Annotated in this window: 51 protein-coding genes, 1 tRNA gene and 1 pseudogene; 26 read left to right on the plus strand and 27 right to left on the minus strand. The window is 64.0% G+C overall.

Going from position 1 to position 57,671, the window contains the following annotated elements:
* Positions 1–119: 119 nt before the first annotated feature.
* From BME24068_RS29805 to BME24068_RS29825, 5 genes are all read right to left on the minus strand, one after another.
* A complete protein-coding gene (locus BME24068_RS29805; protein ID WP_174928197.1) occupies positions 120–407 on the minus strand; it encodes a PAAR domain-containing protein in 288 nt (95 codons plus the stop codon).
* 15 nt (positions 408–422) lie between these two features.
* A complete protein-coding gene (locus tag BME24068_RS29810) occupies positions 423–1,487 on the minus strand; it encodes a T6SS immunity protein Tli4 family protein (RefSeq protein ID WP_244110712.1) in 1,065 nt (354 codons plus the stop codon).
* Positions 1,484–3,328 carry an esterase/lipase family protein gene (locus BME24068_RS29815; protein WP_239007885.1) on the minus strand — a complete coding sequence of 615 codons (1,845 nt, stop codon included), beginning with the start codon at positions 3,326–3,328 and terminating at the stop codon, positions 1,484–1,486. Before BME24068_RS29815 ends, BME24068_RS29810 begins: the two co-directional genes overlap by 4 nt.
* Positions 3,329–3,401: 73 nt before the next feature.
* Positions 3,402–6,182: a type VI secretion system Vgr family protein gene (locus BME24068_RS29820; RefSeq protein ID WP_174928198.1), complete on the minus strand. Its 2,781-nt coding sequence runs from the start codon at positions 6,180–6,182 to the stop codon at positions 3,402–3,404.
* 597 nt (positions 6,183–6,779) lie between these two features.
* Positions 6,780–7,079: a hypothetical protein gene (locus tag BME24068_RS29825; protein ID WP_239007886.1), complete on the minus strand. Its 300-nt coding sequence runs from the start codon at positions 7,077–7,079 to the stop codon at positions 6,780–6,782.
* A 604-nt stretch (positions 7,080–7,683) separates the two neighbouring features.
* On the opposite strand from BME24068_RS29825, the gene dcm reads away from it, so the two are divergent.
* The 3 genes from dcm (at position 7,684) to BME24068_RS29840 (ending at position 11,114) form a co-directional block, all read left to right on the plus strand.
* Complete coding sequence (gene dcm / locus BME24068_RS29830) at positions 7,684–8,970, plus strand: DNA (cytosine-5-)-methyltransferase (protein WP_174928199.1); 1,287 nt, start codon at positions 7,684–7,686, stop codon at positions 8,968–8,970.
* Between the two features lie 68 nt (positions 8,971–9,038).
* Positions 9,039–9,536, plus strand: coding sequence for a very short patch repair endonuclease (locus tag BME24068_RS29835; RefSeq protein ID WP_174928200.1), 498 nt, complete (start codon positions 9,039–9,041; stop codon positions 9,534–9,536).
* A gap of 255 nt (positions 9,537–9,791) precedes the next feature.
* A complete protein-coding gene (locus BME24068_RS29840; protein ID WP_174928201.1) occupies positions 9,792–11,114 on the plus strand; it encodes an MvaI/BcnI family restriction endonuclease in 1,323 nt (440 codons plus the stop codon).
* Positions 11,115–11,255: 141 nt separating this feature from the next.
* Here the strand turns inward: BME24068_RS29840 and gyrB are convergent, their stop codons facing one another.
* The 3 genes from gyrB to dnaA form a co-directional block, all read right to left on the minus strand.
* On the minus strand, positions 11,256–13,730 hold the full coding sequence (gene gyrB, locus BME24068_RS29845; protein WP_174928202.1) for a DNA topoisomerase (ATP-hydrolyzing) subunit B: 2,475 nt from the start codon (positions 13,728–13,730) through the stop codon (positions 11,256–11,258).
* A gap of 192 nt (positions 13,731–13,922) precedes the next feature.
* Entirely contained in the window at positions 13,923–15,029 is a 1,107-nt protein-coding gene (gene dnaN, locus BME24068_RS29850; RefSeq protein WP_006750113.1) for a DNA polymerase III subunit beta, read from the minus strand.
* A gap of 169 nt (positions 15,030–15,198) precedes the next feature.
* Complete coding sequence (gene dnaA, locus BME24068_RS29855) at positions 15,199–16,776, minus strand: chromosomal replication initiator protein DnaA (protein ID WP_115531410.1); 1,578 nt, start codon at positions 16,774–16,776, stop codon at positions 15,199–15,201.
* A 421-nt stretch (positions 16,777–17,197) separates the two neighbouring features.
* Here dnaA and rpmH point away from each other — a divergent pair, with 421 nt between their 5' ends.
* The 4 genes from rpmH to yidC all read left to right on the plus strand — a co-directional run bounded on the left by rpmH (position 17,198) and on the right by yidC (position 19,827).
* Positions 17,198–17,332 (plus strand): 50S ribosomal protein L34, encoded by a 135-nt coding sequence (gene rpmH / locus BME24068_RS29860; protein WP_004198824.1) that lies wholly within the window; start codon positions 17,198–17,200, stop codon positions 17,330–17,332.
* A 15-nt stretch (positions 17,333–17,347) separates the two neighbouring features.
* Entirely contained in the window at positions 17,348–17,809 is a 462-nt protein-coding gene (rnpA, locus tag BME24068_RS29865; protein ID WP_096508414.1) for a ribonuclease P protein component, read from the plus strand.
* A gap of 75 nt (positions 17,810–17,884) precedes the next feature.
* The gene (gene yidD / locus BME24068_RS29870) at positions 17,885–18,151 is read left to right on the plus strand and encodes a membrane protein insertion efficiency factor YidD (protein ID WP_006750110.1); all 267 of its coding nucleotides are present in this window, start codon (positions 17,885–17,887) and stop codon (positions 18,149–18,151) included.
* An 8-nt stretch (positions 18,152–18,159) separates the two neighbouring features.
* Complete coding sequence (yidC, locus tag BME24068_RS29875; protein ID WP_096508415.1) at positions 18,160–19,827, plus strand: membrane protein insertase YidC; 1,668 nt, start codon at positions 18,160–18,162, stop codon at positions 19,825–19,827.
* A gap of 115 nt (positions 19,828–19,942) precedes the next feature.
* Here yidC and BME24068_RS29880 read toward each other — a convergent pair whose 3' ends face one another.
* Entirely contained in the window at positions 19,943–20,380 is a 438-nt protein-coding gene (locus BME24068_RS29880) for a helix-turn-helix domain-containing protein (protein WP_096508416.1), read from the minus strand.
* 338 nt (positions 20,381–20,718) lie between these two features.
* Here BME24068_RS29880 and mnmE point away from each other — a divergent pair, with 338 nt between their 5' ends.
* Positions 20,719–22,113 (plus strand): tRNA uridine-5-carboxymethylaminomethyl(34) synthesis GTPase MnmE, encoded by a 1,395-nt coding sequence (gene mnmE / locus BME24068_RS29885; protein ID WP_174928204.1) that lies wholly within the window; start codon positions 20,719–20,721, stop codon positions 22,111–22,113.
* 135 nt (positions 22,114–22,248) lie between these two features.
* Here mnmE and BME24068_RS35330 read toward each other — a convergent pair whose 3' ends face one another.
* The 5 genes and pseudogenes from BME24068_RS35330 to BME24068_RS29900 all read right to left on the minus strand — a co-directional run bounded on the left by BME24068_RS35330 (position 22,249) and on the right by BME24068_RS29900 (position 23,477).
* A complete protein-coding gene (locus BME24068_RS35330; protein ID WP_269431974.1) occupies positions 22,249–22,371 on the minus strand; it encodes a hypothetical protein in 123 nt (40 codons plus the stop codon).
* Positions 22,372–22,520: 149 nt separating this feature from the next.
* Positions 22,521–22,712 (minus strand): diguanylate cyclase domain-containing protein, encoded by a 192-nt coding sequence (locus tag BME24068_RS35575; RefSeq protein WP_244110713.1) that lies wholly within the window; start codon positions 22,710–22,712, stop codon positions 22,521–22,523.
* Positions 22,658–22,894 (minus strand): annotated as a pseudogene (locus BME24068_RS35580) (hypothetical protein); the annotation flags it as partial. The pseudogene BME24068_RS35580 and the gene BME24068_RS35575, both read right to left, overlap by 55 nt.
* A 60-nt stretch (positions 22,895–22,954) precedes the next feature.
* Complete coding sequence (locus tag BME24068_RS29895; protein WP_174928205.1) at positions 22,955–23,203, minus strand: DUF2795 domain-containing protein; 249 nt, start codon at positions 23,201–23,203, stop codon at positions 22,955–22,957.
* A gap of 103 nt (positions 23,204–23,306) precedes the next feature.
* Complete coding sequence (locus tag BME24068_RS29900; RefSeq protein WP_162840546.1) at positions 23,307–23,477, minus strand: hypothetical protein; 171 nt, start codon at positions 23,475–23,477, stop codon at positions 23,307–23,309.
* A gap of 153 nt (positions 23,478–23,630) precedes the next feature.
* Between BME24068_RS29900 and speG the strand changes: the two genes are divergently transcribed.
* From speG to BME24068_RS29915, 3 genes are all read left to right on the plus strand, one after another.
* On the plus strand, positions 23,631–24,173 hold the full coding sequence (gene speG / locus BME24068_RS29905; RefSeq protein WP_174928206.1) for a spermidine N1-acetyltransferase: 543 nt from the start codon (positions 23,631–23,633) through the stop codon (positions 24,171–24,173).
* 500 nt (positions 24,174–24,673) lie between these two features.
* On the plus strand, positions 24,674–25,021 hold the full coding sequence (gene sap1 / locus BME24068_RS29910) for a surface attachment protein Sap1 (RefSeq protein ID WP_096508424.1): 348 nt from the start codon (positions 24,674–24,676) through the stop codon (positions 25,019–25,021).
* A gap of 176 nt (positions 25,022–25,197) precedes the next feature.
* Complete coding sequence (locus BME24068_RS29915; protein WP_096508425.1) at positions 25,198–25,752, plus strand: YaeQ family protein; 555 nt, start codon at positions 25,198–25,200, stop codon at positions 25,750–25,752.
* 10 nt (positions 25,753–25,762) lie between these two features.
* Here the strand turns inward: BME24068_RS29915 and BME24068_RS29920 are convergent, their stop codons facing one another.
* Positions 25,763–26,176 carry a VOC family protein gene (locus BME24068_RS29920; RefSeq protein WP_174928207.1) on the minus strand — a complete coding sequence of 138 codons (414 nt, stop codon included), beginning with the start codon at positions 26,174–26,176 and terminating at the stop codon, positions 25,763–25,765.
* 439 nt (positions 26,177–26,615) lie between these two features.
* Here BME24068_RS29920 and ada point away from each other — a divergent pair, with 439 nt between their 5' ends.
* From ada to gshA, 3 genes are all read left to right on the plus strand, one after another.
* Positions 26,616–27,707, plus strand: a complete 1,092-nt coding sequence (ada, locus tag BME24068_RS29925) for a bifunctional DNA-binding transcriptional regulator/O6-methylguanine-DNA methyltransferase Ada (protein ID WP_174928208.1) — start codon at positions 26,616–26,618, stop codon at positions 27,705–27,707.
* On the plus strand, positions 27,704–28,678 hold the full coding sequence (locus BME24068_RS29930) for a DNA-3-methyladenine glycosylase family protein (RefSeq protein WP_174928209.1): 975 nt from the start codon (positions 27,704–27,706) through the stop codon (positions 28,676–28,678). The genes ada and BME24068_RS29930 overlap by 4 nt, the downstream gene beginning before the upstream one ends.
* A gap of 474 nt (positions 28,679–29,152) precedes the next feature.
* Positions 29,153–30,766 carry a glutamate--cysteine ligase gene (gshA, locus tag BME24068_RS29935; protein WP_174928210.1) on the plus strand — a complete coding sequence of 538 codons (1,614 nt, stop codon included), beginning with the start codon at positions 29,153–29,155 and terminating at the stop codon, positions 30,764–30,766.
* A gap of 98 nt (positions 30,767–30,864) precedes the next feature.
* Here gshA and BME24068_RS29940 read toward each other — a convergent pair whose 3' ends face one another.
* Positions 30,865–31,176: a DUF4148 domain-containing protein gene (locus BME24068_RS29940; RefSeq protein ID WP_174928211.1), complete on the minus strand. Its 312-nt coding sequence runs from the start codon at positions 31,174–31,176 to the stop codon at positions 30,865–30,867.
* A gap of 708 nt (positions 31,177–31,884) precedes the next feature.
* On the opposite strand from BME24068_RS29940, the gene BME24068_RS29945 reads away from it, so the two are divergent.
* Positions 31,885–33,525, plus strand: coding sequence for an L-lactate permease (locus BME24068_RS29945; protein WP_174928212.1), 1,641 nt, complete (start codon positions 31,885–31,887; stop codon positions 33,523–33,525).
* Positions 33,526–33,634: 109 nt separating this feature from the next.
* Here the strand turns inward: BME24068_RS29945 and BME24068_RS29950 are convergent, their stop codons facing one another.
* Complete coding sequence (locus tag BME24068_RS29950; RefSeq protein WP_174928213.1) at positions 33,635–34,543, minus strand: LysR family transcriptional regulator; 909 nt, start codon at positions 34,541–34,543, stop codon at positions 33,635–33,637.
* A 231-nt stretch (positions 34,544–34,774) separates the two neighbouring features.
* Here BME24068_RS29950 and BME24068_RS29955 point away from each other — a divergent pair, with 231 nt between their 5' ends.
* Positions 34,775–36,946 (plus strand): phosphocholine-specific phospholipase C, encoded by a 2,172-nt coding sequence (locus BME24068_RS29955; protein WP_174928214.1) that lies wholly within the window; start codon positions 34,775–34,777, stop codon positions 36,944–36,946.
* Between the two features lie 207 nt (positions 36,947–37,153).
* Positions 37,154–37,879, plus strand: coding sequence for a phosphonate utilization associated transcriptional regulator (locus tag BME24068_RS29960; RefSeq protein WP_174928215.1), 726 nt, complete (start codon positions 37,154–37,156; stop codon positions 37,877–37,879).
* Between the two features lie 172 nt (positions 37,880–38,051).
* Here the strand turns inward: BME24068_RS29960 and BME24068_RS29965 are convergent, their stop codons facing one another.
* The 6 genes from BME24068_RS29965 to BME24068_RS29990 all read right to left on the minus strand — a co-directional run bounded on the left by BME24068_RS29965 (position 38,052) and on the right by BME24068_RS29990 (position 45,301).
* Positions 38,052–38,369: a hypothetical protein gene (locus BME24068_RS29965; protein ID WP_174928216.1), complete on the minus strand. Its 318-nt coding sequence runs from the start codon at positions 38,367–38,369 to the stop codon at positions 38,052–38,054.
* A gap of 251 nt (positions 38,370–38,620) precedes the next feature.
* Positions 38,621–40,009, minus strand: a complete 1,389-nt coding sequence (locus BME24068_RS29970; protein WP_174928217.1) for an FAD-dependent oxidoreductase — start codon at positions 40,007–40,009, stop codon at positions 38,621–38,623.
* A 130-nt stretch (positions 40,010–40,139) separates the two neighbouring features.
* Entirely contained in the window at positions 40,140–41,270 is a 1,131-nt protein-coding gene (locus BME24068_RS29975; protein WP_174928218.1) for a 2-aminoethylphosphonate--pyruvate transaminase, read from the minus strand.
* 48 nt (positions 41,271–41,318) lie between these two features.
* Positions 41,319–43,046, minus strand: coding sequence for a putative 2-aminoethylphosphonate ABC transporter permease subunit (locus tag BME24068_RS29980; protein ID WP_174928219.1), 1,728 nt, complete (start codon positions 43,044–43,046; stop codon positions 41,319–41,321).
* The gene (locus tag BME24068_RS29985; RefSeq protein ID WP_174928220.1) at positions 43,043–44,134 is read right to left on the minus strand and encodes a putative 2-aminoethylphosphonate ABC transporter ATP-binding protein; all 1,092 of its coding nucleotides are present in this window, start codon (positions 44,132–44,134) and stop codon (positions 43,043–43,045) included. Before BME24068_RS29985 ends, BME24068_RS29980 begins: the two co-directional genes overlap by 4 nt.
* A 111-nt stretch (positions 44,135–44,245) precedes the next feature.
* A complete protein-coding gene (locus tag BME24068_RS29990) occupies positions 44,246–45,301 on the minus strand; it encodes a putative 2-aminoethylphosphonate ABC transporter substrate-binding protein (RefSeq protein WP_174928221.1) in 1,056 nt (351 codons plus the stop codon).
* 218 nt (positions 45,302–45,519) lie between these two features.
* Here BME24068_RS29990 and phnA point away from each other — a divergent pair, with 218 nt between their 5' ends.
* The 5 genes from phnA to BME24068_RS30015 all read left to right on the plus strand — a co-directional run bounded on the left by phnA (position 45,520) and on the right by BME24068_RS30015 (position 50,666).
* On the plus strand, positions 45,520–46,758 hold the full coding sequence (gene phnA, locus BME24068_RS29995) for a phosphonoacetate hydrolase (RefSeq protein WP_096508442.1): 1,239 nt from the start codon (positions 45,520–45,522) through the stop codon (positions 46,756–46,758).
* A gap of 28 nt (positions 46,759–46,786) precedes the next feature.
* Positions 46,787–48,241, plus strand: coding sequence for a phosphonoacetaldehyde dehydrogenase (gene phnY, locus BME24068_RS30000; RefSeq protein ID WP_174928222.1), 1,455 nt, complete (start codon positions 46,787–46,789; stop codon positions 48,239–48,241).
* 192 nt (positions 48,242–48,433) lie between these two features.
* A complete protein-coding gene (locus BME24068_RS30005) occupies positions 48,434–49,216 on the plus strand; it encodes an amino acid ABC transporter substrate-binding protein (protein WP_096508444.1) in 783 nt (260 codons plus the stop codon).
* Positions 49,217–49,230: 14 nt separating this feature from the next.
* Positions 49,231–49,911 carry an amino acid ABC transporter permease gene (locus BME24068_RS30010; RefSeq protein WP_096508445.1) on the plus strand — a complete coding sequence of 227 codons (681 nt, stop codon included), beginning with the start codon at positions 49,231–49,233 and terminating at the stop codon, positions 49,909–49,911.
* Positions 49,908–50,666 carry an amino acid ABC transporter ATP-binding protein gene (locus BME24068_RS30015; RefSeq protein WP_174928223.1) on the plus strand — a complete coding sequence of 253 codons (759 nt, stop codon included), beginning with the start codon at positions 49,908–49,910 and terminating at the stop codon, positions 50,664–50,666. Before BME24068_RS30010 ends, BME24068_RS30015 begins: the two co-directional genes overlap by 4 nt.
* A gap of 28 nt (positions 50,667–50,694) precedes the next feature.
* Here the strand turns inward: BME24068_RS30015 and BME24068_RS30020 are convergent, their stop codons facing one another.
* On the minus strand, positions 50,695–51,510 hold the full coding sequence (locus BME24068_RS30020; protein ID WP_174928224.1) for an alpha/beta fold hydrolase: 816 nt from the start codon (positions 51,508–51,510) through the stop codon (positions 50,695–50,697).
* A gap of 81 nt (positions 51,511–51,591) precedes the next feature.
* Here BME24068_RS30020 and BME24068_RS30025 point away from each other — a divergent pair, with 81 nt between their 5' ends.
* Positions 51,592–52,206, plus strand: coding sequence for a CGNR zinc finger domain-containing protein (locus BME24068_RS30025; protein ID WP_174928225.1), 615 nt, complete (start codon positions 51,592–51,594; stop codon positions 52,204–52,206).
* Positions 52,207–52,247: 41 nt separating this feature from the next.
* On the opposite strand, the gene BME24068_RS30030 is transcribed toward BME24068_RS30025, so the two are convergent.
* On the minus strand, positions 52,248–53,138 hold the full coding sequence (locus tag BME24068_RS30030) for a DUF3592 domain-containing protein (protein ID WP_420887551.1): 891 nt from the start codon (positions 53,136–53,138) through the stop codon (positions 52,248–52,250).
* A 327-nt stretch (positions 53,139–53,465) separates the two neighbouring features.
* A tRNA-Lys gene (locus BME24068_RS30035) sits at positions 53,466–53,541 on the minus strand.
* A gap of 191 nt (positions 53,542–53,732) precedes the next feature.
* On the opposite strand from BME24068_RS30035, the gene BME24068_RS30040 reads away from it, so the two are divergent.
* Entirely contained in the window at positions 53,733–54,137 is a 405-nt protein-coding gene (locus BME24068_RS30040; RefSeq protein WP_096508449.1) for a PaaI family thioesterase, read from the plus strand.
* An 8-nt stretch (positions 54,138–54,145) separates the two neighbouring features.
* Complete coding sequence (locus BME24068_RS30045) at positions 54,146–55,012, plus strand: patatin-like phospholipase family protein (RefSeq protein ID WP_174928227.1); 867 nt, start codon at positions 54,146–54,148, stop codon at positions 55,010–55,012.
* Positions 55,013–55,066: 54 nt separating this feature from the next.
* On the opposite strand, the gene BME24068_RS30050 is transcribed toward BME24068_RS30045, so the two are convergent.
* Complete coding sequence (locus BME24068_RS30050) at positions 55,067–56,080, minus strand: D-2-hydroxyacid dehydrogenase family protein (protein WP_096508450.1); 1,014 nt, start codon at positions 56,078–56,080, stop codon at positions 55,067–55,069.
* A 426-nt stretch (positions 56,081–56,506) separates the two neighbouring features.
* Here BME24068_RS30050 and BME24068_RS30055 point away from each other — a divergent pair, with 426 nt between their 5' ends.
* Entirely contained in the window at positions 56,507–57,556 is a 1,050-nt protein-coding gene (locus BME24068_RS30055) for a LysR family transcriptional regulator (RefSeq protein WP_096508452.1), read from the plus strand.
* Positions 57,557–57,671 lie beyond the last annotated feature (115 nt).

Genomic DNA, 57,671 nt, shown 5'->3' on the forward strand with positions numbered 1-57,671 from the left:
ATACCCGTGTGAAAGTAGGTAATCGTCAGGCTCCCTAAGCCGAGAACCCCCGCCCGAAAGGCGGGGGTTTTTGCATTGGTGGCCCGGATTTTTCGCTGCAGGAAATCCGTCGGGCAGGCCTAGACTTCGATGAACGACGAGACCTGCGAAGCAATCAGACGCGGCGCCGGTGAACACTGGCAGACGCATAAGTCATCACTTAGTGCCGCCTGGCGTCCGTCCGGTCCGCTCGTGCGGATGCGTGGCCCATCACATGCGATCGTGCCGACTGTCTGGCATGCAGGACACGAGACCGGATCGCCCTCGTAAGCCTGTTCTCGGGCGCCGATCAGGTCGTTGGCATTGCCGCCCTCGATCAAGCCGCCCGCCGTCGTGGTGTCGCCTTTCAGGATGTCGTAGCGCTTCACTCGGAGGCCTCCGATTCACTTGGCCGCGGGGCCTCGATAGTGGAAGCTGCTTAGCACCGTGTCCCACGCTTGAATCGCTTCCGCTTCGTTGACGGGAGAGGTAGCCTCGGACGCCGATGTAATCGAATCGGGTGCTGCACCGAAAAGCAGCTGAATCGCCGTGTGAGGTTTCGAGAGGTCGCGTTCGACGCCAGGAGCGAGCAGATAGAAGTGATATTTCTGCACGCCGTCTTCGCTGATTGCCATCAGCAGTTCCTCTGCCTGCATACCGGCGAACTGGCGTTTGCCTTTTCGCAGGATCTTGTAGCGACCCGTCAGCGATTTCAGTTGGATCTCGAACGCAGGAAGCCCATCGAGCAGCGATGCTTGCTGATCGACATCGACCGACTCTCGCAATTTCACGATCAAATTGGACGGGCGACCGGGGACGAGTCCAACCGCCAACGTTGCATCGAATCCGGGCAGTGGCTTGCCCTTGATGACGCCACCGTTGAAGCAGAACGCACTGTCAGGAGGAATGTCCCAGTTTCCACGGGGATGTATGTTGCGAAGAATCAGCGAGGCATTCTGGATAGCCATCTGATCATATCCATCACCGAACGTATTCTTCAGAGTGAATAGCGTCTTGTCTGACACGGCGTACCCTTCGACATCGTAGACTTGCTGTTCCTGCGGCACGTCGTAGCGACCAAAAACGAAGAACCGAGAATTGTCGCTTGGTCGAATCACCTGATGTACCCACGGAATTTTTGTGGCCGCAAACGATCTGTGTGGGTCTAGCCTCATAGCTGTTTTAAGCTCACGTTCGCGTGCGTCGACCCGGTGTGCAAATTCTTGTGCGCTTATGTTCTGGGTACTCTCGATTGAATACCCCATGTAATTGAACTGTTCGTTGTATACCTCGGCGTCGTGAGGAAGGTCGAGGACGAAGCGTCCAATACACCACGGGCGAGCATCGTGCATAAGCGGTGCGGTCATAATGGGATCCAGTGATTTGCTGTTTCGGCACGCCGTTAGCACCCAAAGGAGGATGGCCAGAGCGATGAGAAACTGTTTGCCGAAGCGGTTCAATGTGGTCACGCCGATGCGTTAATTGCTTTTGCGATCTTGACCATGCTGTACAGCGTGGCCCAGCGGGCCCACGGATGGTTGAAGCATGCTTGATGGTCGAAGCCGTTTTGGTCGAATGCGATTTGCACACCTTCGGCCTTTCCTCCCCGGACGCCTTCTTTTAATCCGCGGGCGACAGCTTCACCGGACCACACTGGCACAGTCCCGTCGCCGAAAATCAAGCCTCTTTCAGCGGCAAAGTTGGGCGTCATCATTTCGGCTTCTATCGTATAAACCTGGTCTTTGACGCGAATGCGAACTTGTCCTTTCGCGTTATCGCTCATCAGTTGTGCACCTAGCAAGTCAGCTTCCGTGATGCCGGCGGGGAAATCTCCACGCCAGAAGATGCGGCCAAACGTGAGGAGTTTTTCACGGGAAGCAGACACCTCCCGATGTTTCGATTGCTGGGATGTACTGACACTCGTTGTCGCCGGATCAGCAGCCTGTCGTATCGGGCCATTTCCGTAAAAGGCGTAGGTCTTGGGGTGATACTTGTTGACCAAGGCAGTTTGTCGCTCAACCACCGCACGCATCATCATTTGAAATTGCTTTTGAACGGTCATGGCGGGACCGTTTACCACCAGGCGCTTCTTGACGATGCCAGCCGGATCGAGGACTGCATCAGTTTGGCGGGGCACCAACCCATACCATTGTTGCGACGTGTATAGCGAAAGCGTATCGCCTGGCTTAGGAAGCCGGAGAATTTCCTCGCGCCTCAAATTGCGGACAATCCACCATGGCTCATAGTCGTGGTAGTCGGGCATTGGTAGGAGCTCCAGAGGTCCGGGCGCGTTCGCCGTGATAGCGGTGAACTCTAGGCCGTTCCGGCCCACCAGCACCTGATTGATGATCGCGTTTTCTCCTTGCGCCCCTGCACGGAAGCGTCTTGCGGCGATCGGTGCGCCTGTCGCGGGTTGTGCGCCGTGGATTACTCCGTACATTAAATCCGCGTGTCCGGCGATTACCGAAGCCATTCGCATGACCAAGCCGCCCATCGAATGCGTAATGACGATCGCCTTCTTGACCTTGTTTTCCGCACAGATTTCCTTGATGCCCATGAGCCGTGACGTCTTGCGACGCTTGTTGTCGACGCACTCGATGCCCTCGATTACATCCCGAGCCGAATCGAGATTCGACTGAAGCCAGTTGTATCCAATTGCATAGACCGGATATCGAAACTCGCAGAATTTCTTGAATTCTTCAGATGCGGCATGGATCGCGTCGGCAGCTCGGCCGTGTGCGCCATATAGCCTTGGCGGGGTTCCGATGATCGGGGTGACCGTGAACGTTTCGCCCGTAGGGTCGCCCTCGGCCCATGCTCCAAAGGGTGTGCCTGATCTCGCCGGGTTATTCAGTTGGTGTTCGAGCCACGCCAAAGTCGCGTGGTAGCTGGCGCTGTGCACGGAGCCCCAACCCCTTCGCCGTGCCTCTTCTGCGGTGACGTCGCAGCCTTTCGTGCTGATGTTGCCGAAGGGCGAGACCACCGCGACGCGAGGATCGTAGCGTGCTTGGCGTTCCGCAGCGTTTGCGAAGTACCCGGACGATGCAAACGATACGGCGCCGCTGAGGCCATTCGGTGGATTCCACATCTCTTCCCCGGTATTTCGGTCAAGTAGCAACGACCCCATGACGCCAGGAATGAAGATCACCGGAATCGGCTGCCTTGGATCGCAGTTGATCTCCTTCGTACAGGTGTTCGAGTCGGGCGTCAGTGTCACTCTTGCGGATGACCCGCCTCCTCGCTCGTGCTGTGTCTGAATGGTGACGGTTTTCGCTTTCTTGTTGGTGCTGTTGCTTTCGGGATTGCTCATGCGAGTACCAGGAGTGAACTAAAGTCGATCGATGAAAGGCGCGTTCGCGTTCAAATCGGATGCCGATACGTCGCTATTCCGCCTCGTGGAGAGGGAGCGGCAACACCCGAACCAGTAGCGACTCGACGTCGACGTTCTTTTGTACGGTGGTTTGCCCGGATTCATCCGTCACGCCCTTGATGACCGTTCCGTCACCTCGCACGATTTCATAGGGATGGTTCTTCAGTACTTCCCCGGTGATCTTGTGACGCAGAACGTAGGGATCATTGAAAGCGGTCTGAGGTCGCGCGTTCATGTGCTCTGCAACCGAGCTCGGGCCGAGTCGAGCGAACGATATAGCTTTGCTCGTTCGCGTACCGCGCGTGCCGTCTTCGATTCCATCCGCCGTGATGCGCACGTATGACCCACCGCACTTGAGCATCAATTCCTGTTTGGCTTCGATGACGACGCGGCCGCGATTGCTTGTGATCGCGAGATCCTGGTCCGCGTATAGCCGCATCGCGTCGCTTTGCGCTTCGATCTCTACCTTTCCCTTCGCCGCGAATAGCTTCATGCCCGCCTTCTGAACGAACAGGCTGATTTTCTCGGCAGCGGCCACGATCAGCGACTTGCCGGTCGCGATGTGGGTATGTTCGCCACTGACCAAATTGATGAGCTTGTCGGCTGCGATCTGCGTCGATTGTTGCGTCGTCATCGCGATCCCGGCCGGACTGGCCATGACGATCAGCGGTGTCGCAAAGCCATTGGCTTCACCCGAGCCGCCGCCAACCGTGCGCTCGCCCGCGGCCTGGCCGGACTCCGAATGTTGAGTCGCCTGCACGGCAGCATCGACCGCATCCCGTCCGGCCTGTAGCGATTCGGCTTGCGCCGCCGAGCTCGCATGCGACAACGACTCCAGCTGCATGCCGGAGCGCGTGAGTTGATCCCGTGCCTCGGTAACGTCTAGCTGCTCGCTGTCGGCCCGCTTCGAATGCGTCGTGAGATAGAGGCCTCGATTCGCCCGCACCGCGCCGTAGTCGTCGGTGTGGAGGACAAATCCCATGCCCAGATAGCGCCCTCGCGTGTTGCCATCCTGCCGAATCAAGTAACCCTGGTGGAACAGGCTGTAGCGCTGGCCTGTGAAGGTGGTCACGCGTGTGCTGCCTTGATTCGTCGCGTCGTCATGAACCAGCGCGTTGTAGGCGTTCGTCTTGCCGAATCCCTTCGACTGAAAACCGGACAGTAGTGCATTCGTATGCCACGGCGGTGGAGTGGCACCGCCGTTGAGCCGACCCAGCACGAACGGTCGATCGCAGTCGCCACCCCAATGCCCGATTGCCACCCACTCGCCGGCGCGAGGCACATGCACCGCGCCGTACCCACTGCCGGTATCGGCCTGTAGTGCCAGCAGCATCGGCGACGTGTTGAAGGCCCCGGAAGGGCTTTGCCGGTCCCACGCATGGCGCACACGAATCCGGTTTAGCGGGTCGGTCCACGCCTCTTCGCCTTCCGGCGCAACCACTTGCGCATGCTCAATATGTATCGCGGGCTTTGCATGCTCGAATGGGCTGCGATACGCAACCTTTGTCGATTGCGCTTCTATCTCGACGACGAAGAACCCTGTTTCTCCATCGCCGGGATGGGGGCGCGATTCAAAGCGCGCGCCGTGCATGGCCTTCGCGTCGATGCCCATCTGCTGCAGACTGCGTGGAAATGGGCCGGCAAGTCGCCCGATCGGGATGTTGTTCTCGATGTACCAGTGCGCTTCGATCGCCACGAATTCGCGGTCATGCGGTGTTGGGGCAAGATGTCTCGGGTGACCGTTGAGGACGAAGCGCGCCCCGGCGTCGATCCAGCGCAAACCTCCCGTTCCGGCGTAGCGCTCGGCCAGCGAATCCCAGGCTTCCGTTCGAAGCCGGGCACGGTGGTACCCTGCGTTGGAACTGGCGTAGCCATATGGCGTCGACTCGAAAATCTCCATCGGCGCTGATGGAATGTGACGCAGCTCGCGGTGCCGCCGATGCTCTACCTCATACGTCGTCGATTTAAGTTCACTGCTCAATTCGAAGTCGTGATTCGGTCGCTTGTAATCGAACGAGCGCGACGTGTAACGAACGCTTTGCAGTGTCTGGTGGGACGACCACTGTGTCAGTCCGTCCGCTTCGTTGCCGGAGTCGTCTCGACAATACGACGCCGCCCGCGATTCGGGTAACGAGGACAGGCTGTCGACAACAACCAGCGTTGCTGTCGATCTCTCACCTCCCTGGGGTTTGGCATGCACCCAATAGCAGTACCAGCCCTCGTCCTCCAGCAGCCGGTGAACGAAGTTCAAGTCTGAATCGGCCTGTCGGCAATATGACCGTACGCGTGGTGATTCCATGATGTCCAGGCGGATGGCGCCGCGCAGCTGCGAATACCGGTGGAGCACGTCGATCAGGATTTCGCGTGCGTCCTTCTCCAGCCAGTAGTGATCGCGACGCGTGTGGCCGAGGAAGAAGAGCGCCGAGGCAAACTCGATCTGATACACGGTTAGATTGCCGTCGGTTCCCAATATTCCAGCGCGATGAACGAAGCCGTGGACCGGGCGATAGGTCGAGTCGGAAAACGGAGACGTTGTTTGCTGAATCCAGAGCGTGACCGGCTGATGCATCAGCGAGAGCAATGCAATATCGTCGCGAATCGATGCGACGTCGACGGTCCATTGATAGTCACGACCTATCTTTGCCCATCCCTTTGCGCGGAGCGGAACGAGTGTGTTCGCGCCGAGCGGGGTATCCAGTTTCAGCAGCCTTTCATGTTGCAGCAAGCCACGATGGAATGCGTCGAAAAGACTGCGGGATGTCAGCGTTCCGGACGACGGTGGTCTGGCCAACACGATTCTTCTCCCTTTCTCTCAGGTACTACGTACGGCAGCGAGGGCAACGGGGTTGTCTTCGCGTATTTTTCTTTTGGAATGTCCCAATTTGTGTAGGTGGTTGTGGACATGTACTAAGGAATGCAAAATTAAATATACACTCGAGTACGCTGGTCATAACTTGCGATGCTCGAAGCACATAATAGAAATCTGCATCAGTATGGAACGTGACGGCAAGGTATTCGAATCACCAGCCACAAGGGACTCGGTGTTTCGTTGTAGCGGATAGCTCGTCTGGGCGGGTGAGGGCGCGCCGTTTGTGCGTGGATGCGGTTGATGCATCGCGATTGGAGAAGTGTCTCCGATTGTCACGTTTTGCTGGTTGGGCGAGGTATCGGCGATACGAGCAGATATGTCATCGTGCTGTATGAGTAGAATCGCGGGACCGATGCGATGGCGGAGCGACGGCTACGATCGGTGATTGATGTTGTAACGGTTGTTGAAGTTGAGTGCTGAAAACTGCGCGGCTATTTGGGCTAGGGATGGGCACAGCAAGACTTTCCGAGCGTTGAGCCAGCCGCCGAGGCAACAAGGGCCGCATAAAGCGGCCCTGGCAATTTACAGCGCAAACGGGTTTCGGCCGCCCGGCTGATGGTACGGCTGTTCTCGGAACTCAAGGTCGCCATAGTGCGGCGTGATATGGATCTGGCGGGTCTTGTGGTTTATCTGGAGATAGACGCGGTCGCCCGGCTCGAATCCGAACAGCTTGAAGTGCGCGTCGATGACGGCCATCCAGGGCAGGTACGGCCAGCCCCGTTTGGGCTTGTCAGGCGTGCTGCGGAGGATCATCTGGAGCACGGTGTTCGGGTCTTGCTGCTTGCGTTTACGGAAGAGCGACTTAATATTGGCGACAGCCATTTCCGACTCCTTGGTTGAGTTGGTTGTGGTCAGCGGGTCGTATGGGTGGCAGCCCATGCGGCCCGCGCTTTTTTGCGGGACTGCCACTTGAGTCTACAGGATGCGGTATCTTGAATTGCTCAATTTGCGCAGATTAGCCGAAGGGCATAAGTCTCCAATTTCGGTGCCCATTGATAGCCGAGTGATGCGCTCCCACCTCGCATCTTGCGACCTGCACGTTCACGTAATCGATGATGTCCCCGTTCGGGAAGGACGGAGTTGCGTGGGAAGTCTAACCGGCCGATCCGAGCGCGCGCCGCACGACAAGAACAGTGAAGAGTCGTGCATCGTCCGAGATCACCCCTGCGAATCTGTCACCCCGAAGTCGGCCGCGAGGCTAGGTCTGCCGTCAGGCATATCGACGCGACCCATCGCGAATCGCCACGATGTACACGGTGGCGCCAAGAGGACTTCCCCTCTGCACAAAGGCGCCGCGACACGAGCGGCAAGTCCTTGATGTCGGTGTCACACAAGGTATTCCCAGGTTACCGAAGCGGTTAGTTGTTTCTTGCTTGACTCTGGGAATCACAGCCATCAATATGCAAAAAAATTTCCCAGCGAAGCAATGAAATCACCTGACAGCAATTTGGCACTTCAGTACCTGCACGAAGCAGCTCGCTACTTCTCCCGCACGGAGATTGCTCAGAGACTCGGTGTAGGACCTTCGACGGTCAGCCGTTGGCTCTCGGCAGAGACTGCGCCGAAACCCTATGTCGTTGACACCCTCAAGTCGATGCTGCAGCCGTTCGGAGCGTCTGCTGCGAAGGCAGATTTCACGTTCATTGACCTGTTTGCAGGCATAGGTGGAATCCGCAAGGCATTCGAACTCAACGGCGGGCAGTGTGTGTTCACCAGCGAATGGGATAGCTACGCGCAGAAGACCTATCACGTGAATTTCCCGGATGGCAGGCCAATTCATGGCGACATCACGGATGTCGATGAAACGAGCGTTCCCGCCCATGACGTGCTGCTCGCGGGCTTCCCGTGTCAGCCGTTCAGCATTGCCGGCGTGTCAAAGAAAAATGCACTTGGGCGAGCACATGGCTTCCAGGACGAGACGCAGGGCACGTTGTTCTTTGACGTGGCGCGAATCATCCAGGAAAAGCGCCCGAAGGTGTTTGTGCTGGAGAACGTCAAGAACCTGCAGTCCCATGACAAGGGACGTACTTTCGACGTGATTATCCGGACGCTTCGATACGAGCTTGGCTACCACGTTCACCATCGCATCATTGATGGTCAACACTGGACGCCACAACATCGCGAGCGCATCGTGATCGTGGGCTTTCGGGAGCCCACCCCGTTCAGCTGGGAATCACTTCAGTTGCCTGAGAAGGGCGAAGTGAAGATGAAAGACATTCTGCACAAGGTCGATGGCAGCGAGCCACGGCTCGAACATGACGGGGATCGGTACTTTGATCATGACGCGCGAAAGGTAAACGACAAGTACACACTGACGCCTAATCTCTGGAAGTACCTTCAGGACTATGCAGCGAAGCACAAGGCGAAGGGCAACGGCTTTGGCTACGGCCTCGTTGGACCGGACGACATTGCACGTACGCTATCTGCTCGGTACTACAAGGATGGATCAGAGATTCTCGTTGCACAGAAGGGCAAAAACCCAAGACGCCTGACACCGCGAGAATGCGCTAGGTTGATGGGATATCCCGACAGTTTTGAGATCCCGGTTTCAGATACGCGGGCCTACAAGCAATTTGGAAACTCTGTTGTTATGCCGGTGTTTAAGGAGGTCGCACGAATCGTCAAGCCCTGGATTGTCGAAGATGGATTTGTTCCGGTGATCGGGGATTTTTTTACTGATGAATCTGTTGATCGCCAAGTAGCAACAACTTGACGATGGATTGTCGAAAGCAGGCTGCCGGTCAGCCTGCCGACGGTAACTTTCGAGATGCGGAGAAGTGAGTGACGGATGTTGTCGATAAGGAGACCCGCAGCCGCATGATGTCGGGAATTCGTGGCAAGGACACCAAACCCGAGCTGATGATACGGCGCGCTCTGCATTCAAGGGGTTTCCGTTACCTTTTACATTCATCCAGTCTACCCGGAAAGCCGGACATGGTATTTCCGAAGTATCGTGCAGTTATATTCGTGCATGGTTGCTTCTGGCATGTTCATGGTTGCAAATACTTCAAACTTCCCGGGAGCCGGACGGAGTTCTGGCGGGAAAAACTTCTGAAAAACAGACGGAGAGACGAACTTGCCCTCGAAACCATACAGGCGCTCGGTTGGCGAGTGCTTGTTGTATGGGAATGTGCGACACGGGAGTTCAGGGCGGTCGACGCTGGCAACGCACTCGCTGAAACGGTCTCGCGATGGATCACTGGCGAGGCACCGAGTGCGGAAATTGGAATGGATGGCCAGCTTCGCATGTTGGCTCCGCGGGCACACGCGCCCATGTGATGCTATTTGTTGCATATCCACTGAAAGTTCGACAGACAAACACGGTCGACGAACACGAACAGGCTTCCACAAGGCAAAGAAACTGAGAGGTCTCTGGGATATAATTGCGCAATAGCCGATGCGCTCTAAACGGTGCAGCGTACTAGCTGAGGGGCATGCGTTGAAGGGGCACTTATCTGCCGCAAGGCGTAAATGTTGACGGGCTGACGTTCTGGCCGGCTGTTCCCGAAGCTCAATCAATAGAGAAAAAGGGGCATGGGGTTGCGAGAGTTTGAGACACTGGATGGATTGCTTGACTGTTTTGCTGAGCACGGAGCCCGGCACATCTATTATAAGTTCCTTGCCGAGAACGACAATAGCAAGCAGCAAATCTATCTCGGGAAAAGTTTCGAAGTCCTACAGCTGCTTGTTTTTGGAAAAATTCGCCCCGAAGCAAGCGTCAAGGTTCCCAATTTTAAAGCTGATATACCACTATTCTGGATCGACGGTGATGGAAGGAAAGCCATTGCTCCAGGGGCGCAGCTGATTCTGTATCCAAAGTATCCGGAGGTTCGTCTCTCCGGGTTTCTTAGGGGATGCCCGCTTGCTCCTGCAGCGATACTTCGCCCTATTCCAAAAGACGAGCGGCGATTTAATAATGAGCCTGACGGTAGAGTGCTCTTCTTTGGCGTCTCGGATAGTTCGGTGTTCGCGTATCTGGCCACGGCCGTTTCACCTGTTGCGGTGACTATGCGCGAGCGTATGGAGAGAGCTGGCCAACGTGATTCCGGGACGCTGCATGAGATCGTTCAGCAAGAAGTTCCAGACGCACGCAGTCTGTTGCTTGAGCGATTACGCGAAATTCACAGGCTAAATCCACACCCTTCCACGAAACTCGATCGTTTCGGAAATCGAACCGTTTATTCAGCACGAAACGGCGGTGGATATACACTTGAAGCGTTATTTGGCATCGTGCCCAACGGCCGTTCTGCTCCGGATTTTATGGGGTGGGAGTTGAAGGCATATAGTGGGTCAAGAATTACCTTGATGACGCCAGAACCAGATGCCGGCTACTATGGCACGAATGGTGTAGAGGCTTTCCTTCGGAAGTATGGAAGAAATTTGCCGAACGATGTTATCTATTTCACCGGATCGCACAAAGTTGGGGTGCCGGCGAAATCATCCGGGCATACTCTTGTTGTAGTCGGATTTGATGAAAAATCAAAGAAAATCGTCGATGTAAATGGTGGCATTAGATTGCTTGACGAAAATGGCGAAATATCTGCTGAATGGACATATTCAGGCCTTGTTGAGCAATGGGCGCGAAAACATGCTGCCGCCGCCTATGTTCCCTACGAGAAATCATTGTCAGTGCCTGCTGATTACAGATATAAAACCCCGGTTTTTCTTGGCGAGGGTACTGAATTCGAGATGTTCTTAAAGGCACTCGCGGACGGAAAAATTATCTATGATCCGGCTCCAAAGCTGGAGCGCGCGAGCATGAAAAATTCTAAAACAAAGGCAAGGAGTCAGTTCAGGATGGGGGTAAAGGATCTTGCTTCTTTGTATCAAAAATTTGAATCGGTGGAAGTAATCTAATTTCCCCTCGCTAAGCTGACCATCCCATTAGGATGGGTGTTCAGGTTTTATCGTGAAACTCATTTATTAATAGAAAAGACCCATGAGTTTTTAACTCATGGGCCTCATTTTTTATATCTATACGATTAGAAGCAGACTGCGTTAGACATCAATATTGCCGGCCCGCAGAGCATTGCTCTCGATAAACGCCCGCCGCGGCTCCACATCATCCCCCATGAGGGTAGTAAAGATCCCATCCGCGGCAATCGCGTCTTCGATCTGCACGCGCAGCAGGCGCCGCACTGCCGGATCCATCGTCGTTTCCCACAGCTGCTCGGGGTTCATCTCGCCGAGCCCCTTATAGCGTTGTTTGGAGACGTTGCGTTCAGCATCCGCCAGCAGCCACTTCATCGCGCTCTTGAAGTCCGCCACGGCCATGCTGCGCTCACCGCGCTTGATAACCGCACCTTCCCCGATGAGCCCCTTGAACGTATTCGCGGTGGTCACGAGCTGCTGATAATCCGCCGTGTGCTGGAATTCCTGGTCGATGACCGAAACCCGCACGTTGCCGTGATGCGTCCGCTCGACATGCAGCGACCGCTGTTCGCGAACCGCGTCATACGCAGGCACCACCCGCACTTCGTTCTTCAGCGCTTCGTCATGCAACGCAGCATGCAGCGCCTTCGCCGAAGCCTCGGTCGAAGCCTCGGTGGAGAGGTCGATCACCACCCCGTCCATAACGGCTTCCAGCGCGGCCGGGTCATACAACCGGCTCAACCGCTCGATCACGCTCTTCGACAGCAGATACGACCGAGCCAACTCGCCAAGCGCATCACCCGAAATCGCAGCCGCATTCTCACCCGGCACCAGCTCCGACCCTTGCAGCGCCAACCGCAGCATGTGCGCGTTCAGCTCCACATCATCCTTCAGATACCGCTCGTCCTTGCCCGCCTTGATCTTGTAAAGCGGCGGCTGCGCGATATACACATAGCCGCGCTCGATCATGTCCGGCATCTGGCGATACAGGAACGTGAGCAGCAGCGTCCGGATGTGCGCACCGTCGACGTCCGCGTCGGTCATGATGATGATGCGGTGATAGCGGAGCTTTTCGAGGTTGTAGTCTTCCTTGCCGATCCCGCACCCAAGCGCGGTCACGAGCGTGACGATCTGCTCCGACGACAGCAGCTTGTCGTAGCGTGCCTTCTCGACGTTCAGCACCTTGCCGCGCAGCGGCAGGATCGCCTGGAACTTCCGGTCACGCCCTTGCTTGGCCGAGCCACCTGCCGAGTCACCCTCGACGATGTAGATTTCGCACTTCGCCGGGTCTTTCTCCTGGCAGTCCGCGAGCTTGCCCGGCAGGCCGACGCCGTCGAGCACGCCCTTGCGGCGCGTCATCTCGCGAGCCTTCCGCGCAGCATCACGCGCCCGAGCAGCCTCAACGATCTTCCCGCAGATGATCTTCGCGTCGATCGGCGTTTCCAAAAGGAACTCTTCCAGCGCCTTCGCCACAACTTCTTCAACCGGCGCACGAACCTCGGAAGAAACCAGCTTGTCCTTCGTCTGCGAGCTGAACTTCGGCTCCGGCACCTTCACGGACAGCACGCACGACAGCCCTTCGCGCATGTCGTCGCCGGTCGTCTCGACCTTCGCCTTCTTCGCGATTTCGTTGTCGGTGATGTACTTGTTGATGACGCGCGTCATCGCGGCCCGCAGGCCGGTGAGGTGGGTACCGCCGTCACGCTGCGGAATGTTGTTCGTGAAGCACAGCACGTTCTCGTTGTAGCTGTCGTTCCACTGCATCGCGACTTCCACGCCGACGCCATCCTTCTCGCCGTTCGCGAAGAACACCGTCGGGTGCAGGTTAGTCTTGGTCTTGTTGATGAACTCGACGAAGCCTTTCACACCGCCGGCGAACGCGAAATCGTCTTCCTTGCCCGACCGCAGATCGGTCAAACGAATCCGCACACCATTGTTCAGGAACGAAAGCTCACGCATCCGCTTCGCGAGGATGTCGTAGTGATACTCGACCGTCCCGAAAATCGTCGGATCCGCCATGAAGTGCACTTCGGTGCCGCGGTTCTCGGTATCGCCCGTGACCAGCATCGGCGACACTTCGACACCATCGACCATCTCGAGCACGCGCTCCTGCGCAACACCGCGATGGAACTCCATGAACCGCTTCTTGCCGTCACGGCGCACCGTGAGGCGCAGCCAGCTCGACAGCGCGTTCACGCACGAAACCCCCACGCCGTGCAGACCACCGGAAACCTTATAGCTGTTCTGGTCGAACTTCCCCCCAGCATGCAGCTCCGTCATCACGATTTCCGCAGCACTGCGCTTCGGCTCGTGCTTGTCGTTCATCTTCACGTCGGTCGGAATCCCGCGGCCGTTGTCGGTCACGGAAATCGAGTTGTCGGCGTGAATCGTCACGTGGATGTCGTTGCAGTACCCGGCCAACGCTTCGTCGATCGAGTTGTCGAGCACCTCGAACACGAGGTGATGCAGACCGGTGCCGTCCGATGTGTCGCCGATGTACATCCCGGGGCGCTTGCGCACCGCTTCCAGACCTTCGAGGATCTGGATCGACGAGGCGCCGTAGCTGCTGTTATCGGGTTGCGGATTGTGCTGTTCACTCATGGATATCTTCCGGTTCTGCGAGGCCACTCAAGTGGCGGCGCGGTGCGTTTCAGCGAGAGAAATCGCCGGGCCGCTCCAGTTTCCTGGCCCGCCCGGGGCGCCAAAAGGCACCAAAGGGACGGGTTGTCGGTTCGCCATAAAAACGCCAAAGGGGCTTGCCGCCCCCTGGTGTGTGTCGCGATGTCGAACGCGTCAGATGCGCATCGGCATCACGACATACTTGAACTCTTCGTTCTCGGGCACCGTGATCAGCGCGCTCGAGCTGGCGTCGCCAAGGCTCACCTGCACGGTGTCGACCTTCAGGTTCGCGAGCACGTCGAGCAGATACGTGACGTTGAAGCCGATGTCGACGGTGTCGCCCTGATAAGCGATTTCGAGTTCTTCCTGCGCCTCTTCCTGATCGGCGTTGGTCGACATGATCTTCAGCTGGCCCGGCGCGATGATGCAGCGCACGCCCTTGAACTTGTCCGAGGTCAGGATGGCCGCGCGTTGCAGCGAACGCTGCAGTTCTTCACGGCCGATCTCGAACGTGTTCTTGTGCGCCTTCGGGATCACGCGCTGGAAGTCGGGGAACTTGCCCTCGACGAGTTTCGACACGAGCTCGACCTGGCCGAACGTGAACTTGGCCTGGGTCTGCGCGATGTCGATGGTGACGGTGTCGTCGATATCTTCGAGCAGGCGCTGCAGCTCGAGAATCGTCTTGCGCGGGACGATCACTTCCTGGCGGCCGAACGTGCCGCCTTCGAGCTTCATCGACGAGAACGCGAGGCGGTGGCCGTCGGTGGCCACGGCCATCAGCTGGTCGCCGTCGACGACGAGCAGCATCCCGTTCAGGTAGTAGCGGATGTCCTGCTGCGCCATCGCGAAGTGCACCATGCCGAGCAACTGGCGGAACGACTTCTGCGGGACGGTCAGGGTGGCGCCGAAATCCTTGGCCTGCGCGACGGTCGGGAACTCGTCGGCCGCCAGGGTTTGCAGTGCGAAGCGGCTCTTGCCGGACTGAACGGTGAGGCGCTTGTCGGCGAGCGACAGCGTGACCTGGCCGTCAGGCATCGCGCGCAGGATGTCGAGCAGCTTGCGGGCCGCGACGGTAGTGGCCACCTGGTCGCCGCCCACGCCGAAATCGGCGCGCGTGGTGATCTGCAGCTCCAGGTCGGTCGACAGGAATGAAACGTCCGGGCCGTTCTTGGTGATCAGCAGGTTGGCAAGGATCGGCAACGTATGGCGGCGTTCGACGATGCCGCTGACCGTTTGCAGCGGCCTGAGGAGTGTGTCTCGTTCGGTCTTGACCAGTTGCATAGAGTTCCTTCGTTGAGTAACGGCCTGCAGCGCAGCAGCCTCGCAGCGCCCCGCCGGCCGGGCTCTTGGCCCGCCACCACCGGGGCGGTCAAACCAGTATTGTGCCTCAAAACCGAACCGCCCCCCTTAAATTGGGGCGGAGGCCGAATTATCAAGCGCGCCCGCGCGCTCAACCCTTCAGCGTCTGTTCCAGCACGTGCAGCTCGTGGTTGAGCTGCGCGTCCTTGCTGCGCTCGTCGGCGATCTTGCGCACGGCATGCAGCACGGTGGTGTGATCGCGCCCGCCGAACAGCTCGCCGATTTCCGGCAGGCTCTTCTGCGTGAGTTCCTTCGCGAGGTACATCGCGATCTGCCGCGGCCGCGCGATGTTCGCGGGACGCTTCTTCGAATACATGTCGGCGACCTTGATGTTGTAGAAGTCGGCGACGGTCTTCTGGATGTTCTCGACCGAAATCTGCCGGTTCTGCACGGTCAGCAGATCCTTCAGCGCTTCCTTGGTCAGCTCGATCGAGATCTCGCGGCCGTGGAACTTTGAATACGCGAGGATCTTGCGCAGCGCGCCTTCGAGCTCGCGCACGTTGGAGCGCAGGTGCTTCGCGACGAAGAACGCGACGTCTTCCGACAGGTTCACGTATTCCGACTGCGCCTTGCGCATCAGGATCGCGACGCGCATCTCGAGCTCGGGCGGCTCGATCGCGACGGTGAGGCCCGAGTCGAAGCGCGAGATCAGGCGATCGTCGATGCCCGAGATCTCCTTCGGATACGTATCGCTGGTGATGATCACCTGCGCCTTGTTCGCGACGAGCGCCTCGAACGCGTAGAAGAATTCCTCTTGCGTGCGCGATTTGCCGGAGAAGAACTGGATATCGTCGATCAGCAGCAGGTCGAGCGAGTGGTAGTAGCGTTTGAAGTCGTCGAACGCCTTGCGCTGGTACGCCTTCACCACGTCGGACACGTATTGCTCTGCGTGGATGTAGCGGATCCGCGCGCCGGCCTTGTCGAGCAGCAACTGGTTGCCGATCGCGTGGATCAGGTGGGTCTTGCCGAGGCCGACGCCGCCGTACAGGAACAGCGGGTTGTACGAAATGCCGGGGTTGTCCGCGACCTGGATCGCGGCGGCGCGCGCGAGCTGGTTGGCCTTGCCGGTCACGAAGTTGTCGAACGTGAGCACGGGGTTCAGCTTCGAACGTTCGTACATCGAATCGGCTTCGCCGCCATTGGCGGGCGCGGCACCGGGGCCCGGACGCCAGGTCCGGCGGCCGGCGGCCGCTTCGTGCGCGGGCAGGCTCGGCAGGTCGATGTCGGCGTCGTCGGCGTTCAGGTGGTGTGCCGCGGCCGCCGACGGCGTCATCGGCACGTCGGCCGGCGCGCTGGGCGCGGCGGCGGCATTCGCGCTCAGGTTGGCGGCGATCGCGGCCACGGTGGCGGCGGGGCCGCTCGGTGCGAGCGGCGCGCGCGGGGCAGCCGGCGCGGCGCCTGCGGCGGCGCTGCGCAGGCCGGCCTTCGGATCGAGGACGAACTGGACGTCGACCGGCGCATTCCAGAAATCCCGGGCCAGATCGGAGATGCGGCCCGAAAACTGGCTCTTGACCCAGTCCAGCTTGAAGCGGTTCGGCGCGGCGATGGACAGCGTGTTCGCCGACGCATCGAAGGCCACCGGGGCCAGGGGTTTGATCCACGTCACGTACTGCTGGGGCGTTAGCTCGCGCTCCAGCAGTGCGGAACAGTGTTGCCAGAAATCGTTCATCAAGTAACTGTCGTTTTTTGCATGCACAGCGCGGCTCGCCGGCGCCCTTGTGGCGGTTGCGCAACAAGGCCCGAAGCGGTCGTGCGAGCGTGCCTCGGACGCCTGCGTCACAGTCGTGCAGCGGCAGGCGGGCGCCGAAGCGGCGTGCGGGATTCTTGGAGATAAGGCGAGATTCTAACGCCAAACGCGGCCACAGCGGGAGTTATCCACAGGCTGTGGCTGTGGGCCGCGGGGCCGGATCGGCGGAGGCCGGCACAGGCGGACGACGCCTAAAGTATTGACCGCCAAGAGAAAAACGGTTTAAATAGCGGGTTCCGCGAAAACCAATCCTGTATTCCCGGCGATTGCGTTCGCCCGAATGCCTCCGGTTAAGGGCACGCGGTCCCCTGAATTTCGACATTCTCGAACAAGTGAGAACATCATGAAACGTACTTACCAACCGTCCGTGACGCGCCGCAAGCGCACCCATGGCTTCCGTGTCCGCATGAAGACGGCAGGTGGCCGCAAGGTCATCAACGCTCGCCGCGCGAAGGGCCGCAAGCGCCTCGCCATCTAAGGCAGGTTGCGCGCTGTGTCCGCCGTCCGCAGTCCTGCGGAAGGTGCCGTCGAGCCGGGTGCGAATCCGTCGCAGACGAAAGCCGCCTTCCCGAAAGCTGCGCGACTTCTGAAAACGGATGAATTTTCATCCGTTTTTCGTTTGCGCCCCTGGCGGCGTTCCGCGCACTTCGTGATCTACGGCAAGCCGACCGGCGAGCCTGCCCGTCTGGGGCTCGTCGTCGGCAAGAAGTATGCGCCGCGCGCGGTAACGCGTAACCTCGTGAAGCGGCTTGCGCGCGATGCGTTTCGCTTGCGCCGGGCCGAATTCGCCGGTTACGACCTGCTGCTGCGGCAGCACACGCGCTTCGACAAGAAAGCGCTGCCGAGCGCGGCTTCCGCCCCGCTCGCGGCGATGTGCGCGGCCGAAATCCGCGAGCTGCTCGACAGGGCAGCCCGGGAAATCGCGCGCAGGGCGTCGAAGCCCGCGTCCGAGTGACGCATCCGTCCGCGGTGCGGCGTTCGCGCCTGCCCGGCCGGTTTTGACGCGGCGTCGTACGGCGCCGCCCAAGGTATGGAAACGGTATTGATCGCCTTGCTGCGCTTCTACAAGGTTGCCGTGAGCCCTATGCTCGGCAACCGTTGCCGTTTTTATCCTTCCTGTTCGGATTACGCGCGCGAGGCAATCCAGTATCATGGCGCCGCGCGCGGCACGTATCTCGCCGTCAGGCGCGTGTGCCGATGCCATCCGTTTTCCGCGGGCGGCATCGACCTCGTCCCGCCGCCCAACTCCGACACTCGCGCTCGCGGCGAAGCCGACGCGCGGTCCCATCGACTCTGAGACAACGCATGGATATCAAACGCACCGTCCTATGGGTGATCTTCTTCATGTCAGCTGTCATGCTGTACGACAACTGGCAGCGGTCCCATGGACGCCCGTCGATGTTCTTCCCGAGCGCTACGCAGACGGCCCCCGCGGCCGCAGCAGGCGGAGCGTCGGGCACGGGCGCGACGACGACGACCGCAGGTGAAGTGCCTGCCGCCGCAGCCGGCGCCGCACCGTCGACGACGGCACCGGCCGCGCAGGCGCAGCTCGTGAAGTTCTCGACCGACGTGTACGACGGCGAAATCGACACGCGCGGCGGCACGCTGGCGAAGCTGACGCTGAAGAAGCAGGGCGACGGCAAGCAGCCCGACTTGTACATCACGCTGTTCGACCACACGGCGGGCCATACGTATCTGGCGCGCACGGGCCTGCTCGGCGGCGACTTCCCGAACCACAACGACGTCTACACGCAGGTCAATGCGGGCCCGACGTCGCTGACGGGCGACCAGAACACGCTGAAGCTGTCGTTCGAATCGCCGGTGAAGGGCGGCGTGAAGGTCGTGAAGACCTACACGTTCACGCGCGGCAGCTACGTGATCGGCGTCGACACCAAGATCGACAACGTCGGCACGGCGCCTGTCACGCCGACGGTCTACATGGAACTGGTGCGCGACAACACGGCCGTCGAAACGCCGATGTTCTCGCACACGTTCCTCGGGCCGGCGGTCTATACGAACCAGAAGCACTTCCAGAAGATCAACTTCAGCGATCTCGACAAGAACAAGGCCGACTACGAGACTTCCGCCGACAACGGCTGGGTCGCGATGGTGCAGCACTACTTCGCGTCGGCCTGGATTCCGCAGCAGGGCGTGAAGCGCGACATCTACGCCGAGAAGATCGATCCGGCGCTGTACCGCGTCGGCGTGAAGGAGCCGGTCGCGACGATCGCCCCGGGCCAGTCGGCCGACGTGCAGGCGCGCCTGTTCGCCGGTCCGGAAGAAGAGCGCATGCTCGAAGGCATCGCGCCGGGCCTCGAGCTCGTGAAGGATTACGGCTGGGTGACGATCATCGCGAAGCCGCTGTTCTGGCTGCTCGAGAAGATCCATAGCTATGTCGGCAACTGGGGCTGGGCGATCGTGCTGCTCACGCTGCTGATCAAGGCCGTGTTCTTCCCGCTGTCGGCTGCGAGCTACAAGTCGATGGCGCGCATGAAGGAAATCACGCCGCGGATGCAGGCGCTGCGCGAACGCTTCAAGGGCGATCCGCAGAAGATGAACTCGGCGCTGATGGAGCTGTACAAGACCGAGAAGGTCAATCCGTTCGGCGGCTGCCTGCCGGTCGTGATCCAGATCCCGGTGTTCATCTCGCTGTACTGGGTGCTGCTCGCATCGGTCGAAATGCGCGGCGCGCCGTGGATTCTGTGGATTCACGACCTGTCGCAGCGCGATCCGTTCTTCATCCTGCCGGTGTTGATGGCCGTCTCGATGTTCGTGCAGACGAGCCTGAATCCGACGCCGCCGGACCCGGTCCAGGCAAAGATGATGAAGTTCATGCCGATCGCATTCTCGGCGATGTTCTTCTTCTTCCCGGCCGGTCTGGTGCTGTACTACGTCGTGAACAACGTGCTGTCGATCGCGCAGCAGTACTACATCACGCGCAAGCTCGGCGGCGGCAAGAAGAAGCCGGCCTGACGCTCGTGGCACACGCGGGCGGCGAGCCGCCCGCGATGCACGTAGAAAAGCCGCATGGTTTCATCCATGCGGCTTTTTTGTTTCTGGCGGGGGCGTGTGCGTCGATCGTGCCCGGTCAGGCCTTCTTCGCTTCAGGTTTCGGTTCGCTGCCGTAGAACTGTTCGATCAGTTCCTGAACGAGATAACGCTGATGCGGCGGTAGCGCTTCGATCTTCGACGCGAGTTCGATCGTTTCGGGCGTCGGCGGATAGTGTTCGTCACGCGGCAGCGGTTGCGGCGTCGTGTGCTCGTTCGCGCTCGGCGACGGGCCGTAGTGCAGCCAGTGCAGTTCGACGCGCAACCAGTTGGCGAGCGTTTCAAGTTTGTCGGGTGTCGGAATCGTGCGGCCCGTCAGCCATTTGTGCGCGGTTTGCGGCGACACCGGCTGTGCACCGCGATGGCGCAGATTGAACCGGTTCGCGAGCTCCGTCGCACCGGCGACCTTGTCGGGGCTGCGCCGCAAGGCGAATTTCAGGCGTTCCGAGAACGCCGCTTTTTCTTCGGGTGTCGGCATGGGGGTGATTGTGCAATTCCACCGACGCGTCTCAGACAACCATGTGAGATAAACATATCCTATTCAGACGAATCCCAACCCGATCCGGCGCGGGCGGCGCAATTGGGGGCCCCAGCGTCGAACCCCTACAACGGGCATACTCGTCCGAAACAGGCCGCGTGTGACGGCGTCACATTGATACTCGACTTAGCTCCGGCGGGATAAATTCGGGCGAGTCCGATACCGACGTGGCGTCCGCTGGCGCGCGGGCCGGCACGCTACAATGCCGACGTTCCGGTGCCCGAACTGTTGCGCGGGCGCAGCATTCATCCTCTGATTACCTGATTTATCCGATTCCCATGCTCGCTACCGATTCCGATCCGATCGTCGCCATTGCCACTGCTGCCGGCCGGGGCGGCATCGGCGTCGTCCGCGTGTCGTTCGGGCGCGGCGGCGAGGCGGCCGCGCTGCCGCTGATCGACGCGCTGTGCGGGCAGCGGCTTGCGCCGCGCCATGCGAGCTACGTGCCGTTCCTCGATGAGCACGGCGCGCCGCTCGACCGCGGGATCGCGCTGTATTTCCCCGCGCCGCATTCGTACACCGGCGAGCATGTCCTGGAATTGCAGGGGCACGGCGGGCCGATCGTGATGCAGCTGCTGCTGCAGCGCTGCCTCGATGCAGGGCGTGGCTTCGGGCTGCGGCTCGCGGAGCCGGGCGAATTCACGCGGCGTGCGTTTCTCAACGACAAGCTCGACCTTGCGCAGGCCGAGGCGGTCGCCGATCTGATCGAGGCGAGCACCGAGGCGGCGGCGCGCTCAGCCGGGCGCTCGCTGGACGGCGCGTTCTCGCGGCAGATCCATGCGCTCGTCGAGGACGTGATCACGCTGCGGATGCTGGTCGAGGCGACGCTCGATTTTCCGGAAGAGGAAATCGACTTCCTGGAAGCGGCCGATGCGCGCGGCAAGCTCACGAAGATTCGCGGGCAACTGGCGCACGTGCTCGGCGATGCGCGGCAGGGGGCGCTGCTGCGCGAGGGGCTGTCGGTGGTGCTGGCGGGGCAGCCGAACGTCGGCAAGTCGTCGTTGCTGAATGCGCTGGCCGGCGCGGAGCTGGCGATCGTCACGCCGATCGCGGGCACGACGCGCGACAAGGTCGCGCAGACGATCCAGGTCGAAGGGATTCCGCTGCACATCATCGATACGGCCGGGCTGCGCGAGACGGAGGACGAGGTCGAGCGCATCGGGATCGCGCGCACGTGGAGCGAGATCGAGCGCGCGGATGTCGTGCTGCATCTGCTGGATTCGCGCACCGGGATGACGGCGGACGACGAGACGATCGCCGCGCGGTTCCCTGGCGGCGTGCCGGTGGTGCGCGTGCTGAACAAGACGGATCTCACCGGAGTGCCGGCTTGCGTCGAGCATCCGGCGGCCGAAGGCGACCTGACGGAAGTGCATCTGTCGGCGAAGCGCGGCGACGGGATCGACATGCTGCGCGCGGAACTGCTGCGGATCGCGGGGTGGCAGGCTGGGGCTGAAGGCGTTTATCTGGCGCGTGAACGGCATCTCATTGCGCTGCGCGCCGCGCAGGAACATCTGGCGCAGGCGGCCGATCATGCGGAGCAGCGCGCGCAGTCGCTCGATCTCTTTGCCGAGGAGCTTCGGCTCGCGCAGGAGCAACTCAATGCGATTACGGGGGAGTTCACTTCCGATGATCTGCTGGGGGTGATTTTCAGCAGGTTTTGTATCGGGAAGTGACGGGCCCCTTGTTGTTGGCAAGCGTCATCAAGACGATCGTTGTGCGGCAAGGATCACGATGCTGATCGGTGCGACCGCGAGCGCCATTCCGTGCCTCGGAAGACGCTCATCGACGCATCCGGATCCGTGCCTGCATCAATCCCAATGACGATGGTGGTAATACCCGCCACCGCCGTAATACCCGCCACCGTCAGGCACCACGATACAGCCGCTCAGCAACACGGCGACGCTGGCAATCAGCAAAAGGGTTTTCTTCATCGCGTTCACCTGCTTGGATTCGAGATGAACCCAGCATAGCGAGCGCCGTCAACACCGGCTGTAAGCGATCGTTTCCCCGTTCCGCAATCCGTAACGGCGGATTATTCCGGTCACAATGACCGTAACAAATTGCCAATCCGCAGACGTTTTCAGGCCGTGACGACCCGGTTTCGCCCCGCATCCTTCGCGCGATACAACGCGGCATCGGCGGCCTCGATCAATGCGTCGGGCGTCGACAACGCATCCTGCGACACGGTCGCGCATCCGACGCTCACACTCAAACGCCCAGCAGGTTCAGCGTCGTGTCGGTGAGGCAGGCGAGCACCGCGATCGCGAGCCACATGTCGAGTGTCGTGCGCAACCGGCCCGCGGCCAGCACGGCAACGAGCGCGAGCGCGAGCGCATTGAGTATCCAGACGACGAGCGCGATCCCGTTCACGGGCAGCACGGCCGCGCTGCCGGGCGGACGGAACACGGGCGGCAGCGTCACGTTCAGCGCGAGCGCGCACAGCAGCGCGGCGGCATGCAGCCGGCCGCTGCACGACCCGGTGCGGCCCGATCCTATCGCGTTATTGGCGTGTGCTCAAATACCGAGGCCGGGCCCGAAGTTGCCGGCGACCCAGTGCGTGACGGCATCGACGTCCGCGTAATCCTGCTCGGGCAGGCCGTCGAGCATCGACAGCACTTCGTTGCTCGCGCCGGCGTCGCGCGCGGCGTCGACGATCGCATCCTTGTTGGCCGGATAGCGGACCGCCGAGAGTACGTCGGCGATCTGCAGATCGATCGCTTCGTGAGGGATATCGTGCGCCGGGAGTGGGGGGTTGTCGTTCACGTCGTCGTCTCGCGGGTTGAGCGGGGATCGGTTCGATGCGGAAGGCGTTGCACCGTTCGGGGCGGCCCGCTCCGGGCGCCCTGCACGGGGGATGACGATCGGTTCAGTGCCCGCGCCGCGCGCGGCGCCACGGATGCTTCCAGTCGATGTGCGGTGCGTTTTCGTCGCGCGGATGCTGGCGCCGATGTTCCTGCCAAAGCTCGTCGGAGAACAGCGCAGCCACGATCACGAGTGGCAGCACGAGGAAAATGCCGAGTATGACTTGCTCGATCACGATAGCCTCCTTGCGGTGGCAGGAACCGTTGCCCCCATTCTAGGCTCTGAACTCGGCCCGCGGTCAACTTCTTACAACGCAAAACGCGCGGCGTTCGGCGCAGCGCCGCCGACGCGTTTTACACGCGCGCGGACATCAAAAAAGGACACGAACATGCAACTCCAGAACGACAACCACACGCTCGCATTGCGGCCGCTGGAGCGCCAGGATCTGCGCTTCGTCCACGAATTGAACAACGACGCGAAAATCATGCGCTACTGGTTCGAGGAGCCGTATGAAACCTTCTCGGAGCTGTCGCAACTGTATGACCGCCACGTGCACGACCAGCGCGAGCGCCGCTTCGTCGCGGTCGATACGCAGGACGAACTCGTGGGTCTCGTCGAACTGATCGAGCTCGACTACATCCACCGTCGCGGCGAGTTCCAGATCATCATCGCGCCGCAATGCCAGGGCCGCGGCTATGCGGGCCTGGCGACGCGTCTCGCGATCGAGTACGCATTCAAGGTGCTGAACATGCGCAAGCTGTACCTGATCGTCGATACGTCGAACGCCGCGGCGATCCACGTGTACGAGAAATGCGGGTTCCAGCACGAGGCGGAATTGAAGGAAGAATTTTTCGGAAACGGCGCGTATCACAACGCATATCGCATGTGCATCTTCCAGCGCGATTATTTCGAGCATGCACAAACGGACTGAATAAATCCGGGTAGAAACACATGCCGGAATTCACCGCGCGGCCATGCTGCCGCGGGTGCGACGCATGCGGGGAAATCCGGGTAAATACGAGAACGCTTATACCTGGCATTTTTCTTGTATCAGGTAATGGCCACCCCGCACTGCGGTAAATTCATATCGTTTCGGACGACTTTAGGTGCGATGCATCAAAGTCGTACCGATATTGAAATGAATTATCCAAACCGTTCAATCGATGTGTTGTAATTTTGCTGAAAGCCTTGTCGGGCAGTGCTTTGCGCTCGGCGGTACGGGCCTGTGCGCGGTGCGGCAAGCGTCGCTGCGCATGCGCGGCACGCGAAAATCCGGCGGCGCGCAGGGTGCGACAATCGGCCGCTATTGCGATCGCACAACAAATGTGCTTGATATCGCTTGCCGGTCTTCTAAAGTGAAAAACGCGGGTTCACGATCACCTTTAAATACATAGCTAACCCAGCCTGGTGCCCGCAAGCCTGGAGACAAATATGATGAAGCGAGCCGGTGTCCTTTTCGCCCTTGTCGGCGCATTTTCCTTCGTGTCGATTGCCCAGGCAGACGGTGATTCGGCCGTCAAGCCGAAGCAGGAAATCCAGCTGACGAAGAATGCATGGGGCTGTCTGTCGAAAGACAATCTGGACTCCGTACTGAGTCATGAGCGTGACGGCAAGTCGCAGGCGAGGCAGCAGTACTTCGACGACTACCGTTGCCTGTCGGTGCCGGAAGGCCAGCGCTTCCGCGTGGTGTCGGTCGATCAGGGCGACGTGCAGTTCGTGAGCGCCGACAACAGCGACCAGCAGGGCCTCTGGACCGATTCGCGCTTCGTCAAGCAATAACCCGCAGCGTACCTCTCGCCATCGCGCTCCGGCCGTGCACGCCGGCGGCGCGGCTTGAATGCGGCCCGGCCGATGCCGGGCCGTCGTGCTGTGGCGCACGCATCGAGCGCCGGGCGGCGCGCATTCGGTATCATCACGACCCGACCGAACCGAATGCCCGCCCGGGCCGCATCCGCATGGCGCTGAAATCCACGATCTACAAAGCCGAACTGCAAATCGCCGACATGGATCGGCACTACTACGCCGATCACGCGTTGACGGTTGCACGTCACCCGTCGGAAACCGACGACCGGATGATGGTGCGCATCGTCGCGTTCGCGCTGTTCGCGCACGAGCGTCTCGAGTTCTCCAAGGGGCTGTCGGACGTCGACGAACCCGATCTGTGGCAAAAGGATCTGACGGGCGCGATCGACGTCTGGATCGAGGCAGGCCAGCCCGACGAGCGGCGCATCTCGAAGGCGGCCGGCCGCGCCGGACAGGTCACGGTGATCGCATACGGCGGCAAGACGTCGGATATCTGGTGGCAGGGCGTGCGCAGCAAGGTCGAACGGCTGCGCAACGTGCAGGTGCTGTCGCTGGCCGACGGCGTCGCGACTGCGCTCGGGCAGCTGGCCGAGCGCACGATGCGTTTGCAGTGCACGGTGCAGGACGGCGCCGCATGGATCTCGAGCGCGGACCACGATCCCGTCGCGGTCGAATGGACGGTGCTGAAGGCGCGCGCGGACGCGTGAGCTCCCGCGCTCAGCCGGGCGCGGCGGGCGGCCCCTTGAATTCCAGCATGTTCCCTTCGGGATCGAACAGATAGATCGACGGCCCGTAGCCGCCCGCACCGTAGCGTTCGGCGGGGGCGCCGGGCCGCGCGCCGCAGGTGGCGAAATGCTCGGTCAGCGCGGCGGGATCGAACGGCTCGACGCGCAGGCACAGGTGATCGAGGTTGCGTCCCGTGCCCGGCGGGCCGCTGTCAGGGCGATCGATCGGGCCGCCGACCGACAGCAGGTCGATCAGCGCGTCGCCCGCGCGCAATTGCACGAGGCCCAGGTCGGGCTGTTCCTTTTCCACGTGGCAGCCGACGGCATCGCAGTAAAAGCGCGTCATCGCGGCCATGTCGGTCACGCGCAGCACGACGTGATCGATCGCGCGGATGGTCGGTTTCATGAACGGGCACTCCTTCGCGGACAGCGTGCACCGAGTGTAGACCGCACCGGCGACGCGCGCCGGAGCGGCCACGAGCGATGGACGAAAAAAAGCCCGTTCACGCAGAGCGGAACGGGCTTAATCCATATCAGGAGGAGACATGGAGGAGACAGTTCCAACTATACACACGGCGATGGTGCGTTGCAATATTTCGAGTGTAAAAAATCGTCAGGACGGCGATTTGTCGCAGCCGCACTGCAGCAAAAGCGTGACGGGATGATGACGAAAGCGGCGCCCGGACAGCGCCGGCGCGGCTTTTCGTCCGATCGAACGATTGCGATATGCCCCCGGTTTATGTTCCGCTTTCGCCGACGCGAATCACAGAGCAAGATTCAGGGCGCGACGGCATGTGCCGATGTCTAGAGTAGGCACCATCTACACTAGAGAGTGCGAGGTTCAGATGAAAACCGCCTATCCGACCGACGATGCCCGCTGGGGCGCCGTGACCGCCCGCGATCCGCATGCGGACGGCGCGTTCTTCTATGCCGTGCGCACGACCGGCGTGTTCTGCCGCCCGAGCTGCGCGTCGCGGCTGCCGCGGCGCGAGCACGTGTCCTTCTTTGCCGATCCGGCCGCCGCACGTGCAGCCGGGTTCCGGCCGTGCAAGCGCTGCCAGCCGGAAGGGCTGCCGCGCGAGCTGGAAATCGTCAATCGCGCGTGCGCGGTGCTCGACGCGGATGCCGAGCGGCTCACGCTGCAGCAACTGAGCGACGCCGTGCATGTGAGCCCGTTCCATCTGCAGCGGCTCTTCAAGCGCGTGGTCGGCGTGTCGCCGCGACAGTATCAGGCCGCGCAGCGCGGCGCCGCGCTGCGGCAGGCGCTGCAAAGCGGGCAGCCGGTCACGCAGGCCGCCGTCGACGCGGGCTTCAATTCGCCGTCGCGGCTCTATGCATCGGTGCCGCGCGAGCTCGGGATGGCGCCGTCCGCGTTCCGCCGCCAGGGCGCCGGCCTGCGGATCGACTATGCGACCGCGGCGACGCCGCTCGGCACGGTGCTCGTCGCCGCGACCGGACAGGGCATCTGCCGGATCGCGTTCGGCGACGCGCCGGCCGCGCTCGTCGCCGAGCTGACGGACGCGTTCGCGCGCGCCGAGCTGGTCGAAGCGCCGTCGCGGCTCGCGCCGTTCGTCGCGCAGATCCGGGCGTACCTGGACGGCACGCGGCACGCGTTCGACCTGCCGCTCGACATCGCGCCGACCGCGTTCCAGCAGCGCGTGTGGGAAGCGCTCACGCATATCCCGTACGGCGAAACGCGCAGCTATTCGGAGATCGCCGAGGCGCTGGGCTCGCCACGCGCGGTGCGGGCCGTCGCGTCGGCATGCGCGTCGAACCCGGTCGCGCTCGCGATTCCGTGTCACCGTGTCGTGCAGAAGGGCGGCGCGCTCGCCGGATATCGCTGGGGCGTGCGCCGCAAGGCGACGCTGCTCGCATCCGAGGCGCGTCATGCGCACGGCGATGAAACCGATGTCGTTGCGGAGGGCAGCGCAGCTTGAGCATTGAACAAACCATGATCACGTCCATCGCGAACGGCGGCCATGTGCCGCCGTCCGCGCAGATGGAACTGCGCTTCAAGGCGCCGTACGACTGGGCGCGCGTGCTGCGCTTCTTCAGCGGACGTGCGATTCCGGGCGTCGAGCAGGTCGTCGACGGCGTGTATCGTCGCATCGTCGATCTGAATGGCGACGCGGGCCGGCTCACCGTCACGAAGCATCCGCGCAGGCATTGCCTGATCGCGACGGTCGAAGGGGCGGCCGCGCGTCGTGTCGACGACGCATTCGCGCGTCGCGTCGCGTCGATGTTCGACCTCGGCGCCGATCCGGCCGCGATCGGCGGCGCGCTCGGGCGCGATCCGTGGTTCGCGCCGCTCGTCGAGGCCGCGCCGGGATTGCGCGTGCCGGGTGCCTGGTCTGGGTTCGAACTCGCGGTGCGCGCGATCGTCGGCCAGCAGGTGAGCGTGAAGGCGGCGACGACGATCGTCGGCCGGCTCGTCGAACGGGCGGGCGAGCGCGTCGCCCATGACGGCGGCACGGCCGCGCCGGACGGCGCGCCCGCGTGGCGTTTTCCGACGCCGGACGCGCTGGCTGCGTGCGATCTCCAGAAGATCGGGATGCCCGGCAAGCGGGCGGCGGCGCTGACGGGCATGGCGCGCGCGGTGGCGGCCGGCGACGTGCCGCTCGACCCCGCGCATGCCGATCTCGGCACGCTGCGCAGCGCGTGGCTCGATCTGCCGGGCATCGGCCCGTGGACCGTCGAATACATCGCGATGCGCGCATGGCGCGACCCCGACGCGTGGCCGGCGTCCGATCTCGTGCTGATGCAGTCGATCACCGCGCGCGATCCGTCGCTCGACCGGCTCGCGAGCCAGAAGCATCGCACCGAAGGCTGGCGGCCGTGGCGCGCGTATGCGGCGCTGCATTTGTGGAACGACGTGGCGGACCGGGCCGGCGGCGCGCGCGGCGGGTGAAGGGCGTGGTAGCCGGTCGTCCGGGGTGAGCGAGCGCCGCCGCGATGCAGCTCGTGCAGGGCGAACGCCGGGCGGATCGGTCGGCCTCCTCATGGTTGCGCCCGCTGCGCGCGATTCGGCGAATCCGGCTCGGGCCATGTCGAATGCACGGCGCGATTCGCGTACGGCGAGCACGGTTGACGGGTTCGGTAGCGCCGGTTGCACCTGTCGCCGCAGAGGTGCACGCCGTGTTCCGTCCGACGAATTCGCATCGATCGCCACGCGCGTCGGCATCGACGCGAAGCCGGCCGTGCGCGACACGATGGCCGCCATCGCTCCGTCCGGCGGCCCGCCGCGCCGTGCGCGGCCTGCCCTGAGCCGCCTCAAGCGCGTGTTACGGCGAGATGTTAAAGTGCCCGCTACCAACGAAGCGACCAATAATCCAGCCGGCCGCGCGCGGCGTTCTGCACGCGGCCGTCACGCACTTGCGTCTCCATGTCGAACACCATGACTCACCGCCAGTCCGAACTGCTGCTGAATCGTCTCGAAGCGCTGAGCTCGGGCCCGACGCGGCAGCATCTGCCCGACGGCCTGCGCGGCATCGAAAAGGAAAGCCTGCGCGTGACGCGCGACGGGATGATCGCGTTCACGCCGCATCCGCGCGCACTCGGTTCGGCACTCACGCACCCGTCGCTGACCACCGACTATTCCGAAGCGCTGATCGAACTGATCACGCCGGCGGAACCCGACGCATCGATCACGCTCGAGCGTCTCGACGATCTGCACCGCTACGTGTATGCGTCGCTCGGCGACGAGATGCTGTGGAACGACTCGATGCCGGGCCTGTTGCCGGCCGACGATGACATTCCGATCGCCGATTACGGCACGTCGAACATCGGCCGCCTGAAGACGGTGTACCGCCGCGGCCTCGCGTATCGCTACGGCCGCACGATGCAGTGCATCGCCGGTATCCACTACAACTACTCGCTGCACGAGGAAGTGTGGCGGCGCCTGCATGCGGAAGAAGGGTCGACGGCCACGCTCGTCGATTACCAGTCGGAGCGCTATCTCGCGCAGATCCGCAACTTCCGCCGCCGCAGCTGGCTGCTGATGTACCTGTTCGGCGCATCGCCGGCGCTCGACGCGAAATTCCTGCGCGGCAAGCCGCACAAGCTCGACGCATTCGATGCCGATACGCTGTACCGGCCGTATGCGACGAGCCTGCGGATGAGCGACCTCGGTTACTCGAACACGACCGCGCAGGCCGCGCTGCACGTCGACTACAACACGCTGCCCGGTTATCTCGACGCGCTGTCGAAGGCCGTGAGCGAAGCGTATCCGCCGTACGAGGCGATCGGCACGCACCGCGACGGCGAGTGGATCCAGATCAACACGAACGTGCTGCAGATCGAGAACGAGTTCTACTCGACGATCCGGCCGAAGCGCGTCACGTATTCGGGCGAGCGTCCGCTGCATGCGCTCGCGTCGCGCGGCGTGCAGTACATCGAAGTGCGCTGCCTCGACATCGACCCGTTCGAACCGACCGGCATCGCGCTCGACACCGCGCGCTTCATCGACGCGTTCCTGCTCGCCTGTGCGCTCGACGACAGCCCGATGCTCGACTGCGATGCGTACAAGGAAGCGAATGCGAACTTCGGCAGCGTGACGATGGACGGCCGCAAGCCGGGGCTCACGCTGACGCGCGACGGCCAGCCGGTCACGCTGCAGGCGTGGGCGGACGACCTGATGGCCGATATCGAGACCATCGGGCGCCGGCTCGACGAGATTCGTGGCGGCGACGAGCATGTGCGCGCGATCGCCGCGCAGCGCGAGAAGCTTGCGGATCCGGAGCGTACGCCGTCGGCGCGCGTGCTGCGTACGATGCGCGAGAACGGGCAGTCGTTCCTCGACTTCGCGCTCGCGCACAGCGAAGTGCATGCCGCGCACTTCCGTGCGAATCCGCCTTCGGCCGATACGATGCGCGCCGAGCAGGCGCTTGCCGCGAAGTCGCTCGCCGAGCAGGCCGAACTGGAGGCGAAGGAGGCCGGATCGTTCGACGCGTTCGTCGCGGCCTATCGTGCGTACACGCTGAACCGCTTCAGCGTTTGATCGCCGCCGCCCGCTGCGCGACGCGCAGCGGGCCGGCCGGCTGCGGGCCGGGTTGTAGCGCGCTCATGCGCTCGTCCCGGTTTCTCCCGCTTCAAGCATCAATGATGCGCGTACGTGTCGCGATCGACCACCTGCGGCAGCGCCGGCTTCCCCGATTCCACATTTGCATGGCCGTTGCTGCCGTAGCCGGCCGCGTCGCCGCGCGCCTGCGCGGCACGCTGCATGACTTCCTGCATGTTTTGCGGAAAGTCGGGACTGCTGGCGAGACTCGTCCGGTAGCCGGCGGCCTGCAATTCCACGAGTTCCTGGCGAACGTCCGCACGCGTCAGCGTCGACGCGGCCTGGGCCTGGGCGGCCACGGCCGAGCCGATCAGCAGTAACGTGCAGGCCGCAAGTTTCATGGTTTTCATCGTGTTTGCTCCGTGAAGTTCCGGAGCCGCGCATTCGTCGGCGCGGGCGGAATCGATGCAGCCAGTCTAGGCTTCGGACGCCAAACGAAACATCCCGCTCGCCGTCAGGCACCTTTGCCGGCTGTGCAACATTGCGGCGACTGGCTGGCGCGCGCGTCAGCCAGCCGCCATCGGCCGTTCATCGTGCGGCCGGCGGCGTGTCGCGGGCGCCGCGCATCGGGCTTGTCCCCCCTTGTGCAAGCGCGATGCGCCTCCTAACCTTTTTAAGCGACCGATCGGTCGGCGCTGTCGCATGGTTGCATGCGCAAACGTCGGGGATCGTCGCGTCCGTGGAACGAACACTTGGCACGAGGCGAAGCACGCGCGACGGCGCAGGCTATCGCCGACTGCACAAGCCGCAAGAATCGGAGCACGCGCCGAAGCGCCAAGTCCTGCCGGCATCCGAGCGGCCACGGAGCATGGGGCTGGAGCAAGCACCCAAGCGCCAGCTCCAATCGACCGCGAAGCATGGGACTGGAGTAAAGCGCTAAAGCGCCGACTCCAATCGACCGCAAAGCATGGGATTGGAGTAAGCGCCAAAGCGCCGACTCCAATCGACCGCAAAGCATGGGATTGGAGTAAGCGCTAAAGCGCCGACTCCAATCGACCGCAAAGCATGGGATTGGAGTAAGCGCTAAAGCGCCAACTCCAATCGACAACGGAGACACGATGAATCCCACTGCAGCCCTGCCGCCCGGCATCTTGTTCGCACAGCCGTTGACGCCCGTCGCCAACTCGCTGTTCCTGTCGTTTCTCGTCGCGGTGATCCCGATCGCGGTCGCGCTGATCGCGCTCGGCGTGCTGCGCCGGCCGGCGTGGCAGGCGTCGCTGGCCGGGCTCGTCGCCGGCCTCGCGGTCGCGATCGGCGCGTGGGGCATGCCGGCCGGCCTCGCGCTCAACGCGGTCGGCGCCGGCATGGCGCTCGCGGTCGTGCCCGTGATGTGGATCGTCTTCAACGCCTTGCTGCTGTACAACATCGCGGTGAAGTCGGGGCGCTTCGACCAGTTCCGGCAGTGGATGCTCGACAACCTGCCCGACGATCGGCGCCTCGTGCTGCTCGTCGTCGCGTTCTCGTTCGGCTGCCTGCTCGAAGGGATCTCGGGCTTCGGCACGCCGGTCGCGATCACCAGCGCGCTGCTGATCGCACTCGGCTTCCCCGCGCTCGAAGCGCTCACCTACACGCTGCTGTTCAACACGGCGCCGGTCGCGTTCGGCGCGCTCGGCGTGCCGATCACCGTGCTCGGCGCGGTCACGTCGCTGCCGCCGACCACGCTTGCCGCGATGGTCGGCCGGCAACTGCCGTTCTTTGCGCTGCTGCTGCCGTTCTACGTGGTCGGCGCGTATGGCGGCCTGCGCTCGATTGCGAAGCTGTGGCCCGCGCTGCTCGTGTCCGGCGGCAGCTTCGCGATTGCGCAGTTCGTCACGTCGAACTTCCTCGGCTATCAGCTCACCGACGTGCTGGCGTCGCTCACGTCGCTGATCGTCACGATCGGCTTCCTGCAGGTGTGGAAGCCGCAGCCCGATCCGCAGTATGCGCTCGCGCGCAGCGTGCCAGCGACGGCCGGCGCCGCGCGTGCGGGTTTCGGCGGCTGGCTGCCGTGGATCGTCGTGTCGGTGGTCGTGATCGTCTGGGTGCACGCGAACATCGCCGCGATCGGCGACGTGAAGATCAAGTGGCCGGGCCTGCACAACACGGTGTTCGTGTCGCTGTACCACAAGCCGTATGCGGCGATCTGGGACTTCCAGCCGCTCGGCACCGGCACCGCGATCCTCGTGTCGGCAATCATCACGGCCGCGATGACGCGCACGGGCATCGGCGCGTTCTTCGAATGCGTGGTCAAGACGTGGCGGCAGACGTGGATCGCGATCGTCACGGTGATGATGATCGTCGGCCTCGCGTACCTGCTGAACTACTCGGGGATCAGCTACACGCTCGGCACCGGCGTCGCGTCGACCGGCGCGCTGTTCCCGCTCGTGTCGGCGTCGCTCGGCTGGATCGCGGTGTTCCTGTCCGGCAGCGATACGTCGGGCAATGCGCTGTTCGGCAACCTGCAGGTCGTCGCCGCCCGGCAGCTCGGCCTCGATCCGGTGCTGATGGCCGCGACCAACTCGTCCGGCGGCGTGATGGGCAAGATGATCTCGCCGCAGAACATCGCGACGGGCGTGTCGACGACGGACCTGAAGGGGCAGGAGGGCGTCGTGTTCGCGCGCACCTTCTGGCACAGCGTGATTCTCACGCTGCTGCTCGGCGTACTGGTGTTCCTGCAGCAGCACGTGCTGACGTGGATGATCCCGGCGCTGCCGAAGTAACGCGCGGCGCAGGGCAGGAAGGAAGGCACGAGGAAAACAACGAGGGAAGGCGCGGGAATAGCGCCGGAAAGACGATGGAAGGGCGCGGAACCGGTGAACGCGCGGCGGCTCAGCGCGCGTTCACCTGCCGCGTTGCAGGCATCGCGTCGTGCGCTGCATGCTGCGCCGGCAGGATGCACGCGAGGAACGCATCGATCGCGGGGCTGTGGCGGCGCGCCTTCAGGTAGTACACGTATTCGTCGATCGTCGTGTCGACACCGCGCAGCTCGACGATGCGCAGGTCCGGATGACGCTCGGCCTCGCCGCGCGGAAAGAGGCTCCCGCCGACGCCGTGCAGGACGGCCTCGCGGATCGCTTCGCGGCTGCCGATCTCGGCGACCGAGGTGGCCGCGACGCCGGCCGATGCGAGGATCGTCTCCGTGCAGCGGCGCGTGACCGAGCCTTCCTCGCGAATCAGCAGCCGCACGTCGGCGAGCTGCGCGGCGTCGATCGCGTCGAAGCGCGCGAGCGGATGGTCGCGATGCACGACGAGCACCAGCGGATCGGTCGAGATCACCTTGCGTTCGAGGCCTTCCGCATCATTGCGCTGCGACGACACCGCGAGATCGATGCGGAATTCGTGCAGCGCCTGCAGGATTTCCTCGGAATTGCCGATCCGGCACGTGAGCGCGATCGATGGATGCGCGTGCGAGAAACGGCCGACCGCATCCATGATGTAGTACGGCCCGGTCGCGCCGATCCGCAGCTGACCTTCGAACAGGCCGCCGATGTTGCGCAGCGTGACGTCGGCCTGCGCTTCGAGCGCGATCATCTTCTCGATGAGCGGCAGCAGCTCGATGCCGGTCTCGGTGACCTCGAGCTTGCGGCCGCTGCGGTAGAACAACTCGACGCCGTACAGCTGCTCGACCTGCCGGATCTGCGCGGCGATCGTCGGCTGGCTCACGCCGAGGTGGCGCGCGGCGCGCGTGATGCTGCCCTGCCGGACGGTCGCATGGAACGCCTTCAGCTGATCGAACACGACTCGGCTTCTCCCCCCTCTTCATCGCGCGTCAGCGTAGCGTGCGCATGTGTCGGCCGGATGAAAGGCGCGTCGCGCGCCGCTTCGCAAAAAAGCTGGGGGTGAGCGCAAGAAACCTGCTGGAACCGGTCACGGCCGGGACATGCCGGTGCGGACTAATAGCGGCAACGCACCGACCGCCGGCCCCGCTCGACCGGCGCCATCCCTCCTACGACAAACAGGATCTTCTTCATGTCCGCCACCAATCGACGCGATTTCCTGCGCCTCGCCGCCCAGTCGGCCGGCGCGATGGCCGCCTACGCCGGCTTCCCGCCGGCCATCCGCAACGCGCTGGCCATGCCGGCCGCGTATCGTACCGGCACGATCCGCGACGTCGAACACGTCGTGATCTTCATGCAGGAAAACCGCTCGTTCGACCATTACTTCGGCGGGCTGCGCGGCGTGCGCGGCTTCAACGACCCGCGCCCGCACCTGCTGCCGAACGGCGCGCCGGTGTGGCAGCAGCCGCCGGCGTCGGTGTTCACGAAGAACTACCATTCGCGCGGGCTCGATCCGGCCGCGCCGTACGTGCTGCCGTTCTACCTCGATCCGAAGCAGACGACCGAATTCCAGCCGGGCACCAACCACGGCTGGAGCAGCGGCCACCTGTCCTGGAACAACGGCCAGTGGGACCAGTGGGTGAACCAGAAGCAGGATGTCCTGACGATGGGCTACCTGAAGCGCCAGGATCTTACGTACCACTACGCACTCGCCGACGCGTTCACGATCTGTGATTCGTACTTCTGCTCCGCGCACGCCGACACGGCGCCGAACCGCATCTATCTGTGGACCGGCACGATCGACCCGCGCAACGTCTACGGCAACCCGCCGAACGGCCCGGGCATCGGCGAGCGCGACGATGTGAACGGCTACACGTGGACGACCTACGCGGAACGCCTCGAGAACGCGAAGATCAGCTGGAAGCTGTACCAGGGCGGCACCGGCATTCCGGGCGACCCGACCGACAACTACACCGACAATTCGCTGATGTTCTTCAAGCGCTTCCAGGTGAAGGAAGGCGCGAGCGGCCCGCTCGTCGACAAGGGCGCGTCGGATCACACGCTCGCCGAGCTGAAGGCGGACGTGCAGGCGAACCGGCTGCCGCAGGTGTCGTGGATCGTCGCGCCGTACAAGTACAGCGAGCACCCGCAGGCGTCGCCGACCGACGGCGCGTTCTACATCAACATGGTGCTCGAAGCGCTGACATCGAACCCCGAGGTGTGGGCGAAGACGGTGTTCATCCTGAACTACGACGAGAACGACGGGCTGTTCGACCACGTCGTGCCGCCGGTGCCGCCGGTCACGAGCGGTGTGGGCGGCCAGGGCATCGTGTCGTCGAACCTGCTGTCGAACCTCGGCGACGAACTGCTCGACCTGAACAAGTATCCGGGCGAGATGAGCCCGCTCGTGCCGGGCGCGGACCCGGGCGGCATCCAGCCGATCGGCCTCGGGCCGCGCGTGCCGCTGATCATCATCTCGCCGTGGACGAAGGGCGGCTGGGTCTGCTCGGAGACGTTCGACCATACGTCGGTGCTGCGTTTCCTCGAAGCGCGCTTCGGCGTGAAGGAGCCGAACATCAGCGCGTGGCGCCGGTCGATCTGCGGCGACCTCACGTCGGCGTTCGACTTCTCCGCGCGCCCCGACACGCGCCCGGCGAGCTTCACGGTGCCCCAGCACATCGCGACGGCCGGCCAGGCGTACCAGGTGCCCGCGCAGCAGTCGATGCCGGCGCAGGAAGCGGGCACGCGTCCGGCACGTGCGTTGCCGTACGAACTGTTCGTGCATGCCCGCGTGAACGGCCGCGACGACGCTGTATCGCTCGATTTCGCGAATTCGGGCGATGCGGGCGCCGCGTTCTACGTGTATGACCGCCGCAATCCGGCGACGCCGCCGCGCCGCTATGCGGTGTCGTCGCACGACCGGTTCGCCGATACGTGGAGCACGTCGGCCGCGGGCGGCGACTACCATCTCGCCGCGTATGGCCCGAACGGCTATCTGTGCGAATTCCAGGGCAATACGCGGCTGGCCGCTGACGCCCGCCACGCGAACCCGGAAGCGAAAATCGGCTACGACGTGTGCAACCGCCACGTGTATCTGCAACTGCGCAACAGCGGGCGCGCGAGCTGCCGCGTGGTCGTCGACAATGCATACAGCCACGCGCATGCGCGCAGCTACACGCTGGCGCCGGGCGAGCGCATCGAGGATCACTTCGAGCTGTCGTCGAGCCACGGCTGGTACGATCTGACGATCACCGCGACGACGCTGCGCGGCGGCGACGACAAGGTCGTGCGCCGCTTCGCGGGCCACGTCGAGACGGGCCGGCCGAGCCAGAGCGATCCGGGGCCGCTCAAGCAGACGGCCTGACGGCAAGCCGGCGTCGCGCGGTTCGACGGCCTGCTTGTCCGCCGCCGCGCGACGCCGCGTGCCGGTCGGTTTCATCCGGATTCCGGCACGCGGGATTGGTTTTTGGAAACTGAAAACTGTTGACAATGTGTCGGGGCGAGGGTATACAGGGATCATTCGCCGAAATGGCGCCCTCGTTTTCATTCGCAGCTTTGCTGCCTGCCGACCATGACTGCCCCGAACGCGCTCAACGCCATCGAACTCCTGCAAAGCCAGTCGCTCGCGATGATTGTCCAGGACATGCTCGAGCGCGCGATCGTGTCAGGCGAGTACGCACCCGGCGAGAAACTCAACGAAGTCGATATCGCGACCAAGCTGAACGTGTCGCGCGGCCCCGTGCGCGAGGCATTCCGCGCGCTCGAGCAGGCCGGGCTGCTGCGCAACGAGAAGAACCGCGGCGTGACGGTGCGTATCGTGCCGCTGCGTGAAGCCGAGGAGATCTACGAAGTGCGCGCGATGCTCGACGAATCGGTCGCGCGCGCGCTCGCGAAGCGCATTTCGCCCGATACGCTGAAGGTGCTGAAGGGCATCATCCAGTCGATGAAGGATGCCGCGAAGACGCACGACGTCACGCGCTATACCGAGCTGAACGTGCAGTTCCACGATGCGATGGTGGTCGGCGTCGGCAATACGCACCTCACCGATACCTATCGCCGGCTCGTGCGCCAGCTCGGGCTGCTGCGCCAGGCCGCGATCGAAGCCGAGGAGGATGCGATCGCGGTGTCGGCGGCCGAGCACGACAAGATCGTGCAGGCGCTCGCCGGCGGCGACGAGGAGAAGGCGGTTGCGCTCGTGCGCGAGCACGTCGCGCACGGCCTCGCGCGGATGCGCCGCACGCACGAACAGGGCTTGCCCGCGACGGGCAAGGCGGCGCGAGAAAAAGCTCGCGCGTGAGTGGCCGCGTGACTTGTCACCGCACATTGGCGACGCAAGGGCGCGGAGCCGCTGGATCGGGCTTTCGTTGTCGAGCCGCCGTTGCCACGGCCCTGTTTGCCTGGTCGTGCGTGACGGCCGTCCGTTCGAAGTTGATGATGTCCGGCCGAAAGCAGTGATCGCCTGCGGCTGATCATTTGCCGCGCTGTTTATCAAAGAAATCGTCCAGTACCCAGCCCGTCCCGGATTCGCAGCGCACCTGGGTGTATGCATAAACCTTTGCAACCCGATCCGTCACGGGGACACAGGACTCGCCTTTCCTGACCGTAAAGATCGGGTGGGTTCTGTCGTCGTTTGGCTCGGCGAAGGCCGGCATGTTGCGAAGGGCCGTCCAGTGCTCATCTTTATATTGCGAGCACGCATTGACCAGCGCGATGAGTAGGGTCAATAGAAGAGCGCGTGTCATTTCGTCGGATGTATTGATGAGATAGCCAATGGTATCGCGTTGCAACCGGCTTTGTTGGCAGTGCAGATAGTTTGAGGCGTTAGCTGCACCTCACGGGATTTTCGGCAGGACCTGTCTTATCGGCATGCAGTGATTCGCACGCAGATCGCCTGTTTTAGAGAAAGCCCGGCATTGATGATTTGACTTGTTCTATTGACGGGCTTCCCGCTTGTAATCCGAGGTGCGGGGTCGAATAAAAGTCAGCGACGCGGCGTCCGTGGCGCGGTGTTCTTCCCCCTCCGCATTGCGCCCGTCGGTCACGCCTTGTCTGCCTTCCCCGCCGCACTCGCAAACTTCGCGAGCCACGTGTCGACCCTCGCCGGCTGCCGGCTCTCGTCCTCCGCGCGTTCCTTGCGGCGGATCGCGTTGCGCACGACGTGCGCGCCGACATAACGGATCGGCTCCGGCGGGAAAGCCCCGAGCGGGCCGCGCACGATCGGGCTGCGCGTCCACGCGTTGTCGAGGCCGAGCACCAGCGACGATAAAATCTGCCCACCCATGTAGGTCGGCCCGACGCCGTTGCCCGAATAGCCGAAGCCGTAGAACACGTTCGGCGCGTCGTCGAGGCGGCCGAAGAACGGGAAGCCCGTCACCGAGCGGTCCGACGGACCGTTCCAGCTCGCGGTGACCGGCACGCCCGCGAGCGACGGGAAGAATTCGCGCAGGCTCTGCGTGAGTTGCGCCTCGTACGGCGAGCGCTGGTCGAACACCGGCGCGATGCGGCTGCGCCACGAGAACGTGTTGCCGCCCTTGCCGAGCATTAGCCGGCCGTCGGCGGTCGTGCGGTAGTAGTAGACGAAGATCCGCGAATCGAGCACCGACACGCCGTCCACGAGCCCGGTCTGCTCGAGCAACTCCGGGCATTTCTCGGTGATGACCATGTCGCTCGACACCACCGCTATCGTGCGTTCGAACTGCGGGAAGCGGCTCGCCATCCACGCGTTGATCGCGAAGACCAGCTTGCCCGCGCGCACGCTGCCGGACGGCGTGCGTACGACGGCCGGCTGTCCCGGCGTGAAGTCGACGAACGGCGAGCGCTCGTAGATCCGGATCCCCATCGCGAGCGCGACGCGGCGCAGCCCGCGCACGAGCTTGCCCGGATGCACGGTCGCGGCGATCGGCGAGTACACGCCGTCGAGATTGCGCGCGGAACCGGAGCGGCGCGCGACTTCGGCGGCCGGCAGCGGCGCGTAGCTGTGGATCCCGCACGCGGCGAGCGCGTCGAGCACCGGCGCGAGCGTGCCGATCTGCGCGCGGGATGTGGCGGTGTACAGCGTGCCGTCGAGCCGCAACTCGGCATCGATGCCGTGGGTACGGCAGAAGTCGGCGATGTGCTGGACGGCCGCTTCCGACGCCTTCACGAGCCGGATCGCCTCCGCTTCGCCGAACAGCCGCCGCAGCGTCAGGAATTTCGCGGACCACGTGAGCAGGCACCCGCCGTTGCGCCCGCTCGCGCCGGCGCCGCACAGATCGGCCTCGAGTATCGCGATGTCGAGCGCCGGGTTCTGCTGCTTGGCCTGGATCGCGGTCCAGAGCCCCGTGAAGCCGCCGCCGACGATACAGACGTCGGCCTGCGTCGCGCCCTGCAGCGCGGGGGCGAGATCGCCGTCGTTGAACAGTGCTTGTTCGATCCAGAAGGGTCGCATCGGGTGTCGTGCCAGTAGAGGTCCAGAGGTCGGCCGTGCCGCGCACGGCGGGAGAAAACCAAAGCGAAACCGCCGCACGGTGACGCGCGGCGGGAAGCCGGGCGCCGCCGTGCGGCCCGGGACAGCGCGTTCAGGCGGCTGCTTCGGCGGAGATGCGGCGCACGCCCATCGCCTTCAGCGTGTCGGCGATCGCGGCGACCGCGCCCGGAATGCCGGCTTCACCGAAGTGGCCGATGCAGCCGACGCGGAACGTGTCGACTTCGGTCAGCTTGCCCGGATACAGAATGTAGCCGCGCTTTTTGACCTCCTGATAAAAGCGCTTGAAGTCGTAGTTCGGATCGTCCGGCGCATGGAACGTGACGATGATCGGCGCCTGAATCGCCGGATCGAGGAAGGGCCGGAAGCCGAGCGCGAGCATCCCGTCGATCAGCGTACGGTAATTGCGCTGGTAGCGGCCGCCGCGCGCGGCGAGCCCGCCTTCGTCGACGTATTGCGCGACGGCCGCATCGAGCGCCGCGACCACGTGCGTCGGCGGCGTGAAGCGCCACTGGGTCGTGCGCTGCATGTAGACCCACTGGTCGTACAGGTCCATCGCGAGCGAGTGGCTGTTGCCTTCGCAACGCTCGAGCGTGGCGCGCTTCGCGATCACGAAGCCGAGCCCCGGCACGCCTTCGAGGCATTTGCCGGATGCGGCGATCACCGCATCGAACGGCGTCGTGCGCGCATCGATGTCGATCGCGCCGAACGAGCTCATCGCGTCGACGATCAGCCCGCGACCGTGCTGCTCGACGACCTTCGCGACGTCGTGCAGCGGGTTCAGCACGCCCGCGCCGGTTTCGCAGTGCACGAGCGCGACGTGCGTGATGGTCGGATCGGCGGCGAGCGCGCGCTCGACGTCGGCCGGATCGACGCGGCGCTCCTCGCTGTAGTCGATCGTCGTGAGCTTGCGGCCGAGCACGCGGCAGATCTTCGCGAGGCGCGCGCAGTACGCGCCGTTGTTTGGCACCAGCACGTGGCCGTCGCGCGGCACGAGCGTGCCGATCGCCGCTTCGACCGAGAACGTGCCGCTGCCTTGCAGCGGCACGCATTCGTGCGTGCCTTCGCCGTGCACGATCTGCAGCAGCCGTTCGCGCAGCCGCGCGGTGATCGCGTTGAAGTCGCTGTCCCACGATCCCCAGTCGCGCAGCATCGCGTCGCGCGTGCGGTCCGAGGTCGTCAGGGGGCCGGGGGTGAGCAGGATGGGCTGGGTGGCGAGCGTCATGGTGTCTCCTTGGTGAAGTCGGGACGTCACGTGAATGCGGCTAAGGGATCAACGGCGATGCGGATTGCGCCAGGCCTGCGTGCGGCGCAACAGACGGTGCGAGATGCAGGCGAACAGCACGCACGCGAACGACGAGGTCGCGAGCACGAGCGTCGCCATCGCGGCGGCCGGGCCCATCTGGCCCGCGTCGTCGAGGTTCAGGATCGCGACGGACGCGGGCTGCGTGTCCGGCGAGTACAGGAACGCGACGGCGGAGACCGTCGTCATCCCGTTGACGAACAGGTAGCGCGCGATCAGCAGGATCGCGGGCAGGCACACGGGCACGGTTACACGCACGAAGGTCTTGTAGAACGGCACCTTCAGCGACGCCGACACGGCCTCGAACTCGCTGTCGATCTGCCGCAGCGCGGTGACGGCGGTCAGGTGGCTCGACGCGTAGTAGTGGACGACCGTGACGATCGCGAGCAGCCACAGCGTCCCGTACAGCCCGTTCAGCGGATTGCCGGGCGCGTTGAACAGGAAGATGTAGCTGATGCCGAGCACGAGGCCGGGCACGCCCATCGGCAGGATCGCGCACAGGCTGATGAAGCCGCGCAGCCAGCGCGCGCCGCGGGTTTTCTCGATCAGGTAGGCGCCGCCGAACACGACGATCGTGCCGCCGAGCGCCACCGTCGCGGCCATCCGCAGGCTGTTCTTGTACGCGTCGAAGATGCCGGCGCCGATCAGCCCCATCTTGTAGTGCTGCAGCCCGAGGCTCATCTGGTACGGCCAGAACTTCACGAACGACGCGAACACCGAGATGCCGACCACCGCGATGAAGAACGCGCACACCAGCGCGCAGTACGCGAGCATCGCGGCGTCGAAGCCGCGCGACGGCTTCGGCTGGTACGGCGTCGAGCGCGCGCCGAGCTGCGACTGCTGGCGGCGGCGGATGAAGTAGTCGACGCCGAACGCGACGAGCGCCGGGCACAGCAGCATCAGGCTCACGACCGCGCTGCGGTTGAAGTCCTGCAGCCCGATGATCAGCTTGTAGATGTCGGTCGACAGCACGTTGTACGAACCGCCGATCACCACCGGCACGCCGAAGTCGTTGATGCACATCGTGAACGCGACCATCGTCGCGCTGATCAGCCCGTACTTCGCGCCGGGCAGCGTGATGGTGAAGAACTTGCGGAGGCGGCGCGTGCCCATCGCGTCGGCGGCCTCGTAGAGCCGGCCGTCCGCGAGCGACAGCGCGGTGACGAGGATCATCAGCACGTGCGGGAACGACGCGTACACCAGGCTCAGCACGATGCCCGGCAGCCCGTAGATCGAGTGGCCGTGCAGCAGCGGCTTGAGCAGCCCCGCGTTGCCGAACCAGTAGATGAACGACACGGCGGACAGCAGCGTCGGCGCGAGCAGCGGCAGCAGCGCGATCGTGCGGGCGGCGTTCTTCAGCGGCATGCACGAGCGCGTCAGCGCATACGCGAACGTGAACGCCATCGGCACGACGATCGCCGTGACGAGCGTGCCGACCGTCAGCGAATGCAGCATCGAGCGCAGCACGCCGCTGTCCTCGAGATACTCGATGAAGTTGTGCATGCCGACGAAGTGCCCGTCCGCATCGACGAAGCATTTCTGCACGACGAGCGCGAGCGGCAGCAGCAGGAACAGCGACATCAGCGCGGCCATCGCGACGAGCGCGAGCTGCGCGACGCGGTCGTGCCAGTGCGTGATCTGCCGCACGTCGGCGGGGGCGGCCGCGCCGCGGCGGCGTTCGGTGAGGACGGTGCTCATTGCAGTCGCTCCTTCGCGCTCGGAAACACGCGCACATGCTCTCGGTCGAGTGCGAGGTCGACGCGTGCGCCGGCCTGCACGCCGGTGTGATCGACGTCGTGATACGACAGGTCGGCGACGATCTCCTGGCCGTCGAGCCCGTCGATCTTGAAGCTCACGCGGCAGAACGCGCCGAGGAATTCGAGCTTCTCGACGCGGCCGGCCAGCACGTTGTCGGCCGTCTCGCCCGGAATGCGGATGCGCAGGTCCTCGGGGCGCACATAGACCGACACTGCCGCGCCCTGCGCCGGCCGGGTGGCGCCGTGCCGGCAGTCGAAGCCGACGCCGCCGGCGCGCAGCGTGCCGTCCTGCGCGACTTCGGCGGGAATCGTGTTGACGCGGCCGATGAAGTCCGCGACGAACGGCGACGCGGGCTGCCGGTAGATTTCGAGCGGCGTGCCGATCTGCTCGATCACGCCGTGATTCATCACGACGATGCGGTCGGCCATCGACAGCGCCTCTTCCTGGTCGTGCGTGACCATGATCGTCGTCACGCCGAGCCGCTGCTGCAGCGCGCGGATCTCCTGGCGCAGCCGCACGCGCACGCGTGCGTCGAGCGCCGACAGCGGTTCGTCGAGCAGCAGCAGGCCTGGCGACGTCGCCAGGGCGCGCGCGAGCGCGATGCGTTGCTGCTGGCCGCCGGACAACTGCCCCGGATGCTTGCGATGGCTGTCGGGCAGGCCGACGAGCGCGAGCAGCGTATGTACGCGCTCGTGGATCACCTCGCGCTTCATCTTGCGGTTCACCAGCCCGTACGCGACGTTGTCGTAGACGGTGAGGTTCGGAAACAGCGCGTACGACTGGAACACGATCCCGTAGTCGCGCAGTTGCGGCGGCAGCCGCGAGATGTCGCGGCCGTCCTGCATGATGTGGCCGGCGTTTTGCGCCTCGAGCCCCGCGATGATCCGCAGCAGCGTGGTTTTCCCGCAGCCGGACGGCCCCAGGAAGCAGATCATCTCGCCCTTCATCACGCTCAGGTTGATGTCGGTGAGGACTTGTGTGTCGTTGTACCGCTTTTCGATGCGTTCTACGCTCAGATAGGGTGCCATGCACGCCTCCACGCTGCGGGCGGCCCGCCAGCGGGCCGGATACGACGATGGGAACAGATGCGGGGCGGCGCGTGACGCGGCCCCGCTGCCGGGTGCGGCGTTACTGCCGGGTCATTGCTGCGTCTTCGCCCCGTAGCGCTTCTGCCAGGTGTCGAGAATCGACAGGCGGTTCTTCGCGGACCACACGAAGTCGTTCTTCACGAGCAGGTCCGCATAGTTGTCGGGAATGCCCGAGAGCTTGCGCGCGACGCCCGGGTACGCGACGATCGCCCACCAGCGCGCGGTGATCTCGTTCGCTTCCTTGCTCGCCATGAAGTCGGCGAGCTTCTTCGCGGCGTCCGGCTGCTTGGTCGTCTTCATGATCGCCGTGCCTTCCATGTCCCAGCCGAGGCCTTCCTTCGGGAACACCAGGTCGATCGGCGCGCCCTGCGCCTGCAGCTCGTGGCCGCGGAATTCGAACGAGATGCCGATCGGGAATTCGCCGGTGCCGGCGAGCGTGCACGGCTTCGAGCCCGAATGCACGTACTGCGCGACGTTCTTGTCGAGCGCGTCCATGAATTTCCAGCCGCGGTCGTCGCCGAAGGTCTGCAGCCACGCCGTGACGTCGAGATAGCCGGTGCCCGACGACACCGGGCTCGGCATCACGATCGCGCCCTTGTAGATCGGCTTCGTCAGGTCTTCCCACGACGTCGGCTTCGGAATGTTCTTCGCCTGCGCGGCGACGCGGTTGTAGCAGATCGTCGCGCCCCACACGTCCATGCCGACCCAGCGCGGCGGCGTGTTCGCGTCGCTGTACTTGCGCGTGAGCTGGTCGAAGCCCTTCGGCGCGTACGGCATCAGCATCCCCTGCAGGTCGAGCAGCGTGAGGCTCGATGCGGCGAGGCCGAGCACGACGTCCGCGCGCGGGTTGTTCTTTTCGGCGAGGAGTTTCGCGGTGACCGAGCCAGTCGAGTCGCGCACCCAGTGGATCTCGATATCGGGGTTCGCCTTCTCGAACGCGTCCTTGTAGGGCTTCATCGCCTCGTCTTCCAGCGCGGTGTAGACGAGCAGCGACGTCTTCGCGTGGGCCGCCTGCGCCGCGCCCAGCGCGACTGCGGCGGCCAGCGCGAGACGGGCCACGCCCGTCGCCCATCCATTCAAACGCTTGTGTACCGGCACTTCGTTCATCTTCAGACCCCTTGACTGTGGCGCCGCGGCGAGCGGCGGATGAGTGGAGACCAGCCCTCTTCGTGCTTCCTCGTGCTTTCGTATTTTGCTTTCTGTTCTCTGCATGTTGTTGACAATCTACAAATCATCCATTTTAATGTCAAGCATGGAAAACACCTCCTCGGCGCGGCGCGGGCGCCGACAGCTCAACCCCCTTCGAACCGAAAGGACTGAACGTCATGACTGAAACGCCTGTATCCGTGGAAGTGAACGGCCGCCGCTACAACTGGATGAGCCGCCCCGTGGTGGTCGTCTGCGTCGACGGCTGCGCCTATGAATATCTCGAGATGGCGGCCGAGGCCGGCGTTGCGCCGTTCCTGCGCACGCTGCTGAAGCCGGGCACGGCGCTCAAGGGCGAGTGCGTGGTGCCGAGCTTCACGAACCCGAACAACCTGTCGATCGTGACCGGCGTGCCGCCGGCGATCCACGGGATCAGCGGCAACTACTTCTACGATCGCGACACCGGCGCCGAGGTGCTGATGAACGATCCGAAGTACCTCGTCGCGCCCACCGTGCTCGCGACCTTCGCCGAACAGGGCGCGCGCGTCGCGGTCGTCACCGCGAAGGACAAGCTGCGGCGCCTGCTCGGCAAGGGGCTCAAGGGCATCTGCTTCTCGTCGGAAAAGGCCGACGAGGCGAGCATCGAGGAAAACGGCATCGACAACGTGCTCGAACTGGTCGGCAAGCCGGTGCCGAGCGTGTACAGCGCGGACCTGTCGGAATTCGTGTTCGCAGCCGGCGTGCGCCTGCTCGAGACGCGCCCGATCGACCTGATGTACCTGTCGACCACCGACTACGTGCAGCACAAGTGCGCACCCGGCACGGACGGCGCGAACGCGTTCTACCAGATGATGGACACGTACCTGAAGCGGCTCGACGAACTCGGCGCGATCGTCGCGATCACGGCCGACCACGGGATGAACGCGAAGCACGACGGCGAGACCGGCGAGCCGAACGTGATCTACCTGCAGGAGCTGTTCGACGAGTGGCTCGGCCACGATGCGGCGCGCGTGATCCTGCCGATCACCGATCCGTACGTCGTGCACCACGGCGCGCTCGGCTCGTTCGCGACGGTCTACGTGCCGGATTCCGCCGATGCCGACGCGCTGCGCGCGCGGCTCGCCGCGGTGGACGGCATCGAGGTCGTGCTGACGGGGGCCGAAGGCTGCGCGCGGTTCGAGCTGCCGCCGGCGCGGATGGGCGACCTGATCGTGATCTCGAAGCAGGACGTCGTGCTCGGCACGCGCCGCATCAAGCACGACCTGTCCGGCCTCGACGTGCCGCTGCGCTCGCACGGCGGGATCTCCGAGCAGATCGTGCCGCTGATCTTCAGCAAGCCGGTCGCGACCGACGTTTCGGGCCGCGCGCGGCTGCGCAACTTCGACATCATCGACATCGCGCTCAACCATCTGCAGTGATACGCACGTATCCGCCAGGGAGATACTCATGAACGCCATTGCAGCATCGACGGATGTCCACGCGCTTCATCGTGAAGCACTGCGAATCGATGGTGAACGGATCCATCGCGACGCGGTGATCGAGGTACGAAACCCGTACGACGGCTCGCTCGTCGGCACCGTGCCGAAGGCGACGCTCGACGACGTGCGGCGCGCATTCGCGGCTGCCCGCGCGTACCGGCCGTCGCTCACGCGCCACGAGCGGGCGGCGATCCTGCGTCGTGCGGCCGACATCGTGCGTGCCCGCACCGCCGAGATCGCCGAGCTGATCACGGCCGAAGCCGGGTTGTGCATCAAGGATTCGACGTATGAAGCGGGGCGCGTCGCCGACGTGCTCACGTTCGGCGCGGGCGAAGTGCTGAAGGACGACGGGCAGATCTTCTCGTGCGATCTGACGCCGCACGGCAAGAAGCGCCGCGTGTACACGCAGCGCGAGCCGCTGCTCGGCGTGATTTCCGCGATCACGCCGTTCAATCATCCGATGAACCAGGTCGCGCACAAGGTCGTGCCGTCGGTCGCCACCAACAACCGGATCGTCGTGAAGCCGTCGGAGAAGGTGCCGCTGTCGTGCTACCTGTTCGCGGACATCCTGTACGAAGCAGGCCTGCCGCCGCAGATGCTGCAGGTGCTGACCGGCGACCCGAAGGACATCGCGGACGAACTGATCACGAACCCGGCGATCGACCTGATCACGTTCACCGGCGGCGTGTCGATCGGCAAATCGATCGCGTCACGGATGGGCTACCGGCGCGCGGTGCTCGAGCTCGGCGGCAACGACCCGATCATCGTGATGGAGGATGCCGACCTCGACGAGGCCAGCACGCTCGCGGTGTCGGGCTCGTACAAGAACTCGGGGCAGCGCTGCACCGCGATCAAGCGGATGCTCGTGCACGAGGCGGTGGCCGACCGCTTCACCGAGCTGGTGGTCGAGAAGACCCGCGCGTGGGCGTACGGCAACCCGGCCGATCCGTCGGTCGACATGGGCACGGTGATCGACGAAGCGGCCGCGAAGTTCTGCGAGCAGCAGGTGAACGACGCGATTTCGCGCGGCGCGCGCCTGCTGGTCGGCAACGTGCGCGACGGCGCGCTGTATTCGCCGACGGTCGTCGATCGCGTGACGCCCGACATGCCGCTCGTGAAGTACGAGACGTTCGGGCCCGTGTCGCCGATCATGCGCTTTCGCGACATCGACGAGGCGATCCGGATGTCGAACAGCACCGACTATGCGTTGTCGTCGTCGGTCTGCACGAACCGCTTCGACAGCATCACGCGCTTCATCACGGAGCTCGAAGTCGGCAGCGTGAACGTGCGCGAGGTGCCGGGCTACCGGCTCGAACTGACGCCGTTCGGCGGCGTGAAGGATTCGGGGCTCGGCTACAAGGAAGGCGTGCAGGAAGCGATGAAGAGCTTCACGAATACGAAGACCTATTCGCTGCCGTGGTAAGTCGCACGTAATGTGCGGACATTCGCGCCCGCACCGGTTTCACGGCCGGTGCGGGCGTTATTCGATCGGCTCATATCGTTAGCCGATTTGCGTTTTTGCCGGGCTTGCCCGCATCGGTAGAATTCGCGGACCTCTCGAACGGCGCACGTGCGCCGGCGGGATCACTCCCTTCAATCATTCGGGGTCCGCATCATGAAAATCCTCCGCTCCATCCTGGTCGTCGCGATGCTGCAGGCCGTCGCGGCCACGAGTGCGCTCGCTGCCGACGACCTGTCGCAGATCAAGTCGGCCGGCGTGTTCCGGGTCGGCACCGAAGGCACGTATGCGCCGTTCACGTATCACGATGCGACGGGCAAGCTGACCGGCTTCGACGTCGACATCGCGACCGCGATCGCGCAGCGGCTCGGCGTGAAGCCCGAATTCGTCGAAGGCAAGTGGGACGGGCTGATCGCGGGCCTCGACGTGAACCGCTACGACGCGGTCGTCAACGAAGTGTCGATCACCGACGCGCGCAAGGCGAAATACGATTTCTCGACGCCGTACATCACGTCGCACGCGGTGCTGATCGTGCGCGCGGACAACACGTCGATCCGCTCGTTCGACGACCTGAAGGGCAAGAAATCCGCGAACACGCTGACGAGCAACTTCGGCAAGCTCGCGGCCGCGCACGGTGCGGACGTGGTGCCGGTGCAGGGCTTCAACGAATCGATCGATTTGCTGAGCTCGGGGCGCGTCGACGCGACGATCAACGACTCGCTGTCGTACCTCGATTTCCGCAAGCACAAGCCCGACGCGAAACTGAAGATCGCGGCGACCGACACGACCGGCGCCGGCGATGCGTCGGGCGTGCTGCTGCGCAAGGGCAGCCCCGCGCTGGTGGCCGCGATCGACAAGGCGCTCGCCGACATCAAGGCCGACGGCACCTACGCGAAGATCTCGCAGAAGTATTTCGGCCGCGACGTGTCGCAGCCGTGATGCGAGGCTGAACGATGCCGGCCTGGCTGCACCTGATGGCGGAATCGCTGCGGCCCCTGCTCGTTGCGGGGCTCGTGTTCACGGTTCCGCTCACGCTCGCGTCGTTCGCGATCGGCCTGCTGCTCGCGTTCGGTGCGGCGCTCGCGCGCCTGTTCGGGCCGCGCTGGGCGCAGGCCGGCGTACGCTTCTACATCTGGCTGTTTCGCGGTTCGCCGCTGCTCGTACAGTTGTTCGTGATCTTCTACGGACTACCGAATGTCGGCATCGTGCTCGATCCTTTGACCGCCGCCGTGATCGGCTTCTCGCTGAACGTCGGTGCGTACAACGCCGAGGTGATTCGCGGCGTGATCGAATCGATCCCGAAGGGGCAGTGGGAAGCCGCCTATTCGATGGCGATGACGCGCGCGCAGGCGCTGCGTCGCGCGATCCTGCCGCAGGCCGCGCGCGTCGCGCTGCCCGCGCTGTCGAATTCGTTCATTTCGCTCGTGAAGGACACGTCGCTCGCGGCCGTGCTGACCGTGCCGGAAATCTTCCAGGCCGCGCAGCGCATCGCGGCCGTGACCTACGAGCCGCTGATCCTCTACACCGAAGCCGCATTGATCTATCTGCTGTTCAGCTCGGTGCTCTCCACGCTGCAACGTCGCCTCGAACTCCGTTTCGGCCGTCACGCGCTGTTCCATGCGGAGTTGCGATGATTCGTCTCGAGCGCATCGACAAGTCGTTCGGCGCGCATCGCGTGCTGAGCGCGATCGACCTCGCATTGCAGCCCGGCAGCGTGACGGCGCTGATCGGGCCGTCCGGCAGCGGCAAGAGCACGCTGCTGCGCTGCGTGAACCTGCTCGAAGTGCCCGAGACGGGCACGCTCACGGTCGGTGACGCGCGCATCGAATTCACGGCGGGGCACCGGCCGTCGCGCGACGCCGTGTTCGCGGTGCGCCGGCAGACCGGCATGGTGTTCCAGAATTTCCAGCTGTTTCCGCACCTGAGCGTCGTGCAGAACGTGATGGAAGGGCTCGTGACCGTGCAGCGCTGGCCGCGCGAGCAGGCACGCGAACGCGCGCTCGCGTTGCTCGACAAGGTCGGCATTGCGGACAAGGCCGACGCGTGGCCCGCGACCTTGTCGGGCGGGCAGCAGCAGCGCGTCGCGATCGCGCGTGCGCTCGCGCCGTCGCCGCAGGTGCTGCTGTGCGACGAACCGACGTCGGCGCTCGATCCCGAGCTGTCCGTCGAAGTCGTCGAGGTGCTGCGCCAGCTCGCGCGCGAAGGCACGACCATGCTGATGGCCACGCACGATCTGCGTCTGGCCGCATCGGTTGCGCACGATGCGGTGTTTCTCGCGGAAGGCCGCGTAGTCGAAGCCGGCGCGTCGCGCGAGCTGTTCGGCCGGCCGCGCGACCCGCGCACCGCGAAGTTCGTCGCGACGCTCGCGCAAGGCGTGCCGGCCCTCTGACGTGCTGCGCGGCGGCGCTCAACCGCGCTCAACCGCACGCGTGCCCGTCGAGCACCGCCGCGACGATCGCTTCCGGCGCATCCTCCTGAACGAGGTGCCCCGCGCGTGGTACGCGGATCAGCTTGCCGCCCGCGATGCGATCGGCGAGCGCCTGCCCCTGCTCGAGCGGAATCCAGCCGTCGTCCTCGCCCCACACGATGCGTACCGGAAAGTCCGGCCGCGCGTAACGGGCTTCGGCTTCCTCGACGTAGCGCTGGCGCATCTGCGCGATCTGCCGATAGAACGCGGATTGGCCGGCGGGCGTGAGCCACGGCGAACGGTAGATCGACAGCACGTCGTCGCTCAACGGCCGCGCGACCGCATTGCCGATATAGGCCGACACGAGTGCGTGATGCGCATAGGCCGGCAGGCCGGCGAACGCGGCTTCATGCTGCGCGACGTGCCGCACGAACGGCGAGCCTTGCGGCGCGATCGCGACCGGGTTCACGAGCGTCAGGTCGGAATATGCAATGCCGTCGAGGAAATGCGCGCGCAGCACGGTTGCCCCGCCGTAGTCGTGTGCGAGCACGCGCGGGCGCACGATGTTCCATGCGTCGAGCATCGCGCCGAACAGCACGTTTTGCCGGCCGAGCGATACGTCCGCGTCCGGCATGTCCGACTGGCCGTAGCCGAGCAGGTCGTAGAACAACACGCGATGGCGCCGCGCGAGCCACGGGGCGATGCGTCGCCACACCTGCGATGAAAACGGCGTGCCGTGAACGAGCACCAGCGGCGGCCCTTCACCGAGCGTTCCCCATGCGATCCGGTGACCTTCGAAATCGAAGCGGTTCGGCAATTCGAGCATCGGCATCTCCGTGCTAACCTGTTTTGGTTGTTAACAGGTTACGCCGGTTTATCCGGATGTGAAATCGATAGGTGAAAATAAATGGTTACTCGATACGACCCTGAGCGACAGGCGCATGCATGGAGCGCGGCCGATTTCGTCGGCGGCCATCCGGCGCTCGACTTCCTGAACACGGTGGCCGACACGGGCAAGACGCGTGACGACGACAAGTTCGTCGACTGGCCGGCCGTGCGCGCGTGGGCCGGGAAGTCGGGCTTGCTGGCGGAGGCCGACCTGACGCGGTTTCTGCGTCATCCCCGGCAGGATGGTGTGGACGAGCTCGCCGCGCTGCACGGTTTTCGCGAGGACGCTTATGCCGCGCTCGCGCATCTGACGGCCGGCGACGGCGGCAGCGCAGGCGCGCGAGCGGCGAACCGTCTCGCGGAGGCGATTCGCGATGCGATCGGGCGCAGCACATTCGACGCGGTCGATGGCCGCTTCGCATGGCGGCCCGATGCGCGTGCCGCGTCGCGCTGGATGGATGCGGCGGCGCTCGGGTTCGAGCATCTGCTGCGCAGCGACGATCTCGCGCGCGTTCGGCAATGCGGCCGCTGTACGTGGTTCTTCGTCGATCGCGGCCGAGGCGTCGGACGACGGTGGTGCGACATGCGCACGTGCGGGAATCGCGCGAAGGTGGAGGCGTTCAGGGAGCGGTGAAGCCGACGCCGCGCGGTTTGACCGGCCCGGCTCCGTATTCGTCATTCGGCGACTTCGTGCAGCCGATGTTCGGGCCACAGCCTCGCGGCGGCGAACAGCCCGGCAACGAAGAGCGGCGCACCGATCGCGAACAGGATGCCCGCGACGCGCCAGCGATCCCAGAACTGGTCGACGACCGCACGCTCCGGCGTGACGGGGTCGTACAGCACGTTGACCGCGTCGCCTTCATGCAGCCCGCGTGGCGATGACGCCGGGCCTTGCGTGAACGTGATCGGGCGGCCGCTGTCGGTCGTGAACGCGACGATCGCCGAATGGCGCGACGAGCGTGCGGTGCCGGCCACCTCGACGACGTGGCCGATCGAGTGTGCGTAATGATGGGCGATCTGCCACTGGCGCAGGCCCGCGGCGCCTGCACCGGCCAGGAAGCCGGTGCCGATCGCGATCGGGATCAGCACGGCCGCGATGTTCCAGCGGCGCCGCACCGGTTTGGCGGCAGCGCGGCGCGGCAGTGCGCCGGATCGCCGGTTGCGGCGCTCGTTCACGTATAGCAAGCCGCCGATCGAGAGCGACACGACGGCGAGCAGCGCAGGCACGGCAGCCGGAAACCAGCGTTGCGCGAAATCGTCGATCAGGGCCGGGCGCTCGGGATGGGCGGGGTCGAGCAGGACGTCGACGCTTTCCCCGATGTCGTACGCAGGGACACTCGACGCGGTATTGCCGGCGACTTCGCGGCGCTGGCCGTCGTTCGAGAGGTAGGCGACGATCGGACGGTACGCACGCATCGCGTCGCTGTCCTGCACGATGCGTACGACCGTGCCCGGCGTGCGAACCAGCTGGCCGGCCGTGCTGCTGGCCGTGATGGCGAGCGCGGCTGCGAGCGCGAGCAGCGCAACGCCGAGTGCGAACGCGACGAACGCGTCCTTACGCGGCATGACCGGATTCGCTGCGTGTGTTGTGCGACGGATCCGGATGCGGTCGGATGGGCGACGCGCGTCGACTTGCGCGCTGCCGCCGGCGTGACCATGCCCTCTGAATGGCCCGGTCTCGTTCACATGATTCCATGTTTGACGTCCCATGCTCTCTCAGTGCCGGCAGCGATGTGGCGATCGCCGTGCCGGTCGTGTGATATTTGTCGGACGATTCTAGCGGAAACGGTGCGGGAGATGCGTGCGGCTGCATACCGCGATGCAGGCGGGGCGAATCGGCAGCGGAAATGGAAAAAGGCCGGTTAGCTTGCGCTAACCGGCCTTTGAAATTCCTGGTGGGGCGTGAGTGACTCGAACACTCGACCTACGGATTAAGAGTCCGCTGCTCTACCAACTGAGCTAACGCCCCCAACAGAAGAAAGATTATGCCCGGGTATCTCACCCTTGGCAAGTCCTTTCTGCAAATTTCTTCAAAATATTTCATCGCGACAACGGCGGCTGTCGGCGCGGTAACGAGCCATCGCTATCGGCGCGCTCCCGGTATGATGACGTCCACATGCGTTGCGCGGCGGTCGCGCAACGTTTTCTGGACATCCGAAGATGGACGAAAACGCAGTCCGCGAATTGCTGGATCGCCTGCTGGCCCCATGGGTCCGCTCGCTCGGTCTGGTCCCCGTATCGATCGGCGACGACACCGTCACGATGCGCCTGCCGTTTTCCGGCGAATTCCGTCATTCGGGCGGCATCATCTGTGGCCAGGTGTTCACGGCCGCGGCCGACACGGCGATGGTGGTCGCGATCTCGGCCGCGCTCGGCGAGTTCCGGCCGATGACGACCGTTTCGCTGAACACCAACTTCATGCGGCCGGTGCGCAAGGGCGACGTGCTCGTCACTGCGCGCGTGCTGCGGATGGGCCGCAACCTCGTGTTCGGTGAAGTCGAGTTGTTCGACGAGGACGGCAAGATGGCCGTTCACGCGACGTCGACCTACGCGCTCGTCAGTTGAGCGGCGCGATGTTCGACCAGATCGTCTTTGCGGGCGGCGGCAATCGCTGCTGGTGGCAGGCAGGCTTCTGGGACGTCGCGCAGCCGGCGCTCGGGCTGCGCCCGCGCGTGATCGCGGGCATCTCGGCGGGCGCGGCCACCGCCTGCATGCTGTATACGCGCGACGCCGCATGGGTGATGCGCTATTACGAGGAAGCGCTGCGCCACAACCGCAAGAACGCTTACTGGGGCAATCTGTTCGGCCGCGAGCCCGTGTTTCCGCATTACCGGATCTACCGCCAGGCGCTGCTCGACATCTACGGCGAGCCGTTTCCGCAACTCGCCGACGCACCGGAGATCCGCATCGGCGTGTCGCACGTGCCGCGCTGGCTCGGCGCGCGCAGCGCGGTCGCGGCGGGGCTCGTCGCGTATAACATCGAAAAATACGTGCGCAAGACGCTGCACCCGACGCTCGGCCGCAGGCTCGGCTTTCGTCCCGAGTTCGTGCGCGCGCAGGCCTGTGCGACCGTCGACGAACTCGCCGACCTGATCCTGCAGTCGTCGTGCACGCCGCCGTTCACGCCGGTGCTGCGCCGCGGCGGGCGGCCCGTGCTCGATGGCGGGATGGTCGACAACGTGCCGGTCGGCGCGCTCGACCCGTCGCCGGGCGATGTGCTGGTGCTGGTCACGCGGCTATACCCGCGCCCGCAGATGTTCACGGTCGCGCACGGCGACCAGCGACGGCTGTACGTGCAGCCGTCGAGCAAGGTGCCGATTTCGAGCTGGGATTACACGAGCCCGTCGCAGATGCGGCATGCGTACGACCTCGGGCGGCGCGACGGCGAGCATTTTCTTGCGCGCGTCGACGCGATGACGCGCGGCCGCGTGGCCGCCTGAAGAAAGGAGCGGCGAAGCGGGGCCGCGCGACATGCGCGGCCCGCGCGGCGCGGATCAGCGCTTGCGGATCGGCGTCAGCGCTTCCGGGTTCGCGACGCTGGACATGTCGCCCTGGTCGAACGCGAGGATGTTCTTGAACGCCGCGCTGAAATAGAGCTCGTAGCTTTCGCGTTCGACGTAGCCGATGTGCGGCGTGCAGATCACGTTTTCCATTCGCAGCAGGCTGTAGCCCTGCAGGATCGGTTCGCTCTCGAACACGTCGATCGCGACCATCCCCGGACGGTTGTGCGACAGCGCGTTGACGAGCGCATTTTCCTCGAGCAGCTCCGCGCGGCTCGTGTTGACGAGCAGCGACGTCGGCTTCATCCGCATCAGGTCTTCCTGCTTGACGATGCCGCGCGTGTCGTCGTGCATCCGCAGGTGCAGCGACAGCACGTCGCTCTGCTCGAACAGCGCTTCGCGGCTTTCGGCGGCCGTGTAGCCGTCGGCGCGCGCGGCCTCGAGCGAATGCTCGCGGCCCCAGATCAGCACGTTCATCCCGAATGCCTTGCCGTAGCCGGCGACGAGGCGGCCGATCTTGCCGTAGCCCCAGATGCCGAGCGTCTGGCCGCGCAGCACCTGGCCGAGGCCGAAGTTCGGCGGCATCGCCGACGTCTTCAGGCCCGATTGCTGCCATGCGCCCTGCTTGAGGTTCGCGACGTATTGCGGAATGCGGCGCTGGGCGGCCATCACGAGCGCCCAGGTGAGTTCGGCCGGCGCGACCGGCGAACCGGTGCCTTCGAGCACCGCGATGCCGCGGTCGGTACAGGCTTCGAGGTCGATGTGGCTCGACACGCGGCCGGTCTGGCTGATCATGCGCAGATTCGGCAGCTTCGCGAGCAGCTGCGACGTGATCGGCGTGCGCTCGCGGATCAGCACGAGCGCCTCGACTTCCGCCAGACGGCTCGCGAGCTGTCCCAGGCCGCGCACCGTGTTGTTGAAGACCTTCACGTCGTGATCGGCAAGCATCTCGAAGCAGTTCAGCTTGCGGACGGCGTCCTGGTAGTCGTCGAGGATGGCAATTTTCATGGTCAGCGGGAATCGCGCGTTGAAAGCGGCGGCGGCGGCGGCGCACGTTGCGCACCCGTCCCGCCCGGCCGGGGCCGACATGATGCTACGCCGGCGTGCTCCGTGGTGTCTTTTTAACAGGTTGTTACGCTCCGCCGCAATCGGCGCCGGCCTGATCCGGCGCCGCTTCCGTGCGATGCCGGCGGGTGCGCTGCTGTGTCGCATCAAACAGGTCTTTCCTGATTCAACCGCTTACCCGACGAGGTTCACCCAATTGTTGCTGCAATCAGAATAATTGGATCAATTATCCGCAATAGGTGAGGATTTTTGACTGTTTTTATCTCGTTTCGCGGTCTCGTTAGGCAACTCTGCATCTTTTCCGTTGTCGTAGGAGAATTACGCATTTGCTTCAACTTTTTGAAGTTGTAACAGCGGCAGGAGTCGTTTATGGATCATTTGCAGTCGATGCGCGTGTTCGTCAAGGTTGCGGATCTCGGCAGTTTCGCGCGGGCCGCGAGTGCAATGGATATCTCGAACGCGGTCGCGACGCGCCACGTCGCCGACCTGGAAGGCCGGCTCGGCACGCGTTTGCTGAACCGCACCACACGCAGCCTTTCGCTGACGGAGTCGGGCCAGGTCTATCTGGAGCGGGCGCGCCAGATTCTCGATGAGCTCGAGGACGTCGAACAGATGGTCGTCGCGCGCAACCACGAGCCGGTCGGCACGTTGCGCATCGTCGCGCCGGTCGTATTCGGCCTGCATAACCTCGCGCCCGTCCTGCAGTCGTACACCGAGAATTTCCCGAAAGTGGTGCCGGATCTGACGCTGGTCGATCGCCAGGTCGATCTCGTCGAGGAAGGTTTCGATGTCGGCATCGTCGTCACGCGCCAGATGCGCAGCGCGAGCATCGTCACGCGGCGGCTGACCACGGGCTGCATGACCGTGTGTGCGACGCCGAGCTATCTGGAAAAGCACGGCGTGCCGACGCATCCGGAGCAGCTCGTCGAGCACCCGGCCCTGAGCCTGCCGACCGAATACTGGGGCGACGAGCGCGTGTTCACGGGGCCGGACGGCGAAGTGCGCGTCCGGCCGACCAACGTGATCGTCGCGAACAACACCGCGATGCTGCGCCAGTTCGCGCTGCTCGGAATGGGCGTCGCGATCCTGCCGAGCTACCTGATCGGCGGCGACATCGCGCGTGGCGCGCTGGTGCGGCTGCTGCCGGATTTCCGGCTGCCGCAGGTCGAGATCAACATTGCGTATCCGAGCCGGCGTCACCTGCCCGCGAAGGTCCGCACGTTCATCGACCACCTCGTCGAGCATTTCAGCCACTCGACCGACGCGATGATGGGCGAACAATGGGCCTCGCAGGGCGCGGCGCCTGCGCCGATCGGCGTGGAAATGCGTGCCGATCCGGCCGAATCGACCGACCCGAACCTGCAGCCGCGTCTCGCGCGTTCGCCGCGTCCGCGCGTGGCGGTGCCGTCGCCGCTGTAACGGCGTGTCGCCGGGCGGCGGTTGCCCCGGCACAAAGAAAAAACGCGGATCGAGCGATCGATCCGCGTTTTTTTATCGCCATCCGCCGGCGCGCGATGCGCCGGGGACGCCCCGG

Origin of the sequence: Burkholderia anthina (assembly GCF_902498995.1) — a bacterium.
In the GTDB taxonomy this organism is placed as follows: Bacteria; Pseudomonadota; Gammaproteobacteria; order Burkholderiales; family Burkholderiaceae; genus Burkholderia; species Burkholderia anthina.

Bases quoted from the DNA above. Each gene is read 5' to 3' on its own strand.
- BME24068_RS29815 (WP_239007885.1), bottom strand. From the start codon at position 3,328: ATGAGCAATCCCGAAAGCAACAGCACCAACAAGAAAGCGAAAACCGTC.
- BME24068_RS29825 (WP_239007886.1), bottom strand. From the start codon at position 7,079: ATGGCTGTCGCCAATATTAAGTCGCTCTTCCGTAAACGCAAGCAGCAA.
- dcm (WP_174928199.1), top strand. From the start codon at position 7,684: ATGAAATCACCTGACAGCAATTTGGCACTTCAGTACCTGCACGAAGCA.
- BME24068_RS29840 (WP_174928201.1), top strand. From the start codon at position 9,792: ATGGGGTTGCGAGAGTTTGAGACACTGGATGGATTGCTTGACTGTTTT.
- gyrB (WP_174928202.1), bottom strand. From the start codon at position 13,730: ATGAGTGAACAGCACAATCCGCAACCCGATAACAGCAGCTACGGCGCC.
- dnaN (WP_006750113.1), bottom strand. From the start codon at position 15,029: ATGCAACTGGTCAAGACCGAACGAGACACACTCCTCAGGCCGCTGCAA.
- dnaA (WP_115531410.1), bottom strand. From the start codon at position 16,776: ATGAACGATTTCTGGCAACACTGTTCCGCACTGCTGGAGCGCGAGCTA.
- rpmH (WP_004198824.1), top strand. From the start codon at position 17,198: ATGAAACGTACTTACCAACCGTCCGTGACGCGCCGCAAGCGCACCCAT.
- yidD (WP_006750110.1), top strand. From the start codon at position 17,885: ATGGAAACGGTATTGATCGCCTTGCTGCGCTTCTACAAGGTTGCCGTG.
- yidC (WP_096508415.1), top strand. From the start codon at position 18,160: ATGGATATCAAACGCACCGTCCTATGGGTGATCTTCTTCATGTCAGCT.
- BME24068_RS29880 (WP_096508416.1), bottom strand. From the start codon at position 20,380: ATGCCGACACCCGAAGAAAAAGCGGCGTTCTCGGAACGCCTGAAATTC.
- mnmE (WP_174928204.1), top strand. From the start codon at position 20,719: ATGCTCGCTACCGATTCCGATCCGATCGTCGCCATTGCCACTGCTGCC.
- BME24068_RS35330 (WP_269431974.1), bottom strand. From the start codon at position 22,371: ATGAAGAAAACCCTTTTGCTGATTGCCAGCGTCGCCGTGTTGCTGAGC.
- speG (WP_174928206.1), top strand. From the start codon at position 23,631: ATGCAACTCCAGAACGACAACCACACGCTCGCATTGCGGCCGCTGGAG.
- sap1 (WP_096508424.1), top strand. From the start codon at position 24,674: ATGATGAAGCGAGCCGGTGTCCTTTTCGCCCTTGTCGGCGCATTTTCC.
- BME24068_RS29915 (WP_096508425.1), top strand. From the start codon at position 25,198: ATGGCGCTGAAATCCACGATCTACAAAGCCGAACTGCAAATCGCCGAC.
- BME24068_RS29920 (WP_174928207.1), bottom strand. From the start codon at position 26,176: ATGAAACCGACCATCCGCGCGATCGATCACGTCGTGCTGCGCGTGACC.
- ada (WP_174928208.1), top strand. From the start codon at position 26,616: ATGAAAACCGCCTATCCGACCGACGATGCCCGCTGGGGCGCCGTGACC.
- gshA (WP_174928210.1), top strand. From the start codon at position 29,153: ATGTCGAACACCATGACTCACCGCCAGTCCGAACTGCTGCTGAATCGT.
- BME24068_RS29940 (WP_174928211.1), bottom strand. From the start codon at position 31,176: ATGAAAACCATGAAACTTGCGGCCTGCACGTTACTGCTGATCGGCTCG.
- BME24068_RS29945 (WP_174928212.1), top strand. From the start codon at position 31,885: ATGAATCCCACTGCAGCCCTGCCGCCCGGCATCTTGTTCGCACAGCCG.
- BME24068_RS29955 (WP_174928214.1), top strand. From the start codon at position 34,775: ATGTCCGCCACCAATCGACGCGATTTCCTGCGCCTCGCCGCCCAGTCG.
- BME24068_RS29960 (WP_174928215.1), top strand. From the start codon at position 37,154: ATGACTGCCCCGAACGCGCTCAACGCCATCGAACTCCTGCAAAGCCAG.
- BME24068_RS29970 (WP_174928217.1), bottom strand. From the start codon at position 40,009: ATGCGACCCTTCTGGATCGAACAAGCACTGTTCAACGACGGCGATCTC.
- BME24068_RS29975 (WP_174928218.1), bottom strand. From the start codon at position 41,270: ATGACGCTCGCCACCCAGCCCATCCTGCTCACCCCCGGCCCCCTGACG.
- BME24068_RS29980 (WP_174928219.1), bottom strand. From the start codon at position 43,046: ATGAGCACCGTCCTCACCGAACGCCGCCGCGGCGCGGCCGCCCCCGCC.
- BME24068_RS29985 (WP_174928220.1), bottom strand. From the start codon at position 44,134: ATGGCACCCTATCTGAGCGTAGAACGCATCGAAAAGCGGTACAACGAC.
- BME24068_RS29990 (WP_174928221.1), bottom strand. From the start codon at position 45,301: ATGAACGAAGTGCCGGTACACAAGCGTTTGAATGGATGGGCGACGGGC.
- phnA (WP_096508442.1), top strand. From the start codon at position 45,520: ATGACTGAAACGCCTGTATCCGTGGAAGTGAACGGCCGCCGCTACAAC.
- phnY (WP_174928222.1), top strand. From the start codon at position 46,787: ATGAACGCCATTGCAGCATCGACGGATGTCCACGCGCTTCATCGTGAA.
- BME24068_RS30005 (WP_096508444.1), top strand. From the start codon at position 48,434: ATGAAAATCCTCCGCTCCATCCTGGTCGTCGCGATGCTGCAGGCCGTC.
- BME24068_RS30010 (WP_096508445.1), top strand. From the start codon at position 49,231: ATGCCGGCCTGGCTGCACCTGATGGCGGAATCGCTGCGGCCCCTGCTC.
- BME24068_RS30015 (WP_174928223.1), top strand. From the start codon at position 49,908: ATGATTCGTCTCGAGCGCATCGACAAGTCGTTCGGCGCGCATCGCGTG.
- BME24068_RS30020 (WP_174928224.1), bottom strand. From the start codon at position 51,510: ATGCTCGAATTGCCGAACCGCTTCGATTTCGAAGGTCACCGGATCGCA.
- BME24068_RS30025 (WP_174928225.1), top strand. From the start codon at position 51,592: ATGGTTACTCGATACGACCCTGAGCGACAGGCGCATGCATGGAGCGCG.
- BME24068_RS30030 (WP_420887551.1), bottom strand. From the start codon at position 53,138: ATGCCGCGTAAGGACGCGTTCGTCGCGTTCGCACTCGGCGTTGCGCTG.
- BME24068_RS30040 (WP_096508449.1), top strand. From the start codon at position 53,733: ATGGACGAAAACGCAGTCCGCGAATTGCTGGATCGCCTGCTGGCCCCA.
- BME24068_RS30045 (WP_174928227.1), top strand. From the start codon at position 54,146: ATGTTCGACCAGATCGTCTTTGCGGGCGGCGGCAATCGCTGCTGGTGG.
- BME24068_RS30050 (WP_096508450.1), bottom strand. From the start codon at position 56,080: ATGAAAATTGCCATCCTCGACGACTACCAGGACGCCGTCCGCAAGCTG.
- BME24068_RS30055 (WP_096508452.1), top strand. From the start codon at position 56,507: ATGGATCATTTGCAGTCGATGCGCGTGTTCGTCAAGGTTGCGGATCTC.